Below are 57,671 nucleotides of genomic sequence, written 5' to 3'. Positions count from 1 at the left end.
GACGATGAACCCACGGCGGAGGCGGCATTGGTCTGGTCGGGTGACCTGGAGTCCACCGGCATTGCTGCCGTGTGCGACGAGTGCAGCCACTTCATCGCTGACACCAACCACTGCCGGGTCCACAACAGCGAGCGCACTTTCGACGCCCCGGCCTGTCGTTTCATCGACCGCCGGGAGCCCCGCTAATGCTGTCGGACCTGAAGCAGCGCATCCAGACGGCCACCCTGAAAAGTCTGACGGCCCGCAACCGCTACAACGACCAGGTCACGGCCCAGCTCACCCAGGCGCTGAAACAGGCCGAAGACGAGGTCGCCCGCGCCATCCTCCAGTACCGCTCCCTCGGCTCCCTGCCGGACAACAAGCTCGCCGCCCTCAAGGGGCTGGAAAAGCTCCAGCTCGAACTCGACGACACCATGAAGCGGCTCAAGCGGGAGCAGACCCTGCTCTTTCGCAAGACGACCAAGGACTCCTTCAAGCTCGGCATCCAACAGGGAATCGGAGAGCTCGCCGACGCGGCGCTGCCGTTCTACGCCGACCTCAAACCCGAAGGCATCGACAAGCTGGCCACCAAGGTGTTCACCATCGTCGACACCAATGCCCTCGACTTCATGGCGCAGTACAACCTCACGCTCGCCGGTGACGTCCACCGAGAACTCGCAGACGGCATCAAGCGCACCATCCTGAACGGCGTCGCCACGGGCAAGGGAGCCGACGACATCGTCCGGGACATGGGCAAGGTGATCATCGACAAGGACTCCTTTCGCCAGGCCGGAAGCCGGGTGTTCAGCAAGGCGCAGTACCGCATGGAGATGATCGCCCGCACCGAGGTCCTCCGCGCCCACAACATGGGCAGGCTCAAGTTCCACGAGCGGGTCGGCATCCAGAAACTGGAATGGCTGGCCATGGAGGACGAGCGCATGTGCCCGGTCTGCGGCGGCCAGGACGGCAAGACCTTTGCCATCGACAAGTTCCCCCAGCAACCCGCGCATCCGCACTGCCGCTGCACCAATATCGTGGCGTGGCCGATGACCGTCTGCGGTAGCGAGATGGCCGCCAAAGCAGCCGCCCAGGCATCGCAGGGGGACGCCTGCATTCTCCCGCCCCACGTGCTGGAAGGCATGGCCGACGCCCAGGCCAAGGAGAACGCCAAGATCAAGAGCGCCTTTGAAAACGGCGACATCGCCGACCTCGGTTCGCTGACGGTCAAACAGCTCCAGACCCTGGCGAAACAGAACGGCGTGGCCATCGCCCGGACCAAGGCCGATTTCATCAAGCTGCTCGATCTGGCCGAACCCGGGATCGATCACGGCGACCTGGCCGGAGCGGCGCTCAGCGCCAAGCTCAAGGAACACAAGATCGGTCTGCTGCGGACCAAGGAAGAACTGGTCGATCTGCTCGGACTGAAGCAGGCGGAACTCAAACAGGCCAAGCTGCTCGCCGCCCAGATGGCGAAGATCCCTCCCGCCGAGGGGCTGGAGGGCATGACCGCCCAGCAGCTCAAGGAGATGGCGAAAGAGAACGGCATCTCCCTCAATATGACCAAACAGGAGACCATCGAGCTGCTCGACAAGCTGGAGCCCGGCGTGGATCACAGCGGCCTGATGGGCAAGGAACTCGCGGCGGCCAAACAGAAGCACGGCATCGGCATCCTCAAAAACAAGCAGCAGCTCGTCGAGGCGCTGCAGAAGAAGGCCGGTGCCGACATGGCCGAGTCGGTCAAGAAAAAGGCGGTCGACGAGGCCAAACAAAAGCTGATCCTGAAACAGAAAACGGCTCTCGAAGACGCCGCCAAGGCCGTGGTCGTTCCCGACACGCCGACCGGCTACAAGGATTTCCTCGACGCGATTGCCAAGGCGGAACAGGCGGTTTCCGGCGGCACCGATCTACCCCAGGATCTGCTGGCGGCCCACAGCAAGGAAATCGCCCTCAAGAAACAGCTCTTCCAGGACCAGGTCGGCAAGCTGAAATCGACGGAGCTCAAGACGCTCGCCAAGGAGACCAAGGTTCAGTATTGGCAGTGGGCCAACAAAGACGAGCTGACCACGCTCTTCACCGAGACCGATCCCGCGAAAATCAAAGCGGTTCAGGCCAGCATCGACACCAAGCACGCAGCCTGGGCCGAAAAACATGGCGGCAAGAAGAAAACCGCACCGGCCAAGCCTGCCACGCCGAAACCAGCTCCACAACCGAGTCCGGTCAAGCCGCCCGAGCCCAAGATCGGCAAGAAAGGCGCGGAGTTCGCCACCGTCGATACCGCGTGGCAGCAGAAGGGTCTGCCTTCGAAGTTCAAGAAATCCGGCAAGGCCGCTGTCGGCGGCGCACACGAAAAGGAGTTCTGGACCGACGAAAACGGTGACAAATGGCTGTTCAAGCCCATTGGCCGCAAGGACGATGAGTTCATCGCCTTCGGAGAGGAAGCAGCCTACAAGATCGGCCGCCTCATCGACCCCCATTCCATCGAGGTGCGCACCATCCAGTTGAACGGCCGCACCGGCTCCATCCAGAAATGGCGTACCGATCTGCGGGACGACTTCGATTTTCGCAACATCCTGCCACAGGATCTGACCACCATCGAACTGGAGCAGATCCAGCGCGAGCATGTGGTCGACTGGCTGATCGCCAACCACGACGGACACTCCAAGCAATTCATCCGCGCCCGGGACGGTCGCGTCTACGGCATCGACAAAGGCCAGGCCTTCAAGTTTCTGGGCCAGGACAAGCTCACGCTCGACTATCACCCCAACGGCGTCTGCGGCGAGGAAGAGCCGTTTTACAACAAGGTCTTCCGGGCGGCCAAGGAAGGGAAGGTACGGGTCGATCCCAACGCGACCCTGCGCTACATACAGGAAGTCGAAAAGATCGCCGACGAGGATTACCTCGATCTGCTACGGCCCTACGCCGAGGGACGGTTCGCCAAGGACCCGGCCGGGATGCGGCATTTCTATGATCTGGCCTTGGAGCGGAAACACAATCTCCGGCGAGACTTCGAAGGCTATTACGCCGATGTGCTGGGGGATCGGGGCTTTCGTTTCGACAAGCTGAGTACCGCCACCGGCAAGAAAAAGCTGCTCTCCTCCGCCGAAGAGACCCTGATCGAGGAGGCCCGCAAACTCGGCTGGCAGGGCAAGACCCTGCCCTTCGACAGTGGCGACGTGGAGGACCAGAACGCGCTGATCTTCACCGAGAGCTTCAAGGGGAAGAAGCGCACCGTGGTCAAGATGAAGATCCGGCCGGACACCGACCGCCGCATCGACGAGGTGCTGCGCAGGTATGTGCAGACGGCTGCCGGGGAAAAGGGACAACCGCTGGTCGAAGACAGCTTCTTTCCGACGATTCTGGACGCCGTAAAAAACGTCAATTTCCACGTGGGCGACGGCAAGTACAACCGGACCAAGATCGACAAGGCCCTGCGCCTGCGCAAGAAACTGGAAACCCTGCAAAAGAGCGCCGACCCCAAGGTCAAGGAGATGGCGGACCATTATCTGAAATGGGTCAAGGAGATCGAAGAGTCCGTCGACTGGGATCGGGCCACCAACGGCGTATTCGAGCAGTACCTGCCCAAGCTCGACGCGCAGAAACCCAAGGAGAAACCGCCGTTCAAGGTGGAACGCGGCAAGGTGACCCACACCAAGCGCAGGATCGGTTCCGGCACCATTACCGTCGAGGCCGACGACATCGACAACCGGACGCTGTTCAATCAAAACTCCCGCATGCAGGACGGGCACCAGTACACCGTCACCTTCGAGGACGGCACCCGGGTCCGCTATCGCCCCTGGTCCGACACCAACCTCTATGCCCAGCGCGGCGAGCTGGAAATGATCCTGGACGGCGACGCTACCCCCGGACGGGTCGAGGCGATGCTGGAAAAGCTCGAACAGCTTGGGATCGATACCCGGGTGGCCACGGCGGAAAACGCGGAGCAGATGTACCTCGAAAAGCTCGCCTACATCCGCAAGACCGACAAGAGCGCCGACTACAAACGACTGCAGAAATCCCTCGACGACCGCAACGCCACCACCACCGAGCGGGTCCAGGCTCTGCGCGGCTATTGGCAAAAGGAACTGGGCGTCCAGGACATCACCCAGCTTTCCGGATACAACCCGCTGGGCGAATACCAGGCGGGCTTTCTGGACCGAGACGCCAAGGGCGGATACCGGCACCAGTTCCGGTTCGACATCACCGAGGAGGACCTGGAAAAACAGATGAAGGGCTATTCGCTGGTCCATGATCTGACCAACGGCGAGAGTATGTCCGGCTTCATCGACTTGATCATGGAGAACAACGGAGCCATGGTCAGCACGGTCGAGAAGATGCGCATGGGCGTGGCTCCGGGCGGAATGTCCCCGGTGGCTGACATGCAGACCGGCGGCGCGAGCTATTTCTTCACCCGGATCAAGAAGCAACCGGCCAGCGACGCCTCACCGGCCCTCTATTTCAAGAAACAGATGCTGCGGCGCATGGACGCTATCAGTTATGACCATGACGCCTACGGCAAGGTGATTGATGACTACGTGCAGCGCAACCGGGGGGCCAGCATCGACGACTGGAAGCGGTTCTCGCAGCGCCATGGTAACGAGACCATCTTCAAATACTCGGTGACGCTGCTGGACAACATCGAATTCATCGTCGCCAGAAGCGACAACGAACGCCGGGAGATCATCCAGAGTTTCACCCGGCGCGGCATCAAGAAACTACCCGACGGGCGCAAGGTGGAGGACATCGTCCATACTCCTCAAAGCTGGAGCAAACGCAAACAATGACCATGAAAAACTTTATCGAACAAGAGAAACAGCGGCTGCAGGAAGCGCTGCACTGGTTCAACAACCGGGGCAGCCGCATGACCGTAAGGGAATCCGGGGATCTCTTTCTGGATACCCTGGTGGACAGCTTCACCGTCACCCGGATCGCACCCCATTTCGACACCGCTGGCAACCATCTGCGCACCGATTTCTGGCTGTTGTGGAAGGCACTCGGTTATGACGAGGGTTTTCAGCACGCCCACACCATCAAAGTGGTCGATGTCCGGGTCGAAGATACCCTGATGGCCGAACATGACGGCAAGGAGGTCGAAGGCTGGCTGATTGTCGAGCTGACCGACGATCTGGGCCGCATTCACCATGTCGAAATGATCGAGCCGGTCTCGGAGCCCGAGCTCGCGGCGGACTGGCAACGCTGGATCGCCTACCGACAAAAAAACGCCGAAAGATTCCACCGGATCGACGCCCAGCTTCTGGAAGAGCATCTCCAGATCGCGGAGGACTGGTCATGAAACTGCGCTATATGATCGACTCGATAATGGCCGACCGGCAAGCCACCGTCCCGGAATACGTGCCCGTGGGCGTCTGGGTTCAGGGGCCGGGTCCCGGTCTGGATGTGGAGATGTACTACCTCGACCGGGGGCCGAACGGGCTTGCCGACCGCAAGGACGAGGCCGCCTGGGTGGTCAACCGTCTGGTCGAGGCCGAGGCCACCTCGCTTCCGGCGAATTTTCTCGAATATCACCGGCTGTCCCGCTCCCCCTATGACGGGGTCTTTTCCGAGATCACCGAGAGCGACGAAGACCCCTCCCTCGACGCCTGCGGCAAGGCCGTTCTGGGCCGGCTGAACTCCGCCCGCTGAAATTCGCCGTCACCCTCCGACACATCGCCGACGCTTCCGGTAAGTAACCGCTGAACGCTCCCCGCAGGTCGCGGAGAGCACAGCAAACTGACCGGAGACGTTGATGGAACTGTTCGCCACAGACCTGGAAAGGCTGGCGTTTCTACTGGAGGCCGATGCGGCGCTGACTCTCGATCCCGATGCGCTCGGGTCCGAGGCCGCCGAACAGTCAGCTCCTGAAGAGCTCCCTCCCGAGAAGCGCCCCAAGTACATCACCAACTACATCGGCAGTAAGCAGAAGCTCGTCGACTGGATCTGGAAGCATACCCCGGAAGGCACTGGCACGGTGCTGGATGCCTTTTCGGGGTCTGCGGTCGTGGCCTACATGTACAAGACCAAGGGCCTCCAGGTCATCGCCAACGACCGGCTCCGCTACTGCCACCATGCCGCCAAGGCGATCATCGAGAACAACTCGGTTCGCCTGAGCGAGGACGAGATCGAGGCACTCCTGGCCGACAACGCCAAGGCGGGCAGCTTCGTTCAGGACAACTTCAAGGGCATCTTCTTCGCCAAGGGCGTCCATGCGCTGATCGACACCATCCGCGCCAACTGCGACAAGCTCTCCGGCTTCAAGAAAGACATCGCCCTGTTCGGCCTCGGCAAGACCTGCATGAGCGGCAAGGGCGGCTTCGGCCACTTCTCGTCGTCCACCGACTATGGCCGCCGCCAGGACACCCCAGACGAATTCAAGGATCGTCTGCGCAAGAACCTGCAGCGCATCAACGCCCTGGTCTTCGACAACGACAAGGAGAACAAGGCCCACCGGCAGGACATCAACGACCTGCTGCCGAAAGCCAAGGCGGATCTGGCCTACTTCGATCCGCCCTACGCCACCGAGTTTTCGACTACCAACTACGAGCGGGCCTACCACTTCGTGGAAGGGCTCATGACCTATTGGGAAGGGCTCGAAATCAAGGCCGACACCAAGGTCAAGTATTACGAGACCGACCACAAGACCGTCACCAAGGCCAACGCCAGCGAGTTCTTCCAGACCTTTCTCGGCAATGCCAAGCACATTCCGCACTGGCTGATTTCCTACCGCGATCACGCCTATCCCAACGAGCAGGAGATGAAGCGGATCATCGGCTCATTCGGCAAACAGAGCCGGATGAAGTCCAAGGATCACCACTACGCCATCACCTCCAAGCACGGCGAGGCTTCCAACGCCAAGGAGCGATTGTTCGTCTGCGCCCCCGGGGCCAAGGCCAGCGCCGAGCGGGAGGAGAAACCCGTTCCGATGGCCGCCGCCGCGAACTTCCACACCAGCATCCCCGTGGACATCCGGTTGGGCGAAGGCGAACGCCTCACGACCGAGGCCATGGATGTCGGCTCGGCGGGCGACCCCCAATTCAGCTTCGTGCTCTGTCGCACCGGCACCAACAAGAACGGCGACCACTTCACCGCCGAGGAGTTGTCCGGTCGGCACATGACGGCCGTGAACAAGAAGGTCGATCTGCAGCATTCGCAGGAGTTCAACGACATCGTGGGCGGCATCGTCGCCGCCGACTACCTGGAGGACGACAACGGCGGCCGCGTGGAATGCGTCGGCGAGCTGTACGTCCACGACACACCGGCCGCCCGGCTGGCCTACAAGCTGATGAAGCGCGGGATCATCTCCCAGGTCTCCATGGAGTGCGACTACCAGGAGGGCGAATGCTCGGTCTGCCACAAGCGCTTCCAGAATAAGGCCGACTACTGCACCCACCTGCGCAAATTCAAGGGCCGTGATTTCAATGGCCAACCCGTTTTCGAGATTCTGCACGGCGTCACTTTCACCGGACTGGGACTGCTCGACCGCAAAGGCGCGGACGAGAACGCCAGGATTCTGCAGGTGGCGTCCCTTCAGAGCCAGCCCGACCAATCCCAACCCGAAGGAGATTCCACGATGGAAGACAATACCAAACCCACCGATGACCAGGCCGTCGAAGCGGCCAAGAAGAAACCGTCCCAGCAAGAAGGCGATCCTGCCCGCGTTACCGACCTGGAAAAGGAAAACCGGCAGCTCAAGGCCCAGGTCGCCGAGCTGCAGAAACGCGTCCAGGAACTGGAAGCCGAACAAAAGGCGGCCGCTTGCCGCTCCCGCGCCAAGAAGCTGCTCACCCGACTGGAGAAGCAAGGGCTCTCCTTCGCTTCCGATGAGGACCGGGAAGCCGAGCTGAAACGCCTGGTCGAACTCTCCGACGAAGCCTTCGCCGCCACCGAGGCCGCTTACGAGCGCCTGCCCAAGTCGGCCAAGGCGGACAAGGAGAAGGAAGAGAAAACCGCCGACAGCGATCAGGGCGGCAAGCCTGCCGCCAAGGCATCGACGGAAACCCCGCTGCGCAGCGACGCCGGTGTCCGGCCCCACGATGTGGACGACCGCAAGGTGTCGCTCGAGGACCGTCTGCGCGACGGGTTCATGGCCGCTTACCGCAACCGTGTCGGCGAGGACTCTCCCGAACACTCGCAAATCAACGCATAAGGAGGAAACACCATGTCATTCATCAATCCGTGTCACCGCAGCCTCGCCTATGGCGACGGCCACATCCAGGGCGACGGCCAGCTCGGCCAGGTGGTCCGCGTGGTCGGCGACGACCTGTTCGCCGTCAACACCGATCCCACCAAGCGCTCCTTCGGCATCCTGATCAAGGACTACGCCGGTGGCGAAATGCCCGGCATCTACTGCGACGGCGGCGTCTACGAGACCGACTCCTTCGAAGGGACCGTCGTCGCCGGAGACGACCTGAAAGTTTCGGCGGGCGGTCGCCTGACCAACGGCGTCGCGGCCGGAGAGCATGTGGTCGCCCACGCCATTTCCGTACAGAGCGGCGTCCTCAAATTCCGCCTGCTCGTCTAACCCAAGGAGCCAACGCACATGAAAACCAATCAGTTGAAGATCCACTCCCAGGAGTACATGGAAACCATGGCGCGGCTCATGAGCGAGGCTCTCGAGTCGCCCGAAGGCATGCGGGCACTTGCCGCCGCCATTGCCGCGCCCATCGAACAGGAGATCAAGCGCAAGGAGATTTCCTCGCTGCTGCTCACCAAGCACACGCTGCCCAAGGGCGAACGTCCGGTCTACCAGAAGAAACCGACCGTCAAGGCTCACTGGATCAGCAAGGACGGCGACGCACAGGAGCAGGAGGTGGGCAAGGACGAGGTCGAGTTCCCCACCAACCGCATTCACTCCAATCCGATGGTGGACGTTTCCGTCCTCAAGAACGGCAACATCGGCACGCTGATGGACATCCAGACCAGCGCCGCCGACGCCATCCGCAAGGAGATGGACCGCCGCACCATCTCGGTGCTCTCCTCGGCCATCCCGGCGACCAACACCATCGAGGTCACTGGCGACTTGCTCACCGAGGAGGCGCTGAACGAGGCCATCTCGATCATCGAGGACCTGGAGCTGTCGGTGAAGTACATCGTCATGCGCGGCCGCCGGTTCAACGACATGCGCGGCTGGAACCTCGATCCCCAGACCAAGCTCGAGCTGCGCCAGAAGGGTGTCATCAAGAACTACGGCACCGGCGGCATTCTGCTGACCGCCTCCATGCCGCTGGACGAGATCATCATCGTCCCGGATGAAGAGGTCGGAAAGATGCCGGTGCGCGAAAACCTGAAGACGGAGTCCATCGATCAGAAGACCCGCTTCAAGACCGGCTGGCTGGTGTGGTCCGAAATCGGCCAGGGCATTACCCGCCCTGACATCATGGCCAAGGTCAAACTGGTTCCGTAATCCAGGAGGTGACGTGAGATGAATCGAATCAAGAACATCCGTCCCGGCGTTCTGGTGATCCCCGACGCCGGGCTGAAACTCAAGCCCGGCCAGGTAGTCGAGGTGGAACGCCTCACCAAGCAGATCCAGGCGGCGCTCAAGAACGGCCGCCTGGCCATGGCCGACAAACCGAAGCAGGAACCGCTCGCCCCTCCAGAGCCAGACCAAGACGCGGAACCGGTGGACCTGAGCAAGCTCTCCGCCACCGACGCCATCTCCAAGGTCAACGAGGAGGCCAATCCGGAGACCCTCAAGGGCTACATGGAAACCGAAAAACGCCGCACGGTGATCGACGCGCTCAAGAGCCGTCTGGAGGGCCTGCAAGGTGCTGCTGAGTGACCTGATCGCTGACCTGCGGCTCGACCTGTCCGACCCGGGCTCATCTCTCTTCGAGGACCAGACTCTGGAGAGATGCGTCCGGAAGGCCGTTTTCCGGCTTGGGCGCGATCTCGACCAATCGCTGACGGTCACGGCCGGAGAGATTACCCCAGAGCCGTCCGGAGAGGTTCGCGAGCTCCTGGTGATCATGGCGCAGATCCACGCGTGCCAGGTTATGCGCTCGGCCACCGCCAACGCCTTTTCCTTTTCCAGCGGCGACAAGCGGGTGGACAAAACCGGCCAGCCCGGCCACTGGGCCAAGCTCGAGGCCGATCTGCTCGCGGACTACCGGCAACGCATCGCCGAACTGTTACCTACCGCGCAGGTTGATCCTGAATCCTACATCCTGACCCCGAGCGGACTCACTCCGGTCATCTACGAACAAGGGATAGACCTCGATGTTGTTGAATGACCGGGAACGCGCTGAAGCCGTGGCCGACGTCGCCCGGCTGATCCTCTCCTCGGGCCAGACCGCACGCGTCCTGCGGGTGGTTCCCGGCGAGCGGCTCTACGGCACCGACGATGCCGAATACACGGAAATCTCCGTCATCCCCCTCGAACTGAACGAAACCCCGCCGGAGGAGTTGAGCGGCAAGATTGACGCGCTCGCCTGTGTCCTTCCGAATGCCGATGTCCGGGGTGAAGACCGCCTGGCCGCAGACAGGGAAACCTATCGCATACAGAGTGTGGAAGAAGAACACTTCTTCGGCACCGTCACTCACAAGAACCTGCAATTGGTGAAGCTCAATGGGCGTTAGGCGGACCGGTGACTGGGACAAGGCCCGCGCCAAGCTGACCACCGGCATGGGGCCACGTCTGGCCACGGCCCTGCGACAGGCCACGATCCGCAACGCCCTTTTTCTGGTGCGCGAGATCCAGCGGGGGATTCGCTCCCAGGCCCCGGGCGGACAGGCCTTCGTGAAACTCGCCGCAAGCACCATCGAGCGCAAAGGTTCCAGCAAGGCGCTCATCGACACCGGCTTTCTCATCAACGCCATCACCCAGAAGATCATGGCCGACAAGGCGTTCGTCGGCCTGCTGCGCGGCACCGTCAACAAGGACGGGGAAGACATGGTGAACATCGGTGCCGTCATGGAGTACGGGGCCACCATCAAACATCCGAACGGCGCGACCATCATCATCCCCGCCAGACCCTTTCTGCATCCGGTGATGGATAAGTACCGCGAGCAGATCCTCCAGAACTATCGCGAGGCGATCCGCTCCGCGCTTTGAGCCTCCGACACATCGCCAGCGCTTCCGGTAAGTAACCAGGCAGAAAACGGAGGCGTCCCTTGAGCACGATACAGACCGTCACAGAAATCCTGATCCGCCTGGCCAAACAGGCCATCCACCCGGACACCGTGCTGGTGTTCCCGGATGACCTGTTCGAGGTCCAGCGTACCCCCAGCGTCATCCTCCAGGGGCCGAAGCTGGCGGAAGACCGTTTCCGCCGCAGCCAGAGCCGCCTGTTCGAGAAGAATGTCGCGGAGCTGAGTTTCGAGGAGTGCCGGTTTCCCCGTCTCTATCACCTCGATTTCGACCTGGTGGTGACCGTGGACCGGGAGGCCGAACTGCTTGGTTTTCACGAATCGGTGTCGCGGTTCCTCCAGCTTTACCCGGAGATCGCCATCGCCGACCAGGGCAGCCTGAATCTTACCGAACTGGTTCCTCTGGGCGGCCTGGCCCGGGTGAACCTCTCCAACCTCCGGCAAAGCTCCGGACGCATCCGCATCGAATCCTGCCCGGTGTACGACGGCGACCTGCGCGACGGTCGGCTGATCCGGGACCGGACCTTCCAGTTTCACGGCGACGTGACAGAGCAACGAACCATTCAACCGTAAAGGAGAACAACCGTGATCGAGATCAGAAACCTGCAGTTCCAACCCCTGACGTTCAACCTCTCCGGCCAGGGAACCCTTCACCTCGGGCCGCGAGAACGCAAGAGCATCGCCCGCAAGGACCTCTCCGCCGAGATCAAGACCGCCGGGAAACGCGGCCTGGTGCGCATCACCGACCTGACCGGCGGCGCGGAACCGGAACCGGAAAAGCCCACGGCAACCGATGACGCCGCAGCCGATGAGGCCAAGACCACCAGCAAGCGGAGGAAATAACCATGCCGACCTATCTATCGCCCGGGATTTACACCCGGGAAACGGACTTCAGTTTCTATGTGAAGCAGATCTCGACTTCGTCGGCCGCCATGGTCGGGGTGGCCGAGAAAGGCCCCATCAACAAGCCCATACTGGTGACGAGCTGGGAGCAGTTCATCAACCGTTTCGGCTCCTACATCAATGAGAGCTATCTGGCCTACGCCGCCCGGGCATTTTTCGACAACGGCGGCTCGGTCCTCTATGTCATCCGCATTGCCCATCTCACCGATCCCACCGACCGGGACACGCTGACGGCGCTCAAGTCTTCCATCGTCCTGCAGAACCGGGAGGCGACGCCCGCCGACGCCCTGCGGATCGAGGCCGTGAACGAAGGCGTCTGGGGCGACCGACTCTCCATCTCCATCGAGGACGGTTCTCTCGATCCGGCCAACCATTTCAACCTGGTGGTCCGGCACAAAGGCGATGTGGTCGAGGTGTTCAAGGATCTGAGCATGGACGAGACGCTGCCGAACCATGTGGAGCTGGCGATCAACGACCGCTCGGATTTCATCTTGGTCCAGGATCTGGCCGCAGCAATGGGAACGCCCAGCGACCGTCCGGCATTGGGCGTGTTCACGCTCAGCGGCGGCGACAATGGTCTGACCGATCTGGCCGATGCGGACTTCATCGGCGATCCCTCGCAGCATACCGGCCTCTATGGCTTTGACGAGATCGACGCCCTGAACCTGCTGATGGTCCCCGGCGTCACCACAGTGCCGGTGATCAACGCCGGAATCGCCTATGCCGAGGGGCGCAAGGATCTGCTGTTCATCGCCGACACGCCCATGCACCTGGAGCCGCTCGAAGCGGTCGACTTCCGCAAGGGACAAGGGATGTACAGCCACGCGGCCTTCAACTCCTCCTACGCGGCGCTCTACTACCCATGGCTGGAGATCAGCGATCCGGTCAACTCGCGCAAGAAGCTGGTGCCGCCCTGCGGCGCGGTGGCGGGATGCATCGCCCGCAGCGACCAGAAGACCAACGTCTGGAACGCGCCCGCCGGTATCGACCGTGGCCGCATCTTCAACACGCTCTCCCTGGCCTACAAGACCAGCCGTGGCGAGCGCGATGTGCTCTATCCGGAGGGGATCAACGTCATCGCCGTGTTCCCCGACACCGGCATCAACATCTGGGGCCAGAAGACACTGCAAAGCCAGCCCTCGGCCGTGGACCGCATCAACGTGCGCCGCCTGATGATGTTCATGGAGGAAGCCATCTCGGAATCCTCCCGCTTCGTGGTGTTCGAGCCGAACCATCCCCAGACCTGGCGTGCCCTCGGTCGCCTGATCAATCCCTTCCTGCAGGACATCAAGGACAAGGGCGGCCTCTACGACTTCGCCTTCCAGTGCGACGAGGAGACCAACACCCCGGCGGTCATCGACCGCAACGAAATGGTGGCCCGCGTGTTCGTCAAGCCGACCAAGACGGCGGAGTTCATCGAGCTGAACTTCATCCTGACCAGCACCGGCGCGGACTTCAAAGAAATCATCTAACGGGAGAACACGGCTATGAGAAGCGGAAACATGCCCAAGAGCCTTTACCAGAACTGGCAGTTCGCCATCGAGGTAAACGGCTTCGACGTGGCCCTGTTCCACAAGGGACAGGAGCCCAAAACCGAATTCGAGGAAGTGGCCTTTGCCCCGGCCGGTTCGATGTTCGACCAAAAGGTGGCGGGGCGGGTCAAGTTCGAGGACATCACCCTCGAGAAAGGCACCCTGCAGGACGGCTCCGACGAGGCGGCCCGTGAATGGATCAAGAAACAGGTGGACGTGAACGCCGTCACCGGCGGCCTTCCGGCCGACTACATGCGCGACATCGACGTTGTCCGCTACGACCGCACCGGCAACGAGACCCGCCGCTGGACCCTGCACGGGGCCTGGGTGAAGGCGCTCGAATACGACGAGCTCGAAGGCGGCAACACCGAGAACACCATCGAGAAGCTCACCATCTGCTTCCAATACTGGACCTAAACCGGAGGATCGACCATGTACAGCTTTGAACTGCCAAGCGGCACTGAACTCGAGCTTCGGGAAATGACCGGGACCGAGGAAGAACTGCTCACCAACCAGCGCCTGATCCGTTCCGGAGAGGCGATCAACCAGGTGCTCCGCAACTGTTTCGTCCGGCTGGGCGAGAAGACCGATCCCGATCTCGCCGAGGTGATGAACCTGCTCTCGGGTGACCGGCTGTTCGCCCTGGTCCGCCTGCGCCAGATTTCCCTGGGGGACGAGGTGGAGCTGGAGCTGAGCTGCCCGAACAGCGCCTGCCGCATGACCAACTTTGTGACCATCAATCTCGAGGATCTCAAGGTCACCCCCTACGGCGAGGAGCGGGAGTTCTCCTTCAAGCTGCCCGGCTCGAAGAAAACCGTGCGCTTCGGATATCTCGATGGCCACAAGGAAAAGCGACTGGCCAGCCTGCGCGAGCCCAATATCAGCTCGGCCATGCTCATACGTATCCTCGACATCGACGGCAAGGCTCCCTCCAAGAAGAGCCTGGCGGAGATGTCGATGCGCGACCGCAACGCGCTGCGGCAGGAGATGTCGCGGGTCGACGCGGGAATCGACACCTCGGTCGAAACCGAATGCGATGGCTGCGGCACCAAGATCCGCACCCGCCTGGAGGCCGAACCGGCTTTTTTGTTCCCCGGAGTTCGCTTGTAAGCGACGCATTTTTTCTCGCTTACGGCGGACTGCACTGGGGCTGGTCGGAAACCCGCTCGCTGCCGCTCAGGGTCCGGCGTCAGTTCGTCGAGGCCCTCGAGCGGCAGCTTGATTTTGAACGTGAGCAAACGGAACGGCGATAGATGAACGGCGATCTCGGACTGGGCATAGTGGTATCGATGAAGGATGCGTTCTCGCAGAACGCGCAGCGCATCCGTGGCTCCATGATGGACCTCGATTCCACCGTGGCGGATGCCAGTGAGCGAATGACCCGCAACCTGGACCGCATCCAGCAAGGCACCATGATGCTGGGGGCGGGACTGGCCCTGATGGCGGTGCCCGCCGCCCTGGTCGCTTCCACCGCCGCGACCCAGAAGGCCCTGGGAGAGCTGGCGTCCCTTGGCGTGCAGGACCTCCGGGCCATCGAGGACGCCGCAGAATCCTTCACCAACCAGTGGTCCGGTGCTGACAAGGCGGCGTTCATCACCGCCACCTACGACGTGAAATCGGCCCTGTCCAACCTCAGCGACGAGGCGGTGGGCGTCTTCACCTCCATGGCCGCCATGACCGCCAAGGCGACCAAGGCCACCACCCAGGAGATGGTCGGCACCTTCACCACGGCCTACGGGATCTTCAAGCCCATCATGGCCGACATGAACGACATGGAATGGGCGACCGCCTTTTCCGGAGCCATGGCGCAGACCGTGGCCTCGTTCAAGACCAACGGCACCCAGATGGCCGACGCCATCAAGAACATCGGCGCGGTGGCGGCCGCGAGCAATATTCCGCTGAACGAGCAGCTCGCCGTACTCGGCCAGCTCCAGACCACCATGCCCGGCTCCGAGGCGGGCACGCTGTACAAGGCGTTCATCATGAAGGCGGCCGAGGCCGGTGACGAGCTTGGCCTGTCCTTCACCGACACCAGCGGCCGTCTCAAGGGCGTGGTTCCCATCCTGCAGGAGATCAAGCGCCAGTTTCCCGATCTCTCCAACGCCGCCGCCCAGGTGAAGCTGAAGAAGGCCTTCGGCTCCGACGAGGCGGTCAAGTTCCTGCTGCAGATGTCGGCGGGCATGGAGAGCCTCGAAGGCAATATCCAGTCGGTGGGCCGGGCCATGAAAACAGGCACGGCGGTCACCGAACAGATGGCCGCCGCCATGAACCAGGACATCGGAGCCCGGTTTCTGCTCCTGCGCCAGCAGATGGCCAACCTCAGCGAAATTCTGGGTCGCACCTTGTTGCCGGTGGTCACGCCGGTGATCAACGGCGTCTCCCGCTTCATTCTGTTCCTGCAACGCATGGCTAAATCGATGCCGGGCGTGACCCGGGTGGTCCTGGGGCTGTCCATGGCCCTCGGCACCATTCTGGTCGTGGCCGGAGCCGTCACCGCCGCCGTAGGCATGGTGGGACTCATGCTGCCCGCCATCAAGGCCGGGTTCGTGGCCATCAGCGCCGCGCTCGCCGGAGTGGGTTCGGCGGTCGCGACCTATATTCTGCCCGTCACCGCGATTATCGCTGGCGTGATCCTCTCGGTGTATTTGCTAAAACGCGCCTGGGAAACCAACTTCGGCGGCATCCAGGATGTCATCACCGGGGCCTGGAACAAGGTCTCGCTGGTCTTCCGGGGGATCAGGGAGCTTGTGGGCTCGCTCAGCGGCGGTGTCGGACAGATGTCGGCCGAACTGGCCCAGAAGCTCGAATCCGCCGGACTGCTGGGCTTCGTGGTCACCGTCTTCAAAGCCTATTATCGCGTTCGCGAAGCCTTGGCCGGATTGTGGGGCGCGTTTTCCCATGCCTTTGGCCGCATCCGCGCCATCCTCGAACCGACCGTCCGCACCCTGATGAGCGCATACGCGGCGCTGGCCAGCGCGGTCTTTTCGGTGGTGGAGATCTTCGGTGTGGCCGCCAGCGCCACCGACGGGTCGTCCTGGCGCACCTTCGGCACGGTTATCGGCACCGTCGCCGGTGTGCTTCTGCAGGGGCTGGCATTCGCGCTGAAGATCGTGGCCTGGAACCTGTCGCTCATCGTCCGAGCCCTGGCGGTGGTGGTGCGCAGCGTGGTCTGGGTCGGCAAGGCCATCGTCGGGTCCCTGGTCGGAGCGACCAAGTTCATCTATAAGTTCCTGTTGCCCGTGCGCATGATCGGCGAGGCCTTCGTGGCCGCCGGGAAGATCGTCTATGCGGTCTGGCAAGTGCTGACCGGCGACATTTCCCTGCTGGACGGTCTCAAGGCCATTGGCGGCGCGGTCTACGATTTTCTCGCCACCCCGTTCCGCTGGGCGCGGGATGTGGTGGTCGGTGTCTGGAATTTCATTTCCGGGATCTTCACCTCCATCGGCCGCCTGGTGGCCGACGCCGCCGGACAGATCGGCCAGGCGATTCTGAATCTGCCGATCATCAGCACCCTGCGGGAGATGTTCGCCACCGTGCGCTCCTTCTTCGCCGGGGATACCACCTTCTTCGAGGCGGGCAAGAAGCTACTGATCACCCTGGGAGAAGGGATCTGGTCGGCGGTGACCTATCCATTCACCATGCTCAAGAACGCCCTCGGCAAGCTGCGCAATCTGCTGCCGTTCTCCGATGCCCGCGAGGGACCACTCGCCAGCCTGACCGCCTCCGGTTCCGCGCTGCTCAAGACCCTCGCCGACGGCATGAGCCTTACCCAGACACTGCCCGCGAAAGTGTTCGGTTTCGCCGCTCGCGGGATTCTCTCGGCCGCTGCGGGAGCCTGGCAGCAGATCAAAACGGCAGGCGGAAACCTCATGGACGCCGCCTCGGCTCCCTTCCGGATGGCCGGAAAACTCTGGGATGGGTTGACCTCCGGCGCTCAAACCGTCGCGGCCAAGGCCGGTGCCATCTTCGGCGGTCTCAAACAATCCCTGTTTGGCAACACGCCCGAACTGGCGCTCACGCCGCCCCAGGTCAATGCCTGGGACGCGCTGGCCACAGGAGCCGTCAATCTCCGCGACCGGATCGTTGCCACGCTGTCTGCCGTCCCCGGGGCTGTCGGTCGAATCTTTGCCAGCGCCGGTACCGAGGGGCAAACCCTCTGGCAAAGGCTTTCCAGCGGCGCGAGCGCGGGCATCCAGGCACTCAAGAATCGCAGCACCGGGATCGCCAACGGTTTGCTCTCCTCCGCTCGCGCCATGCTGGGAGTCCAGACCCCGATTCCGCAGGTGGCCGAGCAGAAACAACCGCTCGGAGCTACGCCGCCCGCCGAATCGATTGGGCAACGCATCATCGAAAGCGTGCTCAGTCTCATGCCGCGTCTGGACGAGCGCCTGGTGCCCAAGGCTCTGAGCGCCATGCTGATGCTCCAGCCGGTCATGGCCACGGCCGCGCCGCATCCGCAACAGATGAACGGCACCGTGCAGACCGTCGCGGCAGCCGTTGAGCCGGTAAGTAAGAGCTACATCCAGCCCTTTGCGGTGGAACCGGCACCGGAAATCGGAAGTGCCTCTCTGGCTCCGGCCGGGATCGAGCGGCCCAAGACAACCGCGCCGACTCCGATAGCGAAGCCCCTGCAATCCGGACTCACCGAGACGGTGCCTTCCGAACGGTTGATTGCTCCGGCCCGCACCGCTCCCGCGATACCCCTGCGGGCAGAGGAAAGCGGTCCGGGGCTGCGCGAGCTGCTGGAATCGCTGCTCTCGCGCCTCGATGGCCTGGCCGACCGCCCGGTGGAACTTAGCGTGACCACCAACATCGATGGCCGGAAGGTGGCCGAGGCAGTCTACAAGGACCTTCGCGAGCGGAAGATCAGAAATTACGAAACACTTTGAGAGGACCGATGAAACGCATCTTTGTCTGCAGCCCGTTCGCGGGTGACATAGCCCGAAACGTCAAGGTAGCCGAGGCGCTTTGCCGACGGGTCATGAGAAACGGTCACGCGCCGTTCGCGCCGCACCTGTTGTATCCAACCTTTACCGATGACAGCGTTCCCGAGCAGCGGGAGACGGGCATCGCCTGCGGCCTGGCCTACATGGAATGTTGCGACGAGGTGTGGGCGTTCACCGGCAACGGCATTTCCAGCGGCATGCGGCTGGAACTCGACCGGGCCGGACAACTGGGCAAGCCGATCCTCGAGATCGCCGAGGTGTAAGCAATGGCCTGGGATCAACAGCCCATCAAGGGATATCTGGTGGACGCCGACACGGGGGAGCGGCTCGAATTCCAGTACAACCCCAACTCCATCAGCGACGAGAAGTCGACCGACTACGCGACGATCAAGATCCCCGGCATGAGCCACCCGCGCTACCAGTATGTCGCCGGGGAACCGCGCCGGATCGCCTTCAAGGTCGAGCTGTTCAAGGGGCCGGTGAAGCAGAAGGTCGACTGGCTTCGCTCGCTGCAATATCCGGAACACGCCGGAACCATGCTCAAGAACGCGCCGCACCGCGTGCTGCTTATCTTCGGCGATCTCTACCCGGGCGTGACCTGCATCGTCCGGCAGGTGAAGGCGCGGTTCTTCGGCCTGTTCGACCGGGACAACCTGCTGCCGCAACGGGCCGAGGTGGACATCGTCCTCGAGGAATATGTGGACCGTTCCATCAACTGGTCGGAGGTGCGCTCATGATCGGCCGCGATTCCCGATACGCCCGCTGCGTTCTCTACCGGGACAGCGACGGTACCTCCCTCGGTATGCGCCAGCGCATCGACACCACCCCCAGACACGACGACCGCCTACACACCTTGGTCGAGGGCGAGCGTCTGGATCTGCTCGCGCACCGCTATCTGGGTGACGCCAGGCTCTGGTGGATCATCTGTGATTACAACGACCTCTTTTTCCCGTTGGCGCTCGAGCCCGGCCTGGCCCTGCGCATTCCCTCTCGCGAACACGTCCAAATGCGCCTGCTCGACTGAAGCGTCCGACACCTGGCCATGCCTTCCGGTAAGTAAGCAGGGAACTGCGAACCGCCGGAGAAACGCATGGATCTGGATACCTTCAAGCCGACATTTCTGATTCAGATCGAGGGGCAAGACCTCTCGAAGGACATCACCCAGGAGATCACTTCGTTCGTCTTCACCGACAATGAGGAGGAGCTGGATGTCCTCGAGCTGTCGGTGACCGACCGCAACCTGCAGTTCGTCGACGATCCCCTGTTCCAGGAAGGCAATGAGATCGTCGCTCGCTTCGGCTACGTGGGTAACCTCTCTCCACGCAAGAAGGCGGTCATCAAGGACATCGATTACGACTTCCCGGAAAACGGCGATCCAACTATCCGCATCAAGGCCTACGACAAGGGCTTCAAACTCGCTGGCAAGGAGAACCAGAAGGTCTGGCAGAAACCCGCTCCTGGCATCCTCTATTCGGAAATCGCCGAACAGATCGCCGCCGCCAACGGCCTCACGCCGGTGGTCACGGCCACCAAGGGAACCCATCTCCGCGTTACCCAGAGCAACATTTCGGACGCCCAGTTCCTCAAGGAGCTGGCGGAAAAGGCTCGCGACCGCGATGGCGACGGTGTGAGCGGCTATGTCTTCTACATCCAGGACGACGAACTCCATTTCCATCCTCGCGAGCTCGACCAGACGCCGCTTCTGACCCTCGAATATTTCACCGACACCAAGGGCCTGCTGCGCTCGTTCCGCCCCAGCACCCAATCCCAGGGGGCCAAGGGCGCGGGTGTCGAGACCAAGACGGTCGGTGTCGACCCGCGCAAGAAGGACGTGGTCGAGCACAAGGCCAACAACGCCACCACCCCCGAGCGGACCGCCCTGGGCAAGCAGACTTATCTGGTCGACGGCAACACCGGCGAAGGCAGCTTCAAGGAACGGGAGACGGGGCAGATCGTACCCAGCTTCGACCGTTCCGAAGGCTTTCACGAAGAGCCGCGCCAGGAGCCCGCCCAGGACAGCGCCGAAGGCAAATTCCGCGAGGCCGAGCTGCGCCAGGTCGAGGCGGATGCGGCCACCATCGGCATTCCCCAGCTACGCGCCAAGAAAAACGTCGAGATCAAGGGCGTGGGCCGGAAGTTTTCCGGCATCTACTACTGCCACTCGGTGCGCCACAGCATCAGCGGCGCTGGCTATCTCTGCGAACTCAAACTCAAGAAGAACGCCCTCGGCAAGGGCGCGGGCGACAAGTCCGCCGAGTCCCAGGGCAAAACCAACGACAAGGAGGCCCCGCCCACGCCGCAAAACGAGCCGCCAGCCATGGTGACCATCGACGCGGATTCCGGCGCGGTCACACAAGGAGGCGGCAATGGGTGATCTCAGTAAGAATTTCAACCGTTCGGAATTCGCCTGCAAGGGCAAGAACTGCTGCGGCCATTCGGCTGCGGTCCATCCTGACCTGGTCGACGCCCTGCAGGCGTTGCGCGACCGCATCGGCAAACCGCTGTCCATCACCAGCGGCTTCCGTTGCAACCGGCATAACAAGGCGGTGGGCGGCGCGGAGCAGAGTTTCCACACGCTGGGCATGGCGGCCGACGTGAGCTGTCCCGCAGGCGTTTCGCCCGAGGAACTGGCGGTCATCGCCGAGGAAATTCCGCTCTTCCGCGAGGGAGGCATCGGTGTCTATGCCTCCTGGGTCCATCTCGATGTGCGCCAGTCGGGCAAGGCGAGGTGGCGGTCATGAGCGCCCAAACCAAGGCCCTGTTTTCCGGCACTGCACTGGGGCTCTCCGGGCCGCTTCGGGTGGAGATCCTGCCCAATGGAATGACCGCGAGGCTGACCCAGCCGTTCCGTGTCCGCACCGGCGCTGGCCGCATCATCGAAGTGCCCGCCGGGTTCGAGACCGACTTCGCCTCGGTGCCGCGCCTGTTCTGGCGCGTGGTGCCGCCTTGGGGGCGATATTCCCCGGCGGCCGTCGTTCACGACTACCTCTACCACACCGGCAAGGTCTCGCGGCTTGCGGCCGACCGCATCTTTCTCGAACTGATGGCGGCCCTGTTTGTGCCTCTTTGGAAAAGGCAGGTCATGTATTGGGCGGTTCGCCTGGGCGGCTGGCTGGCCTGGGACGCCAGTCGAAAACGGGAGGCGGAGCATGCTTGAAACCCGCGACCGTCAATCCGAGGAGCGCTACCGCAACCGCTGGTACGGCAAGTACCGGGCCTTCGTGCGCGACAACAACGACCCCGAACGCCTCGCCCGGGTCCGCCTGGAAATCCCCGCCGTGCTCGGCAGCGGGCGGGAGAACTGGTCCGAATGGGCCGCGCCCTGTTTCCCCTACGGCGGCAACGACGACACCGGCATGTTCCTGGTCCCCGAGGAAGGGGCCTCGGTCTGGGCCGAGTTCGAGGGCGGCGTCGTCCAGTATCCGATCTGGACCGGGGTCTGGCTGGCCAAGAGCAATCCCGGCGAGCAACCCGAGGAATCCAAGCGCACCTGCGCGAATGCCTTCTGCCATGACTGCGAGGACAAGGTCGAGCATCAGGCCAACCGGCACGACGATCTCGAACACAAGAAGTACCACGGCCATCCGCCGTATTACTGCCCGCGTCTGAAGATCCTGCTCAAGACCGAAACCGGCCACACCATTCTGGCCGATGACCGCGACGGCGACGAGCTGCTGCGGATCATCGACCGCGCCGGGCAGATCCTCACCATGGAAGGGAAGGTGAAGCCGGAGATGCAGAGCGGCAACGCCCTGCGGCGCGGCACGAAGGACGCCGAGAAAGGCGACCAGCTCGACATCGCCTCGCAGATCGTCGGCTCCCGCGCCCGAATCCAGCTCACCGACCTCTGTCGCCAGCAGGTAATCCTCGAAGCCTGGCAGGACAAGGAGAAGGTCCACATCCTCTCGTGCGACAAGGGCCGCTCCCGCTGGCAGAAGATCCTCATCGATACCACCAAGGGCCGGGAGAAGGTTCACATCTGGGGGCTCAACGGTACCCAGGAAATCCTCGTCGATTCCACTGCCGCCGCCGAACAGATCCGCCTCACCGACAAAGCAGGTCAGGTGGTGCGCATGAACGCCGCGCCAGGCCAGGAAAGCATCAGCGCCACCGACAAGTCCGGCAGCCTCGTGTTCATGGATGGGGTGGCAGGAAACATCATCATTCGCTCGACGAACACTGTCTTGATCAACACCTGAAGGAAGCATTGCATGGGAGAAAGAACAACAACGCCCTCCGGACTCTCGGCCAGCGAGGAATTGCTGGCCCGGACTTTCGAGCATTGGCGGGAGGAATTCCGCAGCATTCTCGAAAGCCACCGCCGGGAAATCCAAGATCGCCTCGAGAAGATCGAGCGCGAAATCGAGAAGAAATCGGACAAGGAAAACGTCGAGGTGCTGGTCCGCTCGATCTATTCCGATCTGCACCGGCACGCCGAGGAGATCGACCGGCTGCACGCCCGGGTCGGCTCCAAGATGGGGACCGAGACCATGTGGAAGATCGTCGGCCTGGTATTGACCATCGGCAGCACCATCGGCGGACTCGTCGGCTTTCTGATCCATCTGCTGCTGAAGGTAAACCCATGAGCTCCCAGGCGCGACTCGGCGACATCAGCAGTCACGGCGGCGTCATCATCACCGGGGCGAGCCGGACGCTGGACAACGGCATGCCGGTGGCCCGCATGGGGGATCTGCACGTCTGTCCCATCCCGGGGCATGGCGTGACGCCTATCGTGTCCGGCAGCTTCGACACCATCACTGAAGGATTGCCCAACGCCCGCCTCGGCGACATCACCGCCTGCGGAGCCATCATAGTCACCGGCAGTCCCGACACCATCGACAACTGAGGGGGGACGCGATGAACAATCTCGAACAGCCGCAGGAACCGCACTACTGGGATGTTTTCCCGAAACTGATCCGGGTCTCGCGATCCCCATTCGTCCAGCGCATTCCGCTCTCGATCCGTGGTCTACCCGAAGCGCCGGTGTTCGAATCGTCCAATCCCGACGTGGCCAGTGTCGATGAGGACGGCAATGTCGAGTGCGGCTTCGTTCCCGGGGCGGCCATGATCCTGGTCTGGGATTCTGCCGAGCGGCTCAGCCTGCGTCACGTCCAGGTCGAGGTCTATGGCGGCGGCGTCTCCGCACCGGTGGAGGTTCCTTCATGACGGATACCCCGCCAGCCTTTAGCCACTGGGAGGTTCAGCCTCGCTCCATCCGCCTCTCCGCTGGCGAGTTCGAGCAACGGGTTCCGCTCTCCCTGCGCGGCGACGTGGACGCCCCGGTCTTTGCCTCCAGCAACCCGGAGGTCGCGGAGATCGAGCCGGATGGTGTCATTCGCTGCGGCTGGACCATCGGCAACGCCGTGCTCATGGTCTGGCGATCCTCGGCCCGGGACAGCCTTCGCCATGTTCTGGTGGAGGTCCGCGATCCGTCCTGGTTCGCCGACCACCCGGACTTTGCCAGCGGAGCATCGGTCTTCCTCAGTGGCACGGTGATCAACGCCCTCAACACCAGCGGTGTCGGCAACGCGCTGATCGAATTCCGTCGCTCGGAAGCCGGCCCGGCTGCGTACCAGACCTTCGCCAACGCCTATGGCGGGTTCGAGCTGTCCGTGCCCGAGGGATTCTATTACGTGGAGGTCACCGCGCCGGGATACATCGCCTGGCACGGCTGGGTGAACGCTGACCCCAACACCTCCGGCGACATCCAGATCGTTCTCTCGCCCGAGCTCGACGGCCAGGTCGCCCGCATCGTGTTGCAGTGGGGACTCAACCCCAGGGATCTCGATTCCCATCTCACCGGACCGACGCCATCGGGCGGCAGGTTCCATGTGTTCTATTCCCACACCATCGAAAACGAGGCGGCGGAATTGGACGTGGACGACACCAGCTCCTACGGGCCGGAGACCATCACCATCCATCGGCTCATCCCCGGCGTCTACCGCTACGCGGTCCACGACTACACCAACCGCAACGCCAATCCGAGCACCGGCCTGGCGCAGTCGGGAGCATCGGTGAAGGTGTTCTTGAGCGATGGCCGTGAGCAGACCTTCACCGTTCCCAACGCCCCGGGCACGGTCTGGACCGTGTTCGAAATAGACGGCGCGACCGGGACTGTGACGCCGGTCAACGCCATGAGCTATCAATCCCAACCCGCCAATGTCGGCATGTAATGGAGGTTGTCGATGATTTCCGAAGAACCCGCCGACTTGCAGGCCACCATCGAACAAACCGATTCCGGCGAACAGCAGTATGTACTGCGGGCGCTCTGCAATCACCTGTCCGGCATCCGTGAGGAGCTTTCCGGCATCCGCACGTTGCTGGAGGCCGGTCACGCCGCCTCGGAGGCGATGCGCGGCCAGGCCCAGGCCTATCTGGAGGCGCAACAAGCCAAGACCCAGGAGTACCTGGAGCAGGTACAGATCGAGCCGGAGCCCGATTTCTATCCCTTCGTCGAACTGCCTGCGAGCACCGAACCCCGGGATCTACCGGACGGCAACCGGCTCTTCACCTTGCCTGACGGCATGATCCTGCGGACCACGGACGACCAGCGAATCTGCGTTATCGACGCTGGGGAACAGCAGGTCATCACCCCCGGACCCGGCATGGCCATCGAGGTCGCCCCGGGACGCCTTTACACCCTGGTCGAGTCCTATCTGCGTTCGACCCAGGAGGCAGCCGGTATCAGCGGACTGCCTGCCGGGATCGAGCCGACCGCCATGGGCGCGGAACGCTTCGCGGTGGTTCTGCCCGAGGGCATCCGTCTCGACGTCGATCACCGGGAGCGGTTCATCACGCTGATCAACCCGTCCGGTCCTATCGACATCATCGGCATCGGCCGCATCGAGGGCATCGGCGAAACCATCGCCGTCCGTCTGCTTTCCGGCGGAGCCAAGGGATTCCAGTGCGGCCAGTCCGGCCACGGCGGGCTGATCGAGGCGGACGGAACCATCCATCTGGGACTCAAGAGCTGTCTGGATCTGGTGATCCGATTCCAGGGAGAAGCTATCGATGACGACACTTCGGAAAATGGCTGCTCTGGACAGTGCGGCATCGACTGCGAGGAGCGTACCTGATGAGCTACGACTTTCTCGGCAAGGGGCTGCGTTACCCATTCCGGTTTCAGTCGCTATCCGGCGGCATCCAGGTATCGACCGCCACCTCGCGGGAGCACGAACACATCCGCGAAAGCATCCTGCAGATCCTCGGCACCCGAATCGGCGAACGGTTCATGAATCCGGAGTTCGGTTCCAGGCTGAAGGATCTGGTGTTCGAACAAAACGACGAGGTGCTCAAGGGCCTGCTGCGCCATTACGTGATCGACGCCATCAAGCGCTGGGAAAAGCGGGTGATCATCACGGAGGTACACTTCGACGACCGGCCGCTGAATATCGACGGAAACCTGCTGCTGGTGCATATCGCCTACCGGGTGATCCAGAGCCAGGTGGACGGCAACCTGGTCTATCCCTTCTACAGAGAAGACCCGAACAATCCCGCGCCCAGCTATCCCCAGCCGGAACCCGAGCCGGAACCGCCGCCGGTGCGCAGCGTGCGCCTGTCGCCGGACGTGCGCTCGCTGTTCAATCTGCTCTGGTTCGACGCGGCCGAGATGAGCCCCGATCCGGCGGATTCCTTCATCTGGCCAGCGGGAGAATACGAAGTCGCCTACATCGAGGGAGCCTTTCAGGACCGCAACGGCAAGTGGATCGTCAGCGATCCGGGTGACAACCACGGCCATTACCTGACGTTCGAGGGAGCTCCCGAAACCGAAGCGCCCCAGGCCGAGCACGCTCTCTATCTGGCCGCGAGCGGTCTGGGTTTCGACGCCCAGAGCCAGGCGGAAGACAACGCCGCTGGCACCGTTCACCGGATCACCACCCTGGAGCCGGGCCGCATCGGCCTGTTCTATTTCGAAGGCAAAAAGGAATCCCACTACCTCAACAACACCTCCGGGCAGCCCAATCCCGTCTGGCAACTGCGCGGCCCGCTCTGAGGCCTCTCGCCTCCGACACATCCAGGCCCCTTCCGGTAAGTAACCGGCGTGGCGAGAGCATCAGGCGCTCTCGCATAACCGTCGAAAACCGGAGAGAACATGGGCCGCGCAAGCATCGGATACATCAACAAGGATTACGAATCGATCCGCCAGGAGCTGCTGGCGAAGATCCCGCAGCTCACTGACCGCTGGACCGATTTCAACCACTCCGATCTCGGCGTCGTCCTGCTCGATCTGTTTTGCGGCGTGGGCGACATGCTGGCCTACTACCTGGACGCCCAGGCGGCCGAGGCCTTTCTGCCCACGGCCCGCCAGCGCCAGAACGTCATCAATCTCTGCAAGCTCATCGGCTACCGGTTGGACTCGCCGGTGGCCTCCACCACCATGCTGCGCTTCCGGCTCTCCGCCCCGCTCGGCAAGGACCTGACCATTCCGGCGGGAACGGCCTGTCGTGCCTTGCTGAATGACGGCGAGGCGGATTTCGAGACGGTCGAGGATGGCCTCATCCCGCGAGGCGTGCTCTCGGTGGACATCCCGGCCCGTCAAGGCGTGCGCCGCACCGAGACCTTCACGTCGACGGGGCTGCCATTCCAGCGCATCCGCCTGACCGGCGACGTCATCGCCCAGGGCACCATCACCGTTACGGTGGGGGACGACGCCTGGAGCGAGGTCGATCACTTCCAGGACAGCCTGGCCGACAGCCGCCATTTCATGGCCGACCTGGACGCCCTCGACATCTCGACCCTGATTTTCGGCGACGGACAAAGCGGCGCTGTACCCGCTCAGGGAAGCGCCATCGCCGTCAGCTATCTGCAGACCATCGGGGACCAGGGGAATCTCGGTCCGAACCGGATCACTCAACTGCTGAGCCCGATCTACCTCGACGGAGGCCAGGTTTCCCTGACCGTCACCAACCCTATGCCCGCCACCGGCGGCGCTTCGCGGGAAGCCCTCGAACACGCCCGCCGACAGGCACCGGCGGAGCTGCGCAGTCTCTGGAAAGCCGTCACCCTGGAGGATTACCAGGCGCTCGCCGAAGGTTACCCCGGCGTCGCCAAGGCCAAGGTGCTCGACACCAATGCCTGCCAGAACATCCGCTACTACAACGTCCAACTGGCCATCGCCCCCAACGGCGGCGGAATGCCCTCGGCGCTGCTCAAGCGGGACCTCGCGGAGTTTCTCGAACGCCGCAAGGTCATCACGGTCGAGATCAACCTGTTCGATCCGATCTACCGGCCCGTTTCCATCGACGCCGAGGTCTACGTCTGGCCCGGTGAACCGCTGGAAAACGTGCGCAGCCGCATTGAAGCCGCGCTCTCCGATTTCTTTTCCTTCGACCAAGTCTCCTTCGGTCAGACCATTCTCTTCTCCGACCTGGTGGCCCTGATCGACGGCGTGCGCGGCGTCAGCCACATGCACCTGTACGCGCCGCAGCAGGACATCGAGCTGCGCCACGGCGAAATCCCGGTTCTCGGCAGCGTCAACCTCGATCTGCGGAGGGCCGGTTGATGTCGGATTGGTTCAAGGACAATCTGCTCGGCCTGCTGCCGCCGCTTTACGAGCACAACGACGAGGCCGGTGACCTGCGCACCTTTCTGAGCCTTCCCGCCGGAACGCTCGACGAGCTCAAGCAGGCCATCGACGATTTCCCGACCATCTTCGACGTCGATCACTGCGACGAGCGCTTCCTGCCGCTGCTGGCGAGACTGGTCGGCCTCGAAGTGGACGGCACCTGTTCGCCGAACTGCCAGCGCCGCCGCGTGCGGGAGGCGGTCGAAATCTATCGCCGCAAGGGCACCATTCCGGCTATCGAGCGGGACTTTGACGCGCTCGGTTGGCAGGGTGAACTGCAGGAGACCTTCCGCTCGGCGCTGCGTCTCAATGCCCGCTCCCGACTCAGCAGCGCCAAACTACCCGGGCTGGTGTTCAGCCTCGGCGTGTTTCGCGTGCTGTGTCTCAACCAGACCGAGGGGCTGCGCGACGTCCTGGTGTTTCACCACCCGGCGGGTACGCGCTGTTTCTGGCTCCAGTTTCTGCTCGAATGGATCGAAGGCGGCGCGATGCTCGACTTCGGGCACGCCAACGCCGTGCGCCGGATCGTGCTGGCGTTTCTCGACGAAACCTTCGTCCTCGGACGTTCCTCGCTTGGTTCCTGCCGTCACCTGACCAACAAGCAGAGGGCCTGGGAGCTGCTGCAGCTCACCAGCACCACGGAGATGCTCCCGGAAATCGATCGGGCCGCCGTGAAGGTCTCCCGTTTTCACGGCCGCCAGAACCGGATGCGTCTGAACCACAAGGCCCTCAACGACTGGCGGTTGCCGCACACCCGCGTCGGCGAAGATCGGGTTTCCTTCTGCACGCCCATCTACACCGGCCGAGACTTCGAAGGGGATGTGCTGGAAAGCGGCTTCGGGCTGGGCGAGAGCCATCTCAACCGCAAGCCGCTGACCCATGGCGAGACCGCGCTGCGCTACTGCTTCCGGCAGAAGGATTTCTTTTTCGACACGCAAGCGGAACCGGTCGAACGGGCGGAGGCCAAGTACGACCTGCGCCTGCCGCTGGAATCTCGTCACCGCCTCTGCTTCCAGCTTGGCCGCGCCAGGCTCAACACTGGTCTCGACCTCACCGCCAACCAGGGCGGCATCAGCAATCTGCTGCTCGCCTCCACTGCTGGCTGCGACGCGGACGTCACCCTGGCCGTCGACCGGATCGACCGATGGCGGCGGAGAGGGCCTGTGTTCCGGCTCAACGCGAACACCCTGAACACCCGGTATCTGAGCAATGCGAATCTGACCGGCGAACGGGCCTCGCTTGAAGTCTACGTGGACACGGGCTCTCTCCAGCGCCATCGGGTCGAGACCATGAAGCTGGGCGCGAGCCCGCTCAACACCACCGGCCTGCGCCTCTCCGTTGATCGGACCCGCCCGATGCGCGTCAGCCGCATGCGCCTCAACCAGGCCGGATTCCGCTGGTCGCGGCCGTCCTACCGTTGGCTGTTCCGTCAGCAGGACCTGCACGCGCCCACGCAGGCCGGGTTCGAGGCCGCCACCAATAACTATCGCGCCACCCAGTGGCCCACCTGAAGGAGAACCCATGGCGATTCACCTCTATCTTGACGAAGCGCTGACCCAGCAGATTTCCGAGGGGGATTTCAGCCGCCCCGAGGCCGAGAGCTACAACGGCACCGACGGCGACATCAAGGATCGGCAGCTCTACGTCGCCAACGAGCAGACGAGCCTCGCCTCGGCCATAGACGCGGCGCAGACCTCCATCGCCCTGGCCGAACCGCGCTTTGCCGACGGCGAACTCATCATCATCGACGGAGAGCAGATGCTCATCGAAAGCGGCGGCGGCACCGCCAATCTCACCGTGCAGCGGGGCGTGGCCAACACCGCTCCGGCCGCGCACGACGCCGGAACGACCGTCTATTCCGGCTACGACTACACCGGGCTGGTGCTCGATCCCATCGATGAATACGGCACCGACGAATCGGTCTGGTACCGCCTGGCCCTGACCCAGGCCGGACTCGACACCGCCACCCAGGGCGCACCGCTCAATCTCGGTGACAAGGCCTTCCAGCAGACGCTGTCTTTCTGGCGGCGCTGCACCGTGCTCCCGGGCACACCGGTGCAAAACAAACTCGACATCAAGCTGCGCCTGACCGGCACGGAAAACCCGATTCTCTAAGGAGGCCGCCATGGCATACCACAGCATTCAAGGACTCGCCCACGGTCGGCTCGACCTGCTCAATCAACTGCGTACCTTTCTGGTGACCACCACCGGATGGACCCTGCACGACGACCAGTCGGCCGACCCGCAGCCGTATTTCGTCTTCAAGTCTCACGGGGAATCCGGAGCCGAGGACGTCTATCTGCAGTTCCGTATCAGTACCACCTCCGGGCGGATTCACATTGCCGCATTTCAGTATTGGGACGCGGCCACCCACACCGGCGTCAACGAGGCTTCGCACACCAGTTACACCTACCTGCGGGTGGAGGACAGCGCCGACTTCATCTTCTGGCTGTTCGCCGATCTGGACCACGTCTTCGTGGTCACCAAGCTCGTCTCCACCTATTACGGCCATTACAGCGGATTGCTGAAACGCTTCTGGTCCGGGGCCATCGCGCTCACGCAGGCGGCGGTCACCGCCGGAAGCGGCGTGGTGCTTCAGGTCAACGACGCCACCGTGGTCACGCCCGGACAGGACTATGTGATCAAGGACGACGCGGGCATCGAACGCGTGCGGGTGAGCGCCACAGACACCGTCGCCACGCCGAACACCATCACCGTCGAGACCCTCGTTCGGGATTACGCCTCGGGAGCCAAGATCGGCGAGGACCCGCAGCCGGTCGTCAACAGCTACTACAACGCGCCGGGCACCTTCTACGCCGTGAACAAGTTCGACGGCTGGACTTCCGCGTCCGGCCAGCAGGGTCGCTGCGGTGCGGCAAATGGCGGGCTCCAGGGCGAAACCGATCCGGAGATGCGCTACGGCACCACCATCCTCTTTCCCTGGCTCGCCTCGATGTCCGGCTCCGCCGCCTACCAGGAACTGCGCGGCGAACTCATCGAGGTCTTCGCCGTGGGCGGCGGCAATGTCGCCTCGGAAGACACTATTCAAATCGGTACGGACAGCTACCGCGTGTTCAACCTGACCACCGGCGGCTGGTGCGCGGTGAAGGAGTAACGCCATGGCAACGCAAAGCGGAAATCTCAAACCCATCACTACGATCACCGGCCAGCGTCGTCCGGAAACGCTTGTGCCCATGAACCGTGGCCAGGCGCTCAAGCTCAGCGGGAGGATTCGCCGTGGCAGTGCATAAGGGACAACTGGCATCCATTACCACCCGCCGAGGCATCCGGCGGCCGGAACTGCTCACCATCGGCGCGGCGCAACCAGGAGCGCTCTTCGAGCTGTTTCCCGGGGCACCGGCCAGGCGCACGGTGATGGTCCGGGCCGACAGCGCGGTGCGGGTTGCCCATCGGCTCGAACGGCGATCCGACCTCGCGTTTCGCGTGAACAACCGCCTGAACCGGAGCGCCGACCTGTGGCTCGTCGTCCATGGCCGTCTGGGCGTCGATGCCGACGCGGCGGTGCGGGTGACACGCCCCTGGCTGCGGAGCATCGATACCAGCGTCCTGACGTCCGGCGCACACACCAGCCGATCCGACACCGTTCAGCGCATTGCGATCCCGGCCGGGCTGCTGGCCGACACGCGCCAGATCCTGTTCGCGGTGCTCATCGATCAAGACCACGAAATTCAGACCTAAAGGAGAACAGCAATGGCACTGGGACTCATCGTCAAAACCGGCCGGATACTGACGGCCAAACTCCTCCTCGGCCAGGCCGTGGACGGCATCACCCACTGCGCCATCGGCGACGGGGATGCCAGCTTCAGCGACCCGCAGAATCCGCCCGCGCCGGACATCGGCCAGACCGGGCTCAGAAACGAACGCGCCCGCAAGCGCTACTACAAGCGGACCTTCCTCAAGGAGAACGCCGAAGGGGCGCTCCTGGTCAACGGCGTGCGCTATCTCGAAACCGGCGAGGAGACCAACACCATCGGCGTCTTCTTCCGCTTCGACGAGGCCGAGGCCAACGGCATCACCATCCGCGAATACGGCTTCTTCGGCGGCGACGTGCAGTACGTGGAAAGCGTCACCGGGGATCTCGCCATGGGCGGCGTGTTCCATCAGGACACCAATCCGACCGGCGAGGTGCTGCGTCCGGGCTACCTGTACGAGGTGAAGAACATTCCCGACTTCAACAAGATTTCCGACACCCGCGTGGAGCTGGTCGGGATCATCAAGATCTAACTGGAGGATTCAATCATGAGCATCTCACGCGAGACATTCGACCCGACCAAGAATTACAAGCGCATCCGTTACCATCAGGATCGCGACCTGCTGGATTCCGAACTCAACGAGCAGCAGGACATCATCAACCTGGAGCGGCGCAAGATCGCCGACATCCTGTTCAAGGAAGGCTCCATCATCATGGGCCTGGAGGTCAGCGCGGCCGCCAACGTCCTGACCCTGGCCCCGGGCGTGGTCTACATCGACGGCCACCTGGAACAGGTGAGCGGCGCGACCCTGACCTATGACCCGGCCACCACCAGCGGGGCCGATTACGTTTACGTGGAGCTGCTGAAGTACAACTACGGCTACACCCAGGACCCGGCCCTGATCAATCCGGCCACCGGCGAGCCCACCGCCGAAAGGGAAAAATGGGTTCTTTCTCTCAAGGCGACGGACACCAGCGGCCAGACGCTGCCCAACAACGTGGCCGAGCGCCGGGTGATCCCGATCTACAAGTTCGACCGCGAGAGCGGCGATGTCACGCCCACGGTGCAGGAGAAGTCCAACCTCTACCTGCGGGATCTCCTGGGCACGCTGCCGGGCAGCCGGATCACCGTCTCCTCGATCACCGAGGACCAGCTCTCCTTCGCCGCCGCCGAGGGTCTCAACTCACTGATTCAGAACCTGGCCGAGCGCACCTTCGACCAGGCCGGAAGCTATCTGGTGAGGGGCTTCGACACCTTTATCGGTGGGGTCGATGACGACAGCGTGGAGGCGATCACCAATGCCGGACGCGCCTACATCCAGGGCTTCCGGCATCAGCGCGATCTGCCCACCTCGACCCTGGTACCCAAATCCATTGCCACCAAATCGGTGCGCGGTGAGCAGAAAACCTTCGACATCAACAAGCGCCGCTATCCGGTCAACTCCATACCGCTCAAGGAGACGACCCAGGTGGAGGCCATCGTCGAGATCACCCGCAACGTCACTCGCGGATCGGTGGGCGGCGGCGAAGACCTGCTCGACCCCAATCCCGTGGTGGATATCCTCGAGGTCAGCCAGGGAGCGACCATCTTCCAGGAGGGCGTGGACTGGCAGCAGTCTGGCAACCATGTCGACTGGCTCGGCTCCGGCAACGAACCGGCCATCGGCACCACCTACACGGTGCGCTGGACCTACACCAAGCAGATGATCAAGGGCACCGACTACGTGGATAGCGGCTGGTTCGGTCAGGCCAACCATCCGGCGGCCGGAAACTACTTCTATCTGGTGACCGCCTACAACGCCACCGGCGAGACGGCCTTCAACGCCGCTGCGGTCATTGCCCGGGCCACCGCCGCCGGTGAGATGAACAAGCTCTCCTGGCTGCCGGTCAGCGGCGCGACCGGCTATCGCGTCTACCGGGCCGCCACCAACGGCGCACGCACCGACTACAAGCGCCTGATGGAGCTGGGCAGCGAGGCGCTCTCCTATGTCGACGACGGTGTCGAGGAGATCGGTACCGCTTCGCCTCCGGCCACCAACACGGCCGGACTCACCATGTCGGCGGTGCAGCTCGAGCTGGGCAACCTCAACGTGATCAACTTCGGGCGCGGCAGCCTCGGCGACCAGCCGGTGAACGGTTCCAACTGCAGCCTGGACTACGACTATTACCTCGGCCGCCGCGACATCGTTTACGCCACCACCACCGAGATCAAACGGCTGGAAGGGGCTCCGGCCGATTTCCCGAAGCTGCCCATCGTGCCGGAAAACGCCCTGGGGCTGTGCAGCATCGACTGCCCGCCCAACTCCACCGACATGGAGATCCGCAACTTCGGCCTGACCCGCATCACCATGGACCAGATCCACGACATCATCCAGGACGTCGAGGACCTGAAGTACAACGACGCCCAGTACCAGATGAACAACGAGCTGCAGAACCGGGATGCCCAGACCAAGAAAGGCATCTACTCGGACGATTTCTCGAACACCGCCCAGTCGGACATCTACCACGCCGAATGGGACGCCCGAGTGAACGAGATCGCCCGTTTCGTCGCGCCGGACCGCATTCCACACTCCACCGTGCTCTCGGTCGATCAGGCGGGCAGCAACGCCAGTTTCTTCGGCAGCCTGGCGCTGTTGCCGGGCAACGAGACCGTGCTGGTGGAGCAGAACGACTGGTCCGAGGAGCGCAACATCAACCCCTACGCGGTGTTCGACAAGCCCCCGGCCATGCTGCAGATCACGCCCAACCTCGGGCGGCGCGGCCAGACCGGCATCGCCGTCACCGGAATCAACTTCACCCCGAGCAAATCCGGCATCGTGCTGCGCTGCGACGGACAGGTGATGGCCAGCAATCTGATCAGCGACGAGGCCGGTCGGGTCAGCGCCTCCTTCACCATTCCGACCAACGCCCGCAACGGCAACCGGATCGTGGAGATGGCCGACGGCGTCTACTCGGCTCGGGCCAGCCTGCAGATCAACGATCCGCTGGTCATCACCCGCATCGAGCGCATCATCGAGAACCGCATCATCCGCGTGCCCGTGGTGCAGGTGGTCTGGCGCACCCAAACCATTTTCGTGCCCCGTGACCCGCTGGCCCAGACCTTCAGCTTCACCCAAAACCAGGTGATCTCCAGCATCGGACTGCAGTTCACCGCCAGGGACCCGAGCATCCCGGTCACGGTGCAGATTCGCGGCGTCACCACCGGTCTGCCCAACGGCGTGGTGTTCGCCGAGAAGGTGCTGGCCCCGAACGAGATCAGCCTGAGCGGCGAGACCCGCATTCGCTTCGACGACCCGTTCTACGCCGAGGCCAATACCAGCTATTCCGTGGTGCTGCTGACCAACAGCACCAATTACAAGGTGCGCACCGCTACCTTGGGCAAGATGGGCCGCTGGGGCATCATCACCCGGCAGACCTACATGGAGGGCGTGCTGCTGGAGAGCTCCAACGCCGAGACCTGGACGCCGCTCAACGGCTCCGACCTGGCGATGAAGATCTACGGCTACAACTTCCAGTCCGAGGGGATGATCCGCTTCCAGCCGATCACCGGCGTGCAGTTCTCCGACATCAACCTTGACGAATACTCGGCCATCCCCCAGGGCACCGGCCTCGACTGGGAATACTCCACCGACGGCGGTGTGACCTGGGACGCCATGGTTCCCGCCGAGGAGGAACGGCTGCCCAACCTCGCCACCCGGGTCCAGATCCGCGTGCGCCTGAGCAGCTCGCTTGCCAACGACACCCCGGCCATCAACTTCCGGGACGTCAACCTGGTGGGCTACCTCAACAAGACCACCGGGGCCTACCTGACCCGCGAGAACGAGCTGACCCAGGGAGTGGAATCGACCAAGGCCTATGTGCAGATGCAAATCCCCAGCGGCACCACCCTGCAATGGTTCGCCAGCAACGACGGCGGCCAGACCTGGGAGGCGATGACCATCCAAGACACCCGGCCCATCGACGAGAACTGGACCGAGTACACCCTGGTGCGCACCTTCACCGACAACACCGGCAACAAGGTCCGCTACAAGGCCGAGATGACCGGAACACCGCTGATCTACCCGCGCATCCATTCGCTGGGCGCGACCCTGAGCTAAGGAGGCACGTCCATGATCGTTCGACGCAAAGGCGGACTGACCGAGTTCATCCCCACGCCGCAGGAGAAGCGCGACGGGCTGATCCGTGACCACGCCCTGGGCCTGCTGGAGAATCTTCACCAGCGCCTGGCGCGGCTGGAACGGGCATCAAAGCTCCCGGCCGACGAAGCGGAGGCCTTCACGGCGCTGCTGGCGCGGATGCGGGCCGACGAGTCGCGCAACCTCGAGCTGCACGCCAGCCTGATCACCTCTGATACCGCCTCCGGCTGACCGGCTCACTGCCACCGCCAACCCAGAAACCCCGGATACGGCCAGCCCGTTCCGGGGTTTCTGCTTCTTGAAACCGTCAGGGTCCAACGAAGAGGTTGGAACCGCCCATAATCTTGTCCACCAACTGGCGGACATTACCGACACATCAGCGGCCCTTGGGATTTTTCACGGAACACTGGCAAGCGCCAGCTTTCTTTTCGGACAGAATTTTCTCCAGGATCGTGGATTTGCCGTTGAGACGGACATCCTCTTCAATGTCGGACGCCGTGTACCCGAAGCAGTAACAGACCAAATCTTCCATAAAATCGTTCTCCTTTGTAGTTGTTTATGCCGAGCAGCATGACAGCTTGGCTACATCCTTGCCGAAGGTCTGGGCGCAGAGCTTGATCCCTTCCGCCTGGGTCAGATAGGGGTGGAAGGCCGAAGCGAGATCCGACACGCCGATGCCGTGGCGGATCGCCAGTGCGGCCTCCATGATCTGTTCGCCGCCTTCAGGTGCCAGGATGCGTGCCCCGATCAGTTCATCGGAACCCTTGCGGCGGATAAGCTTGATGAAGCCCCGGGTGTCCCTCGCCGCCAGCGCCCGGGGCACGTTCCTGAGATCGAGTCTGGCCACCTCCACCTCGATTCCGGCGCTTGCCGCTTCCAGCTCGTTCAGACCGACACCGGCCACTTGCGGATCGGAAAAGATGACCCAGGGCAACGCCCGGTAATCGCGCCTTTGTGGCTCCCCTGACAAGGCGTTGGCGGCGGCCAGGCGTCCCTCGTAGGCCGCCGTGTAAACGAAAGCGGGTTCGCCGATGACGTCTCCGGCGGCAAAGATTCCGGGCTGGGATGTTTGCAGATGTTCGTCCACCAGGATTTCTCCCTGCCCGGAAAGGCGCACTCCGATTTGCTCCAGACCAAGAGTTTCGGTGTTGGCCCGTCTGCCGGTGGCGCACAGAATCCGTTCGGCGGAAAACTCCCGCTCCGCATCACCGACATGAGCGCGGACAACCACGCCGGAACCCTCACGCCTCACCTCGTGGACCCGAACCGAAGTTTCGATGCGCAGACTTTCATCCCGCAGATAGCCGGTCAACGCCTCGGTCAGATCCGCGTCTTCGGTGGGGAGAATCCGCCCGCTGCGCTGGAGCACGGTGATCCTGGTTCCGAGTCTCGCGAACATCTGAGCGATCTCCAGGGCGATATAGCGCCCACCCAGCACGATCATTGATTCCGGCAGACGCGTCAGCTCGAAGGCCGAGGTACTGTCGAGCGGGGCACTCTCGGCCAGGCCGGGAATATCCGGCAGCCAGGGACGCGAGCCGGTGGCGACGAGGATTCTCGATGCTTCGTACACCACGCCGTTGACCCGCACCGTCCGGGGAGATTCCAGTCTGGCGTCGCCTTCGATCAGTTCCACCCGGTCGTAGGCCTCCAACACATCCATGTATTTGGCCTGCCTGAGCTGCGAGACCAGTTCGTCCTTCTGCCGGATAACGGCCTCGAAATCGACCAGCGCGGCTTCACTCTTGATTCCGGCGAAGGCGTGATGGCCTCCCTTGTGCAGGGCCTCGGCGGCCCGGATCAGGGTCTTGGAGGGCACGCAGCCGACATTGACGCAGGTGCCGCCAAGGGTCTCGGCGTTCACCATCAGCACCGTCCTGCCCAACTCATGCGCCTGAATGGCGGCGGCGAATCCCGCTGAACCACCGCCAAGAATGATCAGGTCGTATTTCCGCACATCATCCGAAGACGATGCGCAGCAGCTTTCCCGATGCGATTGCCCGCTCATTACCTATCCTCCTTGTCTTTCACTTTGTATCCTGTCGCGTCAATTGCCCGCCGGATCGCTTCATCGTTGGTCCGTCCACGGTCGAACCGCACCACCGCCTTCCCGGTCCGGTAATCTGCCGTGACGTCAATGACACCGTCTACGCCGCTGGCCCCATGCCGGACATGTTCCTCGCAACTGGGGCAGGTCATGCCTTCGATCTGGTAGGCAACGGTATGGACCTGGTCGGCGGGGACGATCACAGTGTTGGTCTGGTTTTCCGGGTAGACCAGACTGCCATACCAGGGAAAGGCCATCATCAGTGCGGCCAATACGGTGACGATCCCAAGAAATGCCTTGCTCTGCAGGAAGGGTGGTTTCCGTTCATCTTCGCACGCGCACTGAATCTCGGCGGCGGTGCGTGGTTTGAGCTTCTGATACCAGGCAAATCCCAGCAGGCCGACGCTCAGCGCGATCAGCCAGGGACGGGCCGGTTCCATCCAGGAAAACGCGGATGCCAGCCCACTGGCACCGGAGAGAAACGCCAGCACCGGCGTGATGCAGCACAGTGATGCCGCGAAGGCGGATAGGACGCCCACGCCCATCAGTTTCTTGTCGGCCTTGGGGTTCATGGTCGGTCCTCCTTTTCGATTGCCCGCAAAATCGGGCATGGTTCGGTTTTCTTGTTGCTTTTGCAGGCGACGACCAGCTCTCCCAGGGTAGTCCGCATCCTCTGCAGCAAGGCGATCTTTTCCTCGATGTCGGCAATCTTGGCCTCCGCAAGAGAACGCACCTCGTCGCAGGCCTGTTCGCCATCCAATCTGAGATCCAGAAGTTCCCTGATCTCCTTCAGCGAAAAGCCGAGATCCTTCGCCTGCCGAATGAAATGGACCTGATCTTTCGCCTCCTCGGGATAGAGGCGATAGCCGGAAGGTTTTCTCTCGGGCTGCAGAATCAATCCCTCTCGTTCGTAGAAGCGGATGGTTTCCACCCCCACACCGCACTGTTTCGCCAGCTTGCCGATGGTCATGTTGTTCATATCTCGATCTCCTGAATTAAATATAAGGTCCGTACCATACTACGGAGTCAAGGGTTTTTTGAGGAAAAACTGAGCTTCGGTCAAGAGCGTTCACAAGTCATTGAAAATAAACGTGTTAAATGTCTGCTTCGGCTGTTCTTCTACTTGATTTGTGTCCGGAAAGAAGCATTCATTCATGGTGTAAGCGGGGGCTAAAAAGGCTTGCTAGACAACGACTTAGAAGCGCCATGAACGACGGAGGCACGCATGAACCTGAAAGAGATCCACTACGGGATCGAGATCGAGACCGTAAAACGCACCCGGGAACAGATCGCCTGGGCCATCCACTCGGTGGTGGGCGGCACGGTCCGCCATGTCGGCATTCCCAGCAGCTATGACCCCTGGGAGGTCGAGGACCTGCGCGGCCGCGTCTGGAAGGTGGTGGGGGACGCCTCCCTGACCAGCGTCCCGGCCCATCTGCGGGCCGAGGTGGTCAGCCCGGTGCTCGGCTATGACGACATCCCGCAACTGCAGGAGGTGGTCCGGGCCATCCGCCGCGCCGGAGGCAAGATCAACAGCCAGTGCGGCATCCACATCCATATCGATGCCGCTCCCTTCGACGGCAGGCACCTGTGCAACCTGGCCAAGATCATTTACAAGCAGGAGCCGCTGATCCTCCACGCCCTCGGCATCAGCCGCGACCGGCTCAACCGCTACACCCGGCCAGTCAGCGACGAGCTGATCCAGCGCATCGAACAGCATCGTCCCCGCACCAAGGACCAGCTCAACCGCATCTGGTACGGCTACCACAACCGCCAGCCCCAGCACTACGACAACAGCCGCTACCACGGGGTCAACCTGCACAACGTCTGGTACCGGGGCACGGTGGAGTTCCGCTGGTTCGAGGCGACCCTCCACGCGGGACGGATCAAGGCCTACCTGCAGTTCTGCCTCGCGGTTGCCGCCAAGGCGCTCAATGGGCGGGCCGCCTCCAGCCGCAAGCGGGATTTCGATCCTCAGAGCGCCAAGTACGACTTCCGGGTCTTCCTGCTCCACCTCGGCCTGATCGGCGACGAGTTCAAGACCGCCCGCAAGCATCTGATGGCCAACATGCCCGGCGACGCCGCCTTCAAGAACGGACGGCCCAAACCGGAGGACGTCCTCCCGGACGAAACAACCACCACTCTCACCAACGAGGCCGGGCAAGTTCCCGGCCTCACTGTTTAAGGAGGTGCCCCATGAAGATTCTGATCCGCTCCACCACGCTGGACGGCGAACCGATCCCCGGCAGCGGAGAAACCATCCAGGCCGCCGACTGCCTTGAGGTGGTCGAGCTGATGCGCGGCCAGACGCCGTTTACCGCCAGCCGAGCGCCCCGGGACTACATGACCGAGGTGCTCTCCGGCATCGAAGGCGGGCCGACCCAGCCGTTGCCGGAGGACGCCGCCGCTGCGGCCGCCGAGTTTCTCACCCGTCTGGCCCGGCACGGCCTGATCGAGTTTCTTCCCGACGACAAGGCCAGCGATCCCTGGCCGGAGCGATTCCTCGAAGCCCTGGAGACGGTGCGGCTCTCCGGGCGCACCAACATGCTCGATCACCCGGAGGTGACCCGGCTGACCGCCGAGATGGGTTACCCGGAGGTGGCCGAGTGGCTGGCGGACCACCGGCGCGAATACGCGGCCTTCGTCCTCGAAGGGACGAGACCGCTCGGCAAGAACTTCAGCGGCAAGGAGGACCCGGCTCCATGTGCGGACAAGTAGGCATCATCTTCGGCCGCAAGCGCAGACGGCCCGACGAGCGGGATTACCTGCGCGAGGTCTTCATACGCATGCTGCTGCACAGCGAGGAGCGCGGCCCGCACGCCTCCGGTCTGGCCTGGCTCAAGACCGACGGCAGCCACCGCATCTTCAAGCGGCCGATGCGGGCGCACGAGCTGGTCTACGAGAAGCCGTTTCAGGAGCTGCTCGGGCAGGTCGACAACGAGACCACCATCCTCATGGGCCACACCCGTTGGCGCACCCGGGGCAACGAGTTCAACAACCGCAACAACCATCCCATCCGGGCCGGGATCGTCATCGGCACCCACAACGGCACCATCTACAACGCCGATTATCTGTTCCGCCGACTCGGGCTGCCGCGCTACGCCGAAGTGGACAGCGAGCTGATTTTCCGCCTGGCCGACCGCTTCGCGCCCGAAGGCCCCATCGACCAGGAGGGCTTGAAGAAGGCGCTCGCCCTCTGTCGTGGCCAGATGAGCGCCGTGCTGGCCTCTCGGCTCGACCCGGGCACCATCACCGTGCTCAAGGGCAACAAGCCGCTCTGCCTGCGCATCCACCGCCAGCACCGGGTGGTGCTCTACTCCTCGGACGACGCCTTCATCGACTTTGCCGTGGACAACGAGAAGGGCTGGCGCGAGCTGGAGGTGCCACCCATGACCATGCTCACCATCCGCCACGAGGATGTGCGGGCCGTCGAAAACAGCGAATTCCGCTTCATACCCCAGGAGCGCAAAGGGACATTGCCCGAAGGAGTGAATGCATGAACATTGGAGACACCGCGAAGCTGACAAATCCGCAGGACAGCGGATTTGGACGCACTGAAAGTGCGCCCGCAGGGCGAGGGCCAGGGACGGCCCGAGTCAGCACAAACCCGGAAGACACTCCCGAGACCATCCTCCGTCTCTTCGTCTACGGCACACTGAAACGGGGCTACTGGAACCATCAACGCTTCTGCGCCCAGGCCCGCAGCATCGAACCGGCCGTGGTCTGGGGCAGGCTCTTCCATCTCCATGCCGGGTTCCCGGCCCTGGAAGTGTCGGAAGGTCTGGTCCTTGCCCGGGGCACCGACGATCCGCTGGCCGACGCCCGCAGACAGCAGGAGAGCGGCACACCGCGCTTCGGCCGCCCGACCGGCGACTGGGATCTGATCTATGGGGAACTGGTGACCTTCACCGATCCTCAGCGCGATCTACCGCCCATCGATCGGCTGGAAGGCTTTCGGCCCGGCGGGCACAGCATGTACCAGCGGGTGATGGTGGCGGTGCTGTGCGGGCGCACCTCGATTCCAGCCTGGACCTATTGGATGCCATGCCCTGCTTACGGGGAAAGAGTGACAGAGGGTCAATGGATCTATCCTTGAGTCGCCTTTTGCGGCCTTATGCCGGTAAAACCATTTGACAATCGGCCCCTGCCTAAATATATTAGAGGATGTTTTAAGTTGGGGAAGCTGTGCCCGCATCCCTTTTATCGCCTCTGGCGTGGCTATTAACCCAATCGCCCATGAGGAGCTAGAGAAATGGCCGAGATGGAAAACCGTTGGTTATCAGTAGACGAGATAGGCAAGTATCTCGGTGTCAGCAGTGACACCGTGTACCGCTGGATAGACAAGCACGGCATGCCCGCTCATCGAGTAGGCCGACTCTGGAAGTTTAAAAAAGAACAGGTCGATGCTTGGGTCGAGGCTGGCGGTGCTGCAGCAGACAAAAACAAAAACAATGAGGACTAGATGACAGGCGGCAATTTCAATGGATAAGCAGTTTTCAACTATCGGATACGGATTCCTTCTGGAAGAGACTCTCATGCTGCTCGACGCCGCATTGGAGAGCAATGACGCGCAAGCTGTGCGTGGCTCCTGTATCCAACGTTGGCCTCAGAAGTCCGAGTCCAACAAGGAAAAACTGTGGCAACACATGAAATATCGCTTCCTGGAAATCGAGAACAACTCGATCAAAAACACTTCGTTCCTGAAGATGTTTCGAAAGATTCGCAGCAATGATGAAGCGGTTCAGGATCTGGTGTTTTTCCAGCTATGCATAACTACCCCGATTCTTTTTGAAACCCTTTCACTTTTGGTTACAGACAGCTTTCTGAATACCGGCGAGGCCGTTTTCTCTCGCTATCACCTCGACCAGCTCCTGGAACGTAAATACGAGCGCATGCCTCAGTCAACTCGAGATCGAGTGCGGTCGATCCTCGTTAAGGCAGGACGCCTGAAGCTTTCGAAATCCAATTACTCGGTGACCACCTACTGCCCAACCGAGGCCGTTTTGGGCTACGCGCTCTATCACGACGCATCAAAAAACGGTTGGCGGGCACCATCAACAGCCACGGTCATCAACGAAGGAACCATCGCCCCCATCTTCATGTGCAACCGCGCCTTGCTGATTGCCGGGGTCAACAAACTCGCAACCAAGGGACATTGTGACTATCACCGGCACGGAAGCACGGATCAAGTTCAACTGATTCATCAATCGCTGGAGGAGTATGTCGATGCCTGGAGATAACAAAACGACTCCAGCTCAGGCCAAGGCGCTCAATGAGCTTATAGGATTGGTCGGCGAAAGCCACGTTGGCGGCCGGACTCTTTGCTGCCTGATAGGCGGTCAAGGTTCTGGAAAAACATGGCTTGCGGAACACATAGCATCGCTGGGCGATTTCGGGCAGGTCCGATATGTGAGCGTGAATGACATCGTTCTCGACCTGCTGGCTAAAGATCCCATGTTTGCCGAAGTGTTTGAATTCAATGCTACAACCATCACGGCGGACCTTAAACGCTACGGGAACAGACTTCGGAAGGCGGTACACGACCTTGTAGCCGAACAGCTATTGCCAGAGGGACTGACCATCCTCGATCACCTGGAACTGGTTTTCGCGCTCGGCATGGACCCCATGACCACCTGGTACAACGATGCCGTGGGAAAAAGAAGAATTTTACTGGTGCTGACAGGACGAATGGCTGGTCAGCTTTGCCGCTGCGGGCAGTACACCCTGACTCGCGGAGATCAACCAATTGTGGAGATGGAGGCCTGATATGCCACTCATGAAGGATATGTTTGATTTCACGCCCGTCAGTAGCTGGGTGGAAAACTTCAACGAGTCGACTCACGATTCGGCCAGCCGGACGCGGATTTTCGAAAGCTTCGTCATGCTGCCCGAGGTTGAGGAGTCGGCCCGAATTATCCTGGACCGAATTCACCGTAAGCAAGGTCGCGGCTTCTTCATCACCGGTCTATACGGTTCCGGCAAAACCATCTTCATGGCATGGCTATCCGCCATTCTGACCGAACCGACGCTGCGCAAACAGTTCCTCGATACCAAGCCCGAATGGGGCATGGATGCGCTCGCACCACGAAAATTCCTCACGATCAACTTTACCGCCATTGAAGTGCCTGACGAGACCCTCGAGCAGGCTTTCTGGAACTCGGTTACTGACCACCTGCGCCACCTCTCGCCGCCAGTAACGGCGACTTTGTCCAACACCGATGCCTATCTGGATACCTTTTTCAATCACACCGCCAGCGGCACCCGCAGCGATGTCGAGAACTGGATTCGTGACAACCGGAGTCTCTCCGTCGATCAGCTTCGCTCCTATGACAAGGAATATCAGAAGACCATCATTGAGCAGGCTGTTGCCGCCCTGAACATTCAACTCGTTCAGGACCGCACCACAGTCACGGAAAAGGTCAAGAAGCTGGTCGAGATCGCCAAAGAACGCGGCTACGAAGGCGTCCTGGTCTTTATTGACGAATTGTATCTTCACCTGATCCAAAGCGACGAACACTTCAACCGGGGCACTGCTTTCCTTGGACAACTGGCCGAAGCTGGACTGGCCGGGGATCAACCGTTCTGGATTTTCGGCGCGGTTCAGGAAGAAATTCAGGCCATCGCTCGCCAAGCCGGGCGCAATTACGATACGGAGTTGATGGGCAAACTCTCCGGGCAATCCGGCCGCTTCCAGTCCATCAACATCCCGGTCACGCAATTTCATCGCATCTACAATCACCGGCTGTTTCGTGAAAATTCCAAATGCGTTCATAAGCTCGCTGATGCCTTTAAGGCTGAAATTCAGCCGCATTTCCGGGGAGCCTTTACTGACTTCCTGAAACGGTACTTCCGCGAACGCGAACCCATCACCGACGAGGCAAAACACTTTGCCGACGTTTATCCGATGCATCCCTTCGGGCTGTACTGCCTCACCGCGATCACCAACCGGGGCGGCAGATCCCGTGGCGCACTGGGATTTGTCCAGGAATTCATTGAAAGACGCCTGCAGGATACCAGCGACTGGAAACGTATCGCGGTGCTCGACGACGTGTTCGACTACGAGGACCTGCGTAACAAGATCATCCAGGACGATCCTGAGATGGCCAAGTATTACGGGATGTTTGAGCGCTTCTGCAGCACGGCCAGGGACGAGGTCCTGTCCCGCGTGCCTTATAAGCGCTGGTCGGACGCCGATCAGGCGGCCGCCAAGGTAGCGAGCGAACGCCTGATCAAAGCATTGATCGTCCTCTCCATGGTTAAGGAAGAACTCACCGTTTCGAAGCTGAATGACGCGCTCTTGCTGCGATGGCCCGGCAAGGAAAGTGACCCCGCTGGAAGCGACCAGGAAACGGCCCGAATCCTGGAAAAGATTGCCCAAACATTTCCGCCCCTTCGTCAGAAAGGCAGCGGGGATAATCTGAGCTTTTTCCTCTCGGTTGAAGGTGACGGGGGCGAACGCGAAGAGCTGTTGGTTGAAGTCGAGCGGGTCAAGAATGGTTTCGCACCGGATATTCAGCTTGAGAGCGCCTACCGCTCCCATCTTGAACTGTTCCTCCGCTTCCCGGGCAGTCCGCTGGGCGGCACTGTGCCACCACAACATGGTTTCTCGACCCAGGTGGATGTGGATTGGCAGCGAACCCGCCGCTCCCTGGACTATCGGCTTGAACCGGTGACGGCGCTCACCAACGACCACGCAGTCATCGGCTTTGTTAAGGACGTGCCCGCCACCAAGGCGTTGCACCTGGCCGTACTCTACCCGTCAGCCTCGCCGCTCGATGTCGAGATGGACGCAGTCCGTCATGGCAACGGACGGACCCTCGTATGGCTACCGGCCACATTGCCAGCCCAGGATATCGATGAGCTCAAACGTAGCATGGCTTTGGTCAAACTCTTTGGCGACTACCAGTCCCAGGTTAACGCGGGCGGTGCTTCGCAATCCGTCCGGCGCAAGCTGGAGCTGCTGGGCGAATGGATTGACCTTCCCGCTGGAACCAAATCGGCCCAGCCTGCCCGCAAGGCCACGGAGATTTTGCTCGAATCCTTTGTGAACGGCGAAATCCGCCAGTGGAATACCAAGGACCAAGCCTGGGAAATCCTCTGCGAGCCCGCAGAACTGCTTTCCCTCTACCACAGCATTCCGCAGAGTGAACGCTCTCTGGAACGGCTCCTGGAAAAGGTCGCCACCAAGGCTTTAGCCAAGGTCTTCCACTTTCATCCGGATTTCCGGGAGGCCTATTCCTTTAGCGCGGACTTGAGCAATCAGATGCGCAAACGCATCCTCGAAGCCATCTGGAAAGGGCGCGTGACCGATGGGGATGGGACTGCCAAGGCTGATCTTGAAAAGCACCTTGCGCCGCTTGGTTTGCTCAACACCGGTGTGCCCGGAGAAGTCTCGGTCACACTGGCCGCCAGCAGCGTGGAAGCCTTCAAAAAGGCGAAGGAGCGGATTCGGGACAATATCCGCAAGGCCAACCCGCCTGCCACCAGCATCGCGGAAACCCGCAAACGGTTGAAAACCACGGACCTGGGATTGACCGACACCTGGGTGGATATCCTGATCACGCTGCTCATCAGCACTGGGGAGATCAGCGGCTTCACCATTCACGGCAAGACGGTCTCTCAGGATGATCGCACCATTGGCAGCCCGGTTGACTGGCTCCAGGAGCTGGATGAACTCCGTCCCGGGACGCGTCCGGATGAAACCCTGTGGCACGACCTGACCGAGTCGCTTCACGCCCTTGGCCTTTGGAAAGAAGGCACCGGTTACAGCCCGGCAGCCGCCGAGCGCCTTCTTGACCTCTTGAAAGAGACGGAAACCCGTGCCCGGCACGAGTTCCGCCAGGCCGAACAGGCGTTGCAAACCTGGCCCGGAGCCTCGGTTCCCGACGCCATTTCCGAATGGGCCGACATCTTTGCGCTGCCCGAGGATGGTAGAGAAAGCCGGGTTGCCTGTTATGCCTCGGTGCGTGGTGCCCTGCGCGACATGCTGGGGCTTACCGAGGACGACGATATCGAGGCGGCCAATCGTTACACTTGTGTCGAGGAATTTGCTCACCGCGTGCGGGAAGCCCGCGATTTTCTGGATCGCATTTCCGAACTGGCCAGTCTCACCGGCAAACTTCGTGAGCTCAAAGCACTGGGCGTCCCGCCCACCATTGAAAAGCCATGCCAGGAGCTACTCGACAGCATCGAGACCTACGTCAAATCCGCTGGCGCGTCCGGGGAAATGAGCCGTATCACCGCCGAATGGAAGGATCTGCACGAGCTCTACCTCAACCAGTACCTGAGTGAACACGCGGGCCTGCACAATGATCTGAAAGCTCTCCGTGATGCCGTGCTCGCCAGCCCAAGCTATCAGGTGCTTAAGGACCTCTCACGGGTGGAAGGGCTCAGCGCCCATTTCAGCCCAGCCTTTATCGAAGCCCAACTGACCGATCTGTTGACCCAGGTTGGCGTGCAGCAGGTATGCGAGCAGAGCCTGGATGACGTGAAGAACGACCTTTCCGACCGCTGGGTGTGTTCCGCCTGTGGCTACAAACCCGGCAAGCGTCTGGAACTCAAACCGGACCATTTCCTGGAATTGGTCGAGCGCGGCATCAAGGAATACCTGGACCATGTGCGGGGCTGCGAAGCCGAGCTCCGAGATTACGTCAGTGACACGCCCGCAGCAAATCTTTTGCTAGGGTTGCTCAGCGATCCCGCAGAGCAAAGCGCTCTCGATTCGTTGCAAGACGCCTCCATGCGACAGCACCTGGCGGCCGCCCTGGCCGAGGCGGAAGCGGTGAAGGTGAATGTCGATGATCTGTTGGACCAGCTAAAGCCGCGCCTGCTTGGTTTCTTCAAGGGCGGGCGGCGTGAGTTCGAGCAGTATGTGCAGGGCGCACTGGGTGAGCTGCTGAAAAAGAACGATTCGGAAGAAGAACAGCCTTGGAAGGTGGAGTAAGCAATGCCCATCGTTAGCGAAAAACCCCTGATCGAAATCCTGTCGCCCGAAGAGCAACACGACAGGTTTGATATCAACTATTACCTTCCAGAGTTCATTCACGCGGAACGGTACATAGAGAATTGTGATATCGAACTCACGACCTTGGGTGATGTAATGACTGATGACGCCAGCTACGGCGTTCTTCCGCCATCTTCAAGCTATTTGGAGGAAGGCGGCATATCTCTTGTCAGATCATCAAATGTATCCAACAGCGGTATTGATTACGAAAGTGCCGTAAGGGTCCCATCTGAATGGATTAACTCCGAGCGTGCTCGAATAAAGAGTAATGACGTGCTCATTAGCATTAAGGGTGCTCGAGCATTCTTCGACATGTGCGTTGCTTCAGACAACCCTCCAGATGCAATCGTCAACGGAAGTATTTTCAGATTCCAGTGCAAAGAGGACTTTGACCCGAAGTTCGTAGTCTTGTGGCTATTGAGCGAACCAATACAATCGCTCGTTTTTCGCGAAAGAGCCAATCTAGGAATTAGCTACATATCGAGTGACGTTTTGAGCTCAATTCCATTTCCAAAGCTATCAATGCAAGAGCAAAGGAACATATTGATTGCACACGCTCAATGCATTAAGTCTCTTGGTTTGTTTGGAGATCAAATAGAGGTCCTGGAAAACAAAATCCGCGAATCTAGTTCAGATTTATCACAAGTATTTTCTGATGCCCTTGAACTCTCTCCGATTCAAAAGCCTGTTGAAAAGCGTGTTTTTCTCTCTCGACAGGACAGATCAGTTGAGCGGCTGGACGTAAAGGGAAATCAGGAATCTCTTTTGAATATGGTGGCCGAACTTAAAACTAATACCAACTTTCGCTCACTCAATACAATCGCGGACTACATCAACAACGGTGCGGCCAGTAGAGAATATTGCGATAGCGAAGATGACGGCGCACGTCGATATTTGCTTGTCGCCGATGTCAAAAATGGAAAGATTACAGATGATAAGCCTGTTTTTGTTTCTTCAACAAGCTATTCGCGCAAGCTGAGTAATGAATTGCTTCTGTTCACAAGGAAAGGCACTGTCGGAGAAGTTGCAATCCCAACCGAAGAGCACGCTGATTTTATCCCATGCTCCGAGATAATGTTAATCGGACTTAGCTCCATTTCAAATGCAGGGAGAGAGCTAATAAGGGTGTTTTTTCTGACCGAATATGGACGCCTCCAGGTGTTTTACAACTGTTCTGGGGGCCAGATGCCCTCAATAAGTCAAGACAGGGTTGGAGACATCATGGTCCCGCATGTCCCCGAAAAACAGTGCGAAAGCATTCTTAGTAGATGCCGAGTTATTTTCGATAAGACTGAGAACATAAATCGTGAAAAGCATGACGTTATCAACAAGCGTTCCGAGCTAATGGATGTCCTGTCTTCTGATTTGCTGGGATTGTTAGGTCCTGATTTCGTGGCAAATTACCAGAAGCAGGTGAAGGAGGCACTGCAATGACCGCCATGGAACAAGCCTTGGCTGGCATGTGGCGCAGCCGTGATCTGAAGAAATTCTATCTGCTAGTCAATGACGTGCGTGGGTATTTTGCCGAAGCGCCCACCGAACTGCTGGTCGATGGCCAGGCCATCCCCGTGCATGTATGTGCCAATGAGTTTGGATTGCGCCGCCATACCGAACCCGAGCGTCGGCAACCAAATCCGCCCGCCCGTATCATCATCTCACGCCAGCAGCTTCAGCCGGATCATCTGCCGGACTTGCAGGCCCGTTCCAGCGTGTCGCCCCGCACGGTAACGGGTTGCGATATTGCCAAGGCGCTTGGCGTGCAGAATCCCCGGGCCTTGCTCGACCGGCTTCCCATTCCCGCATTCTGGAACCTGGCTCCGTACCTGCCGCAGCTCGGTGCTTACAGTCTGGAGCGCGTGGTGCTCGCCTCGCTGCTGAACGATCCCAGCGTGTTGTCTGCAGGCTGGGAGCCGGATCGGATTCTCGACAAGCTCTGGTACGAGAATGCGCTGGCACGGGTACGCGAGGTGCTGGGCTCGGTCGATGCGGATGAACGCCGGGCGCTGGAGCAGGAATTCCTCGACGTGGTTCGCACCTGGCTCGATGGGCCGCGCTTCGCTCTGGTCGAAGCCGCCGTGCTGGAAAGCGACCCGCCGCCGGTGCTGCCGATCTGCCTGCTCGCTTCCATTCTGGATGGCTGGAAGATGCTCTCGCCGGAACGGATGCGTACCTTCCTCGATGGCAGCGAACTGGGCGACCTATTTGTTGACGTGCTCAAGGACGAGCAAAGCCTGCACGGGCTTGCCGAATGGGGCCGTCGCATCACCCTCAAAGACGATGCGCCCTGCAAACAGGCGCTGCACTACCTGCAGCACGAAGTCTTTCCGAAGCACCCCAGTGCCGTCACCGAGTCCCTTGCGACAGTGGTCAAGGGCGTTGGCGGCAAAGGCTCGGAGCGCCTGCTGAATCAGCTCATCCAGGTCCTGGAGGCCGATGGCGGCATCCTCGCCCAGGGCTTGGCGGTCACCCTGCACGCGTTGCTCGATGTGGTTGTCAACGGCGAGCGGGCCGACACGCTTCCGCTTGAAAAGGCTCCCTGCAAGCTGACCGATGCGTTGGAAACACCGGATGCCCCGGAATGGGAAGAACTCTTGGAAGCCCTTCGCCGACATCAGGCTCGCGAGCAGTACGAGGACCACGTATCGCTGCTGGAAGCGATGGTCACGATTCACCGGCTTACGGACAAGGCCGAGGCGGCGGTGAAGAATCTCGCCAGCCTGGATTGGAAGGCCTGGCTGGCGCTGGTGGATTCGGTGTATCTGCCGCTCTCCACGATGGCGCTGGAGGCGGAACGGCGGTCCAGCCAGTTGCCGGAAAAGGTCAATGTCTTTCGTATCACCCAGCGGGCGAAAAAGGCCTGCGACTCTATTCGCATCGCCTGGGCGGATTTCTATGTGCAGCCGAGCCGTGGACTGCCGAAGTGGTTGAGCGAACGCAAGTTCGCAGCAGGCACCTGCAGACCTTGGCTGAATAGCGATGTCATGGAATCTGCGGTCAAACCACTGCTGCAGGATTCCGAGATCAAGCAGGTTTATCTGCTGGTCTTTGACGGGATGAGCGTGGCCAACTGGACGTTGCTGCGTGACCGCTTCCTGATGATGCCGGGACGTGAGCTGTTTCGCCCTTACCAGTCGCTGGGACCTGAGTTCCGCGCCTGCACTTATCTACCCAGCATTACCGAATATTGCCGACAGGCCATTTTTGCCGGAGCGCCTCCGGCGGAGTTCCGGAGCTGGCCGAATGGGAAAAGTGAACCCCATCTGCTCGAGCGTTGCCTGGACAACCTGGGGCTTTCGCCTTCCTCCTGGTGGGATCGGGACAAGAATTACCTCTGCTACAACGAGAAGGACGCCAACGCCGACACCCTCAACAGGAAAATGCGCGACCTGGTGGATGCGCCCGGGCGCTTCAAGGCGGTGGTGTTCAACCTCCAGGATCGGCTTCTGCAGAAGGGCATGTCGAGTCTCCAGGAGATCATGCTGGCCTATGTGAAGGAGGTGGCACTGCCCCACCTGCGCAGGATCGCCGCCCAGGACAAGACGGCCGTCGTCATCACGGCCGACCACGGCTTTACCTGGTACAACACTCAGCACGTCATTGACGATTTGAAATCGGACAGCGGCCCCGGACGGGATGTCTTCATCCATAACCGCTGCCTGGAATACAAGACAACCAACCGCACCAACGTTGGCCCTGTGGATGTAAAACGAATCGAACCGGTTGCCGACTACGGCCTTCCAGCAAGCCTCAATGCCGTTGAGCTGCCCTTTGGGCACGACAGCTATGGCTGGCCTGGTGCCAAGCAGACATCGGCAGGCAACCCCTACAAGGTTCAGGGCAACGACCATGGTGGATTGACCCCGGAAGAAACAGTCATCCCGGTTGCGGTGTACATAACACGAGGAGCGAAATAGCAGATGGCAACTCTTGATCAGTTCAGAGAATTTCTGGTCTCGGACCTGGGCTTCAAAGCCCACCAGATCAATGACGGTGATGGTTCTGGCGTGGCCACGACGGTTGAAGGGCTGGACGAGAAAGCCGCGTTTCTGGTGTCAACCAGCGTCGGCAATTGCTATGCCGCCTTCAAGCATGAAGGCTCGGCAACGCTGAGTGAATCCGAGGCTAACCGATACAAAGCCCTCAGCATTCTCATGCCCAATGGTCCGGCAGCCTATTGCGTCATCGAGGTGGCAGGCCATTTACGCATTTATCTTGTCGAAAAGGGGAATGAGATTCATGACGAGATGAAGGACTGGGATGACGTTCGCGATGCCGAAGACATGGTGCGCGAACTCAAGCCAGACGTAGTCAAGGGTCTGCAGCAGTGGGCGCAGAAAACACTCCATACGGAAAACAGCCTCTCCCGCTTCGTGCAACTCATGAAGGGATGCTGGCAGGACATCTGGGACATCGAGAACAAGCGCAACGACTGGATCTTCGACGAATTCACGCGCTTCCTTTTTATCAAACTCAATGAAGACGCAAAACCCAGCGGGGGCTTCACCACCGCCAAGTTAAAGTCGTATTGCGAGCAAAACAAACACATGGGCGACAAGGCCGCCCAGAACTTCATCAACAACCTGTTCGATGACCTGAAGGGGCACCATCCCGAAGTCTTTACTGACGAGAACGAGCGGGTACTCAGCAAGGCGGCAACCGTTGAGCGGGTCATTGCCCGTCTTGAAGGGATCAACCTGAAAGACACCCAGGGCGATGTGCTTGGCCGCGCCTTCGAAATCATGCTGTCCGATACTTTCAAGGGTAAAGACCTCGGTCAGTTCTTTACACCACGAGAAATCGTCGCCTTCATGCTGGACCTTGCCCGGGACAATCCAGACGGCCCGGCCTTGGACATCGAAAAAAGCGAGCGCTTTCTGGATGCCTGCGCAGGGTCAGGTGGTTTTCTGATCGCCACTTACGAGGACGTGTACAAGCATGCACTCTCCAACGGCGTGGAGCCACGCAAGAAAGATCAGCTCCTAAAGCGCCTCGGCCAGGAAACCTTCTTCGCGTGCGAGATTGAAGAGAAGGCGGCTCGCCTTGGGAAACTGAACATGATCGTTCACGCCGTCAACGCGCAGAACGCTCAGTGGCTTCACCAGAACTACCTCTACAACGAGGAATACGGTGGATTGAAGCCGTTGATTGAATACGAGGTCGATTTTGGAGAGGGAAAGAGAAAACAGCAAATAGGGCCGGACAGCATCGATCTCGTACTGACCAATCCGCCATTCGGCAAGTCCGTCAAGACCGAGGGCATCCTGCTGGACTATCAGTTCGGACATGAGGTCAAGGTCTTCAAGTCCAAGGGCCGTCCACCGGAAAAACGGCCGAAAAACAGCCAGGACAGCGAGGTCCTCTTCATTGAACACTATCTTCGGGTGTTGAAGCCGGGCGGCAAACTGCTCATCGTTCTTCCCGACGGTGTGTTGTCGAATGCCACCGCGAAGCCCGTTCGGGATTACATGCGTGAGCACGCCATCATCAAGGCCGTGATTTCTCTGCCCAGCGAAACCTTCGCATCAACCGGAACCTCCATTCCGACCAATGTGGTGTATCTGCAGAAGAAGCGCCCGGGAGATGTTCAGGGCGATATCTTCATGGCGCGGGCTGACTATGTCGGCCGCCGGGCCAATGGCGACCCGCTCAAGGAAAACGACCTCCCGTTCATTCTTGAAAAATTCCGTGAATGGCAAACAGGAACACTTGAACTCCCGGAGGAGGATAACGAGTGAGCGAGCTTTATATCGGAAAGCATCTCGATCCCAATGGGATGCCGGGAGAGCTGTACCGCCACAAGCTGAGTGATCTGATCACTCACACCTTTATTTGTGGCGGCTCAGGCTCCGGCAAGACGGTAATGGGCAAAGCCATCATTGAGGAAGCAGCCCTCAAGGGGGTTCCCTCGATTATCGTGGATCTCAAGGGCGATTTGTCTTCCTTGGCGCTTGCTTTCGGAGAACTGGCAGCCCCGGCCGTTGCGCCATGGGTCGAGGTGGAAGACAAATCTACGCTTGGTCGCGCCGCCTTGGCTGAAGCCAACACCTTTCGGAAACGGCTATGGGATTGGGGACTTGCCGAAACCAACGTGCGGGAGTTTTCCAACCAGGTAGCCGTTGAAATTTTCACCCCCCGCAGCGAGCTCGGCCGCCGGGTATCCATTCCGCTCATTTCTTCCCCGCCGCCGGACATCAATAAACTATTTGACGAGGACCCGGATACAGCTTCGGTCATGGTGACCAGCATGGCGGAAGCACTGGTACGCCGGGTGATTCCATCGGGACAGCGGGACCGGGAAACGGATTTTGTCACCGCTCTCATCGAGCACGCCTGGCGCACGGGTGTTGATCTGACTGGCGAGGCAGGTCTTGGGCAATTGGTATCCATGATTTTGGAACCGCCCTTTGCCACCATTGGTGTGCTGGGGATCGATGACCATATTCCAGAGAACCGGCGTCAAAAGCTTGCGCAAGCGGTGAACGGCCAACTCGTCGGCGCGGCAGCCAACTGGGTTCGTGGCGAAGAGATGAGCATCGACAAGCTGGTGGGAGCCAACCGTGTCGACGGCAAGACCCAGATCAGCGTTATCAGCCTCGCTCACATCACCGACTTTGAGGATCAGAGCTTTGTTGTCGCCCAAATTGCCTTTGCAATTAACGCCTGGATGCGTAAGCAAGGTAGCGCTCCCGGTGGAAACAGGCCTCGCCTGTTGTTCTTCCTGGATGAGATCGGCGGTGGCGGTGGAAAGACCGCTTTCTATCCCACTTACCCCTATACAAGCACATGCAAACCCGCACTGAATATCCTGGTCAAGCAAGGACGCGCCTTTGGTGTCGGCTGCATTCTGGCAACACAAAATCCCGGGGATATTGACTATAAGGGCCTTTCGAACTGCGCCACCTGGATCGTCGGAAAACTGCAGACAAAAAGAGATAGGGACAAGGTTCGTGAGGGTTTGACCGACGCGGAGTTTTCACCTTCCGACTTGGCGAAGAAGCTCGCACGGCCCAAGACAGGCGAGTTCATGCTCCTGAACAAGGAAGGCGATGTCCATTTCATCAAGGAACGCTGGCTGCTGACCTATCACTGCACGATGAGTCCGGAGCAGCTTCGCCGCTATAAAGCCAAGGGGTTGGCTCCCTATGAAGGCTCACTGAATACGGACATTGCCTTCGAGGACTTCGAGGAGACCATCAAGTCCGACGAGCAGGAAGAAATCCAATCGCTTTGGAACGATGCCAAGGACGCTATCGGGCAAGCCTGCAACCTGCTCGAAAAGATTCTCGATCACGACATCAATTCCGAGAAGGCACGTATTTGGATATCCATCCTGCGTGACCCGGATGGATTCAATCGCCGCCTTCAGGAAGCCCAAAGGCAGCTTGCCGAGTATGCCGAAGCGGCTCCCAGCCCCAAGGCTGGCAAAGGCCAAGAGCCCAGCAGCTTGATGGCATTGCTCTCTGAAAAAAAGAGCACAAGCCAAGGCCCATCGTTCAACGATAATCGCCCGGTGCCGAACCCTGCTTCAACGCCCCCACCGTGCGATAGCATCCTTGTGGAGGACGATGGCAGCGTGACTTACAAAGGCCAAAAGTTCCAACTTTACCGCAGATACGCTGGCAAATCCGTGGCGTTCATCGAGGAAGATGGCGTACTGAAATTTTCGATCGAGGGCAAGGTTCTCTCAAAGAGCTTCAAGCTGTAGGGAAAATGGAGGCTGACATGCAAGACAGATCACAATATTCGGCGGCAGCATCTCTGCTCGGGTATATCTACCAGTGCCGTCTTGCCTTGTTGGAATCTCTAAAACGTTTGAAATCTGACCCGGATATCGCTGTTGCAATCGAGACTCTCGACGACGTTGTGTTCGAAAAGGACGGCAGCCCCACCGAAGTCATCCAGGTTAAACATCACATTGCCCGGAAGGCCAGTCTCACCAATGCGAGCACTGACCTTTGGAAAACCATCAGGATCTGGTGCGACCTGTTTTCCGGAGGACTGTCTGAGGAAAATTCAATTCTATGCCTGATGACGACAGAAGAGTCAGCCGAAAATTCTGCTGCACGTCACTTGCGCATCGAAGGAAGGAATATTGCCGAAGCTGAGACTCTGCTGTTGCAGACGAGCCAAACGTCGTCGAACGAATCGAACAAGGAAGGGTATCAGAAGTTCAATTCGCTCACGCCGGAACAACGAAGGGCTCTTCTGGAGCGGGTTTATATCCTGGACAACTGCCCTTTAAGCAAGGATCTCCAGACCCATCTAAGCGAGGAGCTTTGGGGGCATTGTGAGAGGCAGTATGCGGATCACTTTCTCAAGTATCTGGAGGGCTGGTGGCTCCAGCGTGTCGTAGCCGGGATTGATGGCAGCGAGCTAACTGACATTGCCGACAAAGAAATCGATTCCGAAAGCCTCAAGCACAAGAAGCATAAGATCCTCAAGATAACCGGCCGGGAAATAGACGGCCAGCTTGATTCTCTCAGAGAGCAGTTCAAGTCGGACTCCCTACCGATTCATCCCGAGATTCAGTCAGCGGACCCGGATGTTACACCATTTGTGAACTTGGTGTTCGCAAAGCAGCTTCGACTAATTGCTCTGCCAGAGCATCGAATTCAGAGAGCAGCTAAAAATTTCTACAAGGCGGCAGAGCAGCGATCACGATGGGTCAGGGAGTCGCTCCTTATTGATAATGATCTGGAGCAATATGACGACATCCTTATCGAAGAATGGGCGATCCGATTCGACCAAGCAAAGGATTCCCTGCCTGTAGATCCATCATCTGATGATCAAATAGCTTCAGGGAAAAAGGTTTTTCAGTGGGTGGAAGCGGAGGCCCACATCCCAATTCGCCCCTCATGTCAGGAATCCTTCATAACCAGAGGCACGTATCAGATGCTCGCGAACCGCCTACGGGTCGGCTGGCATCCTGAATTCCAGTCGCGCCTGGTTGCTCAATCTGCGGAGGATAATCTATGAAGGAATGGGCGAACAGACCTCCAGAGATTGCAGCACTTTTGAACCCGGCATTTTGCGGGTTTCTGATGTCAACCGGTCTGGATGCATACACACAGAACGTCAACGAGGGTGCGCCGTATGCTTTTCCCTTCGTGATGTTGCCCCTGGTCCTGCACAAGCCGACAAGACAGGCATTCCCACGATCATCTCGCACGGCATTTTCCGCTTGGATCACCAATGCAGATACCGCAATAGCCAAAGTAGGCTTTGCAGAACGCGCAAAGAACATGGCTCCCTACGTCAAGGAAGCACTGGCCTTTGCCATGCAGCACAACAGTATCTATGTCACGGAGTCCGGGCGGCTCAAGACCTCGAATCCAGCTCCGAAGTCATTTCCCAATGCGACCCAGGAGGTCAATGAGTGTGCCCGTGCCGCTTTGATGTGCGGCAAGTGGTTTTCCATGGTCGGTGACTTCAAGACTGCAATGGCGCTACTGGGAGTAAAGCCATGAAATTTCAGATTCTTAATATTCTTGTCTACGGGGCGAACGGCCAAATTCGCTCCATTGAGCTCAAGCCAGATGCTGTCAATGTAGTAACCGGACAATCGAAGACGGGCAAATCTGCTCTTATTCACATCGTTGATTACTGCCTTGGTCGGAGGGAATGCAACGTTCCTGCTGGGGTCATCCGTAAGCATGTCAAGTGGTACGCAGTGAAGCTCCAAACCTCGTCGGGAGAGGTCTTTATTGCTCGGCGCAATCCTGAGCCTGGCAAAGAATCCTCTGAAGACATCTACATCGAGCGTGGA

At 60.7% G+C, this 57,671-nt stretch carries 57 protein-coding genes and 1 pseudogene (2 of these 58 only partly in view); 54 read left to right on the top strand and 4 right to left on the bottom strand.

Annotation, left to right across the window (positions count from 1 at the left end):
- The 39 genes and pseudogenes from CKO35_RS08250 to CKO35_RS08065 all read left to right on the top strand — a co-directional run.
- Positions 1-186, top strand: partial view of a phage portal protein family protein gene (locus CKO35_RS08250; RefSeq protein WP_144303938.1) — the end only. Its footprint begins 1,323 nt before the window's first position; only the last 186 of its 1,509 coding nucleotides appear in the window; its start codon lies off the left edge, out of view; the stop codon is at positions 184-186.
- Positions 186-4,760 (top strand): minor capsid protein, encoded by a 4,575-nt coding sequence (locus CKO35_RS08245; RefSeq protein WP_200174563.1) that lies wholly within the window; start codon positions 186-188, stop codon positions 4,758-4,760. Before CKO35_RS08250 ends, CKO35_RS08245 begins: the two co-directional genes overlap by 1 nt.
- Positions 4,757-5,269 carry a hypothetical protein gene (locus CKO35_RS08240; RefSeq protein WP_020886720.1) on the top strand — a complete coding sequence of 171 codons (513 nt, stop codon included), beginning with the start codon at positions 4,757-4,759 and terminating at the stop codon, positions 5,267-5,269. The genes CKO35_RS08245 and CKO35_RS08240 overlap by 4 nt, the downstream gene beginning before the upstream one ends.
- Positions 5,266-5,619: a hypothetical protein gene (locus CKO35_RS08235; protein ID WP_020886721.1), complete on the top strand. Its 354-nt coding sequence runs from the start codon at positions 5,266-5,268 to the stop codon at positions 5,617-5,619. Before CKO35_RS08240 ends, CKO35_RS08235 begins: the two co-directional genes overlap by 4 nt.
- A 103-nt stretch (positions 5,620-5,722) precedes the next feature.
- Positions 5,723-8,119 (top strand): DNA adenine methylase, encoded by a 2,397-nt coding sequence (locus CKO35_RS08230; RefSeq protein WP_200174556.1) that lies wholly within the window; start codon positions 5,723-5,725, stop codon positions 8,117-8,119.
- 12 nt (positions 8,120-8,131) lie between these two features.
- Positions 8,132-8,494 carry a hypothetical protein gene (locus tag CKO35_RS08225; RefSeq protein ID WP_200174554.1) on the top strand — a complete coding sequence of 121 codons (363 nt, stop codon included), beginning with the start codon at positions 8,132-8,134 and terminating at the stop codon, positions 8,492-8,494.
- A gap of 18 nt (positions 8,495-8,512) precedes the next feature.
- Positions 8,513-9,376, top strand: a complete 864-nt coding sequence (locus CKO35_RS08220; protein ID WP_011366969.1) for an HK97-fold major capsid protein — start codon at positions 8,513-8,515, stop codon at positions 9,374-9,376.
- A gap of 18 nt (positions 9,377-9,394) precedes the next feature.
- Positions 9,395-9,754 (top strand): hypothetical protein, encoded by a 360-nt coding sequence (locus tag CKO35_RS08215; protein ID WP_011366970.1) that lies wholly within the window; start codon positions 9,395-9,397, stop codon positions 9,752-9,754.
- Complete coding sequence (locus CKO35_RS08210; protein WP_200174553.1) at positions 9,741-10,205, top strand: hypothetical protein; 465 nt, start codon at positions 9,741-9,743, stop codon at positions 10,203-10,205. The genes CKO35_RS08215 and CKO35_RS08210 overlap by 14 nt, the downstream gene beginning before the upstream one ends.
- Positions 10,192-10,551: a hypothetical protein gene (locus tag CKO35_RS08205; protein WP_200174551.1), complete on the top strand. Its 360-nt coding sequence runs from the start codon at positions 10,192-10,194 to the stop codon at positions 10,549-10,551. Before CKO35_RS08210 ends, CKO35_RS08205 begins: the two co-directional genes overlap by 14 nt.
- On the top strand, positions 10,541-11,026 hold the full coding sequence (locus CKO35_RS08200) for a phage virion morphogenesis protein (protein ID WP_200174549.1): 486 nt from the start codon (positions 10,541-10,543) through the stop codon (positions 11,024-11,026). The genes CKO35_RS08205 and CKO35_RS08200 overlap by 11 nt, the downstream gene beginning before the upstream one ends.
- 59 nt (positions 11,027-11,085) lie before the next feature.
- On the top strand, positions 11,086-11,634 hold the full coding sequence (locus CKO35_RS08195) for a hypothetical protein (RefSeq protein ID WP_039644722.1): 549 nt from the start codon (positions 11,086-11,088) through the stop codon (positions 11,632-11,634).
- A 12-nt stretch (positions 11,635-11,646) separates the two neighbouring features.
- On the top strand, positions 11,647-11,904 hold the full coding sequence (locus CKO35_RS08190) for a hypothetical protein (RefSeq protein WP_028577512.1): 258 nt from the start codon (positions 11,647-11,649) through the stop codon (positions 11,902-11,904).
- A gap of 2 nt (positions 11,905-11,906) precedes the next feature.
- Positions 11,907-13,436, top strand: a complete 1,530-nt coding sequence (locus tag CKO35_RS08185; protein WP_200174547.1) for a phage tail sheath C-terminal domain-containing protein — start codon at positions 11,907-11,909, stop codon at positions 13,434-13,436.
- 30 nt (positions 13,437-13,466) lie between these two features.
- Positions 13,467-13,913, top strand: coding sequence for a phage tail protein (locus tag CKO35_RS08180; RefSeq protein ID WP_227501130.1), 447 nt, complete (start codon positions 13,467-13,469; stop codon positions 13,911-13,913).
- 15 nt (positions 13,914-13,928) lie between these two features.
- Positions 13,929-14,606 carry a T4 family baseplate hub assembly chaperone gene (locus CKO35_RS08175; RefSeq protein ID WP_020886731.1) on the top strand — a complete coding sequence of 226 codons (678 nt, stop codon included), beginning with the start codon at positions 13,929-13,931 and terminating at the stop codon, positions 14,604-14,606.
- 143 nt (positions 14,607-14,749) lie between these two features.
- Positions 14,750-15,622 (top strand): annotated as a pseudogene (locus tag CKO35_RS18445) (phage tail tape measure protein); the annotation flags it as partial.
- A gap of 2,771 nt (positions 15,623-18,393) precedes the next feature.
- Positions 18,394-18,705, top strand: a complete 312-nt coding sequence (locus CKO35_RS08165) for a DUF7768 domain-containing protein (RefSeq protein WP_011700606.1) — start codon at positions 18,394-18,396, stop codon at positions 18,703-18,705.
- A 3-nt stretch (positions 18,706-18,708) separates the two neighbouring features.
- Positions 18,709-19,179: a CIS tube protein gene (locus CKO35_RS08160; RefSeq protein WP_011366981.1), complete on the top strand. Its 471-nt coding sequence runs from the start codon at positions 18,709-18,711 to the stop codon at positions 19,177-19,179.
- Positions 19,176-19,466, top strand: coding sequence for a LysM peptidoglycan-binding domain-containing protein (locus tag CKO35_RS08155; protein WP_200174536.1), 291 nt, complete (start codon positions 19,176-19,178; stop codon positions 19,464-19,466). Before CKO35_RS08160 ends, CKO35_RS08155 begins: the two co-directional genes overlap by 4 nt.
- Positions 19,467-19,532: 66 nt before the next feature.
- Positions 19,533-20,816 (top strand): phage late control D family protein, encoded by a 1,284-nt coding sequence (locus CKO35_RS08150; RefSeq protein ID WP_200174534.1) that lies wholly within the window; start codon positions 19,533-19,535, stop codon positions 20,814-20,816.
- Entirely contained in the window at positions 20,809-21,183 is a 375-nt protein-coding gene (locus CKO35_RS08145; RefSeq protein WP_020886736.1) for a YcbK family protein, read from the top strand. Before CKO35_RS08150 ends, CKO35_RS08145 begins: the two co-directional genes overlap by 8 nt.
- On the top strand, positions 21,180-21,599 hold the full coding sequence (locus CKO35_RS08140; RefSeq protein ID WP_200174532.1) for a DUF1353 domain-containing protein: 420 nt from the start codon (positions 21,180-21,182) through the stop codon (positions 21,597-21,599). The genes CKO35_RS08145 and CKO35_RS08140 overlap by 4 nt, the downstream gene beginning before the upstream one ends.
- Complete coding sequence (locus CKO35_RS08135; RefSeq protein ID WP_200174530.1) at positions 21,592-22,641, top strand: phage baseplate assembly protein V; 1,050 nt, start codon at positions 21,592-21,594, stop codon at positions 22,639-22,641. The genes CKO35_RS08140 and CKO35_RS08135 overlap by 8 nt, the downstream gene beginning before the upstream one ends.
- 12 nt (positions 22,642-22,653) lie before the next feature.
- Complete coding sequence (locus CKO35_RS08130; RefSeq protein WP_039644677.1) at positions 22,654-23,028, top strand: hypothetical protein; 375 nt, start codon at positions 22,654-22,656, stop codon at positions 23,026-23,028.
- The gene (locus tag CKO35_RS08125; protein ID WP_200174528.1) at positions 23,025-23,288 is read left to right on the top strand and encodes a PAAR domain-containing protein; all 264 of its coding nucleotides are present in this window, start codon (positions 23,025-23,027) and stop codon (positions 23,286-23,288) included. The genes CKO35_RS08130 and CKO35_RS08125 overlap by 4 nt, the downstream gene beginning before the upstream one ends.
- An 11-nt stretch (positions 23,289-23,299) precedes the next feature.
- Complete coding sequence (locus CKO35_RS08120; RefSeq protein ID WP_011366989.1) at positions 23,300-23,608, top strand: hypothetical protein; 309 nt, start codon at positions 23,300-23,302, stop codon at positions 23,606-23,608.
- Positions 23,605-24,615 carry a hypothetical protein gene (locus CKO35_RS17935; RefSeq protein ID WP_242467096.1) on the top strand — a complete coding sequence of 337 codons (1,011 nt, stop codon included), beginning with the start codon at positions 23,605-23,607 and terminating at the stop codon, positions 24,613-24,615. Before CKO35_RS08120 ends, CKO35_RS17935 begins: the two co-directional genes overlap by 4 nt.
- A gap of 12 nt (positions 24,616-24,627) precedes the next feature.
- A complete protein-coding gene (locus tag CKO35_RS08110) occupies positions 24,628-25,518 on the top strand; it encodes a hypothetical protein (RefSeq protein WP_200174526.1) in 891 nt (296 codons plus the stop codon).
- Entirely contained in the window at positions 25,518-26,435 is a 918-nt protein-coding gene (locus CKO35_RS08105; RefSeq protein WP_200174524.1) for a GPW/gp25 family protein, read from the top strand. The genes CKO35_RS08110 and CKO35_RS08105 overlap by 1 nt, the downstream gene beginning before the upstream one ends.
- A 99-nt stretch (positions 26,436-26,534) precedes the next feature.
- A complete protein-coding gene (locus CKO35_RS08100; protein WP_200174523.1) occupies positions 26,535-27,944 on the top strand; it encodes a baseplate J/gp47 family protein in 1,410 nt (469 codons plus the stop codon).
- The gene (locus CKO35_RS08095) at positions 27,944-29,518 is read left to right on the top strand and encodes a phage tail protein (RefSeq protein WP_200174521.1); all 1,575 of its coding nucleotides are present in this window, start codon (positions 27,944-27,946) and stop codon (positions 29,516-29,518) included. The genes CKO35_RS08100 and CKO35_RS08095 overlap by 1 nt, the downstream gene beginning before the upstream one ends.
- Before the next feature lie 10 nt (positions 29,519-29,528).
- On the top strand, positions 29,529-30,122 hold the full coding sequence (locus CKO35_RS08090; protein WP_200174519.1) for a hypothetical protein: 594 nt from the start codon (positions 29,529-29,531) through the stop codon (positions 30,120-30,122).
- 10 nt (positions 30,123-30,132) lie between these two features.
- On the top strand, positions 30,133-31,122 hold the full coding sequence (locus tag CKO35_RS08085; protein WP_200174517.1) for a hypothetical protein: 990 nt from the start codon (positions 30,133-30,135) through the stop codon (positions 31,120-31,122).
- Positions 31,123-31,126: 4 nt separating this feature from the next.
- Entirely contained in the window at positions 31,127-31,258 is a 132-nt protein-coding gene (locus CKO35_RS18195; protein ID WP_274600807.1) for a hypothetical protein, read from the top strand.
- Positions 31,245-31,706: a hypothetical protein gene (locus tag CKO35_RS08080; RefSeq protein WP_200174515.1), complete on the top strand. Its 462-nt coding sequence runs from the start codon at positions 31,245-31,247 to the stop codon at positions 31,704-31,706. Before CKO35_RS18195 ends, CKO35_RS08080 begins: the two co-directional genes overlap by 14 nt.
- Before the next feature lie 12 nt (positions 31,707-31,718).
- Entirely contained in the window at positions 31,719-32,252 is a 534-nt protein-coding gene (locus tag CKO35_RS08075; RefSeq protein ID WP_200174513.1) for a hypothetical protein, read from the top strand.
- Positions 32,253-32,267: 15 nt separating this feature from the next.
- Complete coding sequence (locus CKO35_RS08070) at positions 32,268-35,816, top strand: DUF4815 domain-containing protein (protein ID WP_200174511.1); 3,549 nt, start codon at positions 32,268-32,270, stop codon at positions 35,814-35,816.
- Positions 35,817-35,828: 12 nt separating this feature from the next.
- A complete protein-coding gene (locus CKO35_RS08065; RefSeq protein WP_097010730.1) occupies positions 35,829-36,086 on the top strand; it encodes a VrlD in 258 nt (85 codons plus the stop codon).
- Positions 36,087-36,231: 145 nt separating this feature from the next.
- Here the strand turns inward: CKO35_RS08065 and CKO35_RS08060 are convergent, their stop codons facing one another.
- From CKO35_RS08060 to CKO35_RS08045, 4 genes are read right to left on the bottom strand one after another with little or no spacing between them, the layout of a single operon-like run.
- Entirely contained in the window at positions 36,232-36,387 is a 156-nt protein-coding gene (locus tag CKO35_RS08060; RefSeq protein ID WP_200174504.1) for a bacterioferritin-associated ferredoxin, read from the bottom strand.
- A 24-nt stretch (positions 36,388-36,411) separates the two neighbouring features.
- A complete protein-coding gene (merA, locus tag CKO35_RS08055) occupies positions 36,412-37,863 on the bottom strand; it encodes a mercury(II) reductase (protein WP_200174502.1) in 1,452 nt (483 codons plus the stop codon).
- Positions 37,863-38,474, bottom strand: a complete 612-nt coding sequence (gene merTP, locus CKO35_RS08050; RefSeq protein ID WP_200174500.1) for a mercuric transport protein MerTP — start codon at positions 38,472-38,474, stop codon at positions 37,863-37,865. Before merTP ends, merA begins: the two co-directional genes overlap by 1 nt.
- A complete protein-coding gene (locus CKO35_RS08045) occupies positions 38,471-38,881 on the bottom strand; it encodes a MerR family transcriptional regulator (protein ID WP_200174498.1) in 411 nt (136 codons plus the stop codon). Before CKO35_RS08045 ends, merTP begins: the two co-directional genes overlap by 4 nt.
- A 246-nt stretch (positions 38,882-39,127) precedes the next feature.
- On the opposite strand from CKO35_RS08045, the gene CKO35_RS08040 reads away from it, so the two are divergent.
- The 15 genes from CKO35_RS08040 to CKO35_RS07970 all read left to right on the top strand — a co-directional run.
- The gene (locus CKO35_RS08040) at positions 39,128-40,087 is read left to right on the top strand and encodes an amidoligase family protein (protein ID WP_200174496.1); all 960 of its coding nucleotides are present in this window, start codon (positions 39,128-39,130) and stop codon (positions 40,085-40,087) included.
- Positions 40,088-40,098: 11 nt separating this feature from the next.
- A complete protein-coding gene (locus CKO35_RS08035) occupies positions 40,099-40,620 on the top strand; it encodes a DUF5049 domain-containing protein (RefSeq protein ID WP_200174494.1) in 522 nt (173 codons plus the stop codon).
- Complete coding sequence (locus tag CKO35_RS08030; protein WP_200174492.1) at positions 40,605-41,402, top strand: hypothetical protein; 798 nt, start codon at positions 40,605-40,607, stop codon at positions 41,400-41,402. The genes CKO35_RS08035 and CKO35_RS08030 overlap by 16 nt, the downstream gene beginning before the upstream one ends.
- A complete protein-coding gene (locus CKO35_RS08025; protein WP_200174490.1) occupies positions 41,399-41,998 on the top strand; it encodes a gamma-glutamylcyclotransferase family protein in 600 nt (199 codons plus the stop codon). Before CKO35_RS08030 ends, CKO35_RS08025 begins: the two co-directional genes overlap by 4 nt.
- A 156-nt stretch (positions 41,999-42,154) precedes the next feature.
- Complete coding sequence (locus CKO35_RS08020) at positions 42,155-42,364, top strand: helix-turn-helix domain-containing protein (protein ID WP_090539671.1); 210 nt, start codon at positions 42,155-42,157, stop codon at positions 42,362-42,364.
- A gap of 73 nt (positions 42,365-42,437) precedes the next feature.
- A complete protein-coding gene (locus tag CKO35_RS08015) occupies positions 42,438-43,142 on the top strand; it encodes a hypothetical protein (RefSeq protein ID WP_200174488.1) in 705 nt (234 codons plus the stop codon).
- Positions 43,129-43,668 (top strand): P-loop NTPase family protein, encoded by a 540-nt coding sequence (locus CKO35_RS08010; RefSeq protein ID WP_200174482.1) that lies wholly within the window; start codon positions 43,129-43,131, stop codon positions 43,666-43,668. The genes CKO35_RS08015 and CKO35_RS08010 overlap by 14 nt, the downstream gene beginning before the upstream one ends.
- Positions 43,669-43,678: 10 nt before the next feature.
- Positions 43,679-47,845 (top strand): hypothetical protein, encoded by a 4,167-nt coding sequence (locus CKO35_RS08005; protein WP_200174480.1) that lies wholly within the window; start codon positions 43,679-43,681, stop codon positions 47,843-47,845.
- A gap of 3 nt (positions 47,846-47,848) precedes the next feature.
- Entirely contained in the window at positions 47,849-49,339 is a 1,491-nt protein-coding gene (locus tag CKO35_RS08000) for a restriction endonuclease subunit S (RefSeq protein ID WP_200174479.1), read from the top strand.
- Positions 49,336-51,819, top strand: a complete 2,484-nt coding sequence (locus tag CKO35_RS07995; RefSeq protein WP_200174477.1) for a PglZ domain-containing protein — start codon at positions 49,336-49,338, stop codon at positions 51,817-51,819. The genes CKO35_RS08000 and CKO35_RS07995 overlap by 4 nt, the downstream gene beginning before the upstream one ends.
- Before the next feature lie 3 nt (positions 51,820-51,822).
- On the top strand, positions 51,823-53,640 hold the full coding sequence (locus tag CKO35_RS07990; protein WP_200174471.1) for an HsdM family class I SAM-dependent methyltransferase: 1,818 nt from the start codon (positions 51,823-51,825) through the stop codon (positions 53,638-53,640).
- Positions 53,637-55,610: a helicase HerA-like domain-containing protein gene (locus tag CKO35_RS07985; RefSeq protein WP_200174464.1), complete on the top strand. Its 1,974-nt coding sequence runs from the start codon at positions 53,637-53,639 to the stop codon at positions 55,608-55,610. The genes CKO35_RS07990 and CKO35_RS07985 overlap by 4 nt, the downstream gene beginning before the upstream one ends.
- A gap of 17 nt (positions 55,611-55,627) precedes the next feature.
- Entirely contained in the window at positions 55,628-56,881 is a 1,254-nt protein-coding gene (locus CKO35_RS07980; protein WP_200174462.1) for an ABC-three component system protein, read from the top strand.
- Positions 56,878-57,372 carry a three component ABC system middle component gene (locus CKO35_RS07975; RefSeq protein ID WP_200174460.1) on the top strand — a complete coding sequence of 165 codons (495 nt, stop codon included), beginning with the start codon at positions 56,878-56,880 and terminating at the stop codon, positions 57,370-57,372. The genes CKO35_RS07980 and CKO35_RS07975 overlap by 4 nt, the downstream gene beginning before the upstream one ends.
- Positions 57,369-57,671 carry the 5' portion of a DUF3732 domain-containing protein gene (locus CKO35_RS07970; RefSeq protein WP_200174453.1) on the top strand. Its footprint extends 1,644 nt past the window's final position, so 303 of the gene's 1,947 nt are visible here — the first part of the coding sequence; its start codon is at positions 57,369-57,371; its stop codon lies beyond the right edge, outside the window. The genes CKO35_RS07975 and CKO35_RS07970 overlap by 4 nt, the downstream gene beginning before the upstream one ends.

Origin of the sequence: Ectothiorhodospira shaposhnikovii, from assembly GCF_016584105.1 — a bacterium.
In the GTDB taxonomy this organism is placed as follows: domain Bacteria; phylum Pseudomonadota; class Gammaproteobacteria; order Ectothiorhodospirales; family Ectothiorhodospiraceae; genus Ectothiorhodospira; species Ectothiorhodospira shaposhnikovii.
The sequence above is the reverse complement of the archived record's forward strand: the minus strand, read 5'-3'. Positions and strand labels throughout refer to the sequence as shown.

Coding starts and splice junctions, on each gene's coding strand:
- CKO35_RS08245 (WP_200174563.1), top strand. CDS start 186: ATGCTGTCGGACCTGAAGCAGCGCATCCAGACGGCCACCCTGAAAAGT.
- CKO35_RS08240 (WP_020886720.1), top strand. CDS start 4,757: ATGACCATGAAAAACTTTATCGAACAAGAGAAACAGCGGCTGCAGGAA.
- CKO35_RS08235 (WP_020886721.1), top strand. CDS start 5,266: ATGAAACTGCGCTATATGATCGACTCGATAATGGCCGACCGGCAAGCC.
- CKO35_RS08230 (WP_200174556.1), top strand. CDS start 5,723: ATGGAACTGTTCGCCACAGACCTGGAAAGGCTGGCGTTTCTACTGGAG.
- CKO35_RS08225 (WP_200174554.1), top strand. CDS start 8,132: ATGTCATTCATCAATCCGTGTCACCGCAGCCTCGCCTATGGCGACGGC.
- CKO35_RS08220 (WP_011366969.1), top strand. CDS start 8,513: ATGAAAACCAATCAGTTGAAGATCCACTCCCAGGAGTACATGGAAACC.
- CKO35_RS08215 (WP_011366970.1), top strand. CDS start 9,395: ATGAATCGAATCAAGAACATCCGTCCCGGCGTTCTGGTGATCCCCGAC.
- CKO35_RS08205 (WP_200174551.1), top strand. CDS start 10,192: ATGTTGTTGAATGACCGGGAACGCGCTGAAGCCGTGGCCGACGTCGCC.
- CKO35_RS08200 (WP_200174549.1), top strand. CDS start 10,541: ATGGGCGTTAGGCGGACCGGTGACTGGGACAAGGCCCGCGCCAAGCTG.
- CKO35_RS08185 (WP_200174547.1), top strand. CDS start 11,907: ATGCCGACCTATCTATCGCCCGGGATTTACACCCGGGAAACGGACTTC.
- CKO35_RS08180 (WP_227501130.1), top strand. CDS start 13,467: ATGCCCAAGAGCCTTTACCAGAACTGGCAGTTCGCCATCGAGGTAAAC.
- CKO35_RS08175 (WP_020886731.1), top strand. CDS start 13,929: ATGTACAGCTTTGAACTGCCAAGCGGCACTGAACTCGAGCTTCGGGAA.
- CKO35_RS08165 (WP_011700606.1), top strand. CDS start 18,394: ATGAAACGCATCTTTGTCTGCAGCCCGTTCGCGGGTGACATAGCCCGA.
- CKO35_RS08160 (WP_011366981.1), top strand. CDS start 18,709: ATGGCCTGGGATCAACAGCCCATCAAGGGATATCTGGTGGACGCCGAC.
- CKO35_RS08155 (WP_200174536.1), top strand. CDS start 19,176: ATGATCGGCCGCGATTCCCGATACGCCCGCTGCGTTCTCTACCGGGAC.
- CKO35_RS08150 (WP_200174534.1), top strand. CDS start 19,533: ATGGATCTGGATACCTTCAAGCCGACATTTCTGATTCAGATCGAGGGG.
- CKO35_RS08145 (WP_020886736.1), top strand. CDS start 20,809: ATGGGTGATCTCAGTAAGAATTTCAACCGTTCGGAATTCGCCTGCAAG.
- CKO35_RS08140 (WP_200174532.1), top strand. CDS start 21,180: ATGAGCGCCCAAACCAAGGCCCTGTTTTCCGGCACTGCACTGGGGCTC.
- CKO35_RS08135 (WP_200174530.1), top strand. CDS start 21,592: ATGCTTGAAACCCGCGACCGTCAATCCGAGGAGCGCTACCGCAACCGC.
- CKO35_RS08130 (WP_039644677.1), top strand. CDS start 22,654: ATGGGAGAAAGAACAACAACGCCCTCCGGACTCTCGGCCAGCGAGGAA.
- CKO35_RS08125 (WP_200174528.1), top strand. CDS start 23,025: ATGAGCTCCCAGGCGCGACTCGGCGACATCAGCAGTCACGGCGGCGTC.
- CKO35_RS08120 (WP_011366989.1), top strand. CDS start 23,300: ATGAACAATCTCGAACAGCCGCAGGAACCGCACTACTGGGATGTTTTC.
- CKO35_RS17935 (WP_242467096.1), top strand. CDS start 23,605: ATGACGGATACCCCGCCAGCCTTTAGCCACTGGGAGGTTCAGCCTCGC.
- CKO35_RS08110 (WP_200174526.1), top strand. CDS start 24,628: ATGATTTCCGAAGAACCCGCCGACTTGCAGGCCACCATCGAACAAACC.
- CKO35_RS08105 (WP_200174524.1), top strand. CDS start 25,518: ATGAGCTACGACTTTCTCGGCAAGGGGCTGCGTTACCCATTCCGGTTT.
- CKO35_RS08100 (WP_200174523.1), top strand. CDS start 26,535: ATGGGCCGCGCAAGCATCGGATACATCAACAAGGATTACGAATCGATC.
- CKO35_RS08095 (WP_200174521.1), top strand. CDS start 27,944: ATGTCGGATTGGTTCAAGGACAATCTGCTCGGCCTGCTGCCGCCGCTT.
- CKO35_RS08090 (WP_200174519.1), top strand. CDS start 29,529: ATGGCGATTCACCTCTATCTTGACGAAGCGCTGACCCAGCAGATTTCC.
- CKO35_RS08085 (WP_200174517.1), top strand. CDS start 30,133: ATGGCATACCACAGCATTCAAGGACTCGCCCACGGTCGGCTCGACCTG.
- CKO35_RS18195 (WP_274600807.1), top strand. CDS start 31,127: ATGGCAACGCAAAGCGGAAATCTCAAACCCATCACTACGATCACCGGC.
- CKO35_RS08075 (WP_200174513.1), top strand. CDS start 31,719: ATGGCACTGGGACTCATCGTCAAAACCGGCCGGATACTGACGGCCAAA.
- CKO35_RS08070 (WP_200174511.1), top strand. CDS start 32,268: ATGAGCATCTCACGCGAGACATTCGACCCGACCAAGAATTACAAGCGC.
- CKO35_RS08065 (WP_097010730.1), top strand. CDS start 35,829: ATGATCGTTCGACGCAAAGGCGGACTGACCGAGTTCATCCCCACGCCG.
- CKO35_RS08060 (WP_200174504.1), bottom strand. CDS start 36,387: ATGGAAGATTTGGTCTGTTACTGCTTCGGGTACACGGCGTCCGACATT.
- merA (WP_200174502.1), bottom strand. CDS start 37,863: ATGAGCGGGCAATCGCATCGGGAAAGCTGCTGCGCATCGTCTTCGGAT.
- merTP (WP_200174500.1), bottom strand. CDS start 38,474: ATGAACCCCAAGGCCGACAAGAAACTGATGGGCGTGGGCGTCCTATCC.
- CKO35_RS08045 (WP_200174498.1), bottom strand. CDS start 38,881: ATGAACAACATGACCATCGGCAAGCTGGCGAAACAGTGCGGTGTGGGG.
- CKO35_RS08040 (WP_200174496.1), top strand. CDS start 39,128: ATGAACCTGAAAGAGATCCACTACGGGATCGAGATCGAGACCGTAAAA.
- CKO35_RS08035 (WP_200174494.1), top strand. CDS start 40,099: ATGAAGATTCTGATCCGCTCCACCACGCTGGACGGCGAACCGATCCCC.
- CKO35_RS08030 (WP_200174492.1), top strand. CDS start 40,605: ATGTGCGGACAAGTAGGCATCATCTTCGGCCGCAAGCGCAGACGGCCC.
- CKO35_RS08025 (WP_200174490.1), top strand. CDS start 41,399: ATGAACATTGGAGACACCGCGAAGCTGACAAATCCGCAGGACAGCGGA.
- CKO35_RS08020 (WP_090539671.1), top strand. CDS start 42,155: ATGGCCGAGATGGAAAACCGTTGGTTATCAGTAGACGAGATAGGCAAG.
- CKO35_RS08015 (WP_200174488.1), top strand. CDS start 42,438: ATGCTGCTCGACGCCGCATTGGAGAGCAATGACGCGCAAGCTGTGCGT.
- CKO35_RS08010 (WP_200174482.1), top strand. CDS start 43,129: ATGCCTGGAGATAACAAAACGACTCCAGCTCAGGCCAAGGCGCTCAAT.
- CKO35_RS08005 (WP_200174480.1), top strand. CDS start 43,679: ATGAAGGATATGTTTGATTTCACGCCCGTCAGTAGCTGGGTGGAAAAC.
- CKO35_RS08000 (WP_200174479.1), top strand. CDS start 47,849: ATGCCCATCGTTAGCGAAAAACCCCTGATCGAAATCCTGTCGCCCGAA.
- CKO35_RS07995 (WP_200174477.1), top strand. CDS start 49,336: ATGACCGCCATGGAACAAGCCTTGGCTGGCATGTGGCGCAGCCGTGAT.
- CKO35_RS07990 (WP_200174471.1), top strand. CDS start 51,823: ATGGCAACTCTTGATCAGTTCAGAGAATTTCTGGTCTCGGACCTGGGC.
- CKO35_RS07980 (WP_200174462.1), top strand. CDS start 55,628: ATGCAAGACAGATCACAATATTCGGCGGCAGCATCTCTGCTCGGGTAT.
- CKO35_RS07975 (WP_200174460.1), top strand. CDS start 56,878: ATGAAGGAATGGGCGAACAGACCTCCAGAGATTGCAGCACTTTTGAAC.